General features: G+C 61.4%; 49 protein-coding genes, 2 tRNA genes, 1 other RNA gene, 1 pseudogene, 1 riboswitch and 1 other annotated feature. Of the genes and pseudogenes, 35 read left to right on the forward strand and 18 right to left on the reverse strand.

Annotated elements, in window-relative coordinates; all coding sequences use genetic code 11:
* Nucleotides 1–170: 170 nt before the first annotated feature.
* Nucleotides 171–1,031 carry a patatin family protein gene (locus tag NE547_RS12605; RefSeq protein WP_353845864.1) on the reverse strand — a complete coding sequence of 287 codons (861 nt, stop codon included), beginning with the start codon at nucleotides 1,029–1,031 and terminating at the stop codon, nucleotides 171–173.
* Nucleotides 1,032–1,212: 181 nt separating this feature from the next.
* Here NE547_RS12605 and NE547_RS12610 point away from each other — a divergent pair, with 181 nt between their 5' ends.
* Nucleotides 1,213–1,662 carry a MarR family winged helix-turn-helix transcriptional regulator gene (locus tag NE547_RS12610; protein WP_256176091.1) on the forward strand — a complete coding sequence of 150 codons (450 nt, stop codon included), beginning with the start codon at nucleotides 1,213–1,215 and terminating at the stop codon, nucleotides 1,660–1,662.
* Complete coding sequence (locus tag NE547_RS12615; RefSeq protein WP_256176092.1) at nucleotides 1,647–2,417, forward strand: sulfite exporter TauE/SafE family protein; 771 nt, start codon at nucleotides 1,647–1,649, stop codon at nucleotides 2,415–2,417. The genes NE547_RS12610 and NE547_RS12615 overlap by 16 nt, the downstream gene beginning before the upstream one ends.
* A 351-nt stretch (nucleotides 2,418–2,768) precedes the next feature.
* Here the strand turns inward: NE547_RS12615 and NE547_RS12620 are convergent, their stop codons facing one another.
* From NE547_RS12620 to NE547_RS12630, 3 genes are all read right to left on the reverse strand, one after another.
* Nucleotides 2,769–3,995, reverse strand: a complete 1,227-nt coding sequence (locus NE547_RS12620; protein WP_186907051.1) for an aspartate kinase — start codon at nucleotides 3,993–3,995, stop codon at nucleotides 2,769–2,771.
* 82 nt (nucleotides 3,996–4,077) lie between these two features.
* On the reverse strand, nucleotides 4,078–5,292 hold the full coding sequence (locus NE547_RS12625; RefSeq protein WP_256176093.1) for a homoserine dehydrogenase: 1,215 nt from the start codon (nucleotides 5,290–5,292) through the stop codon (nucleotides 4,078–4,080).
* Nucleotides 5,293–5,326: 34 nt separating this feature from the next.
* Nucleotides 5,327–5,767, reverse strand: coding sequence for an ACT domain-containing protein (locus tag NE547_RS12630; RefSeq protein WP_186907049.1), 441 nt, complete (start codon nucleotides 5,765–5,767; stop codon nucleotides 5,327–5,329).
* 182 nt (nucleotides 5,768–5,949) lie between these two features.
* On the opposite strand from NE547_RS12630, the gene ytvI reads away from it, so the two are divergent.
* Nucleotides 5,950–7,029, forward strand: a complete 1,080-nt coding sequence (ytvI, locus tag NE547_RS12635; RefSeq protein WP_256176094.1) for a sporulation integral membrane protein YtvI — start codon at nucleotides 5,950–5,952, stop codon at nucleotides 7,027–7,029.
* A gap of 112 nt (nucleotides 7,030–7,141) precedes the next feature.
* On the opposite strand, the gene NE547_RS12640 is transcribed toward ytvI, so the two are convergent.
* Nucleotides 7,142–9,820, reverse strand: coding sequence for a transglycosylase domain-containing protein (locus tag NE547_RS12640; RefSeq protein ID WP_256176095.1), 2,679 nt, complete (start codon nucleotides 9,818–9,820; stop codon nucleotides 7,142–7,144).
* A 238-nt stretch (nucleotides 9,821–10,058) separates the two neighbouring features.
* Between NE547_RS12640 and NE547_RS12645 the strand changes: the two genes are divergently transcribed.
* The 6 genes from NE547_RS12645 to NE547_RS12670 all read left to right on the forward strand — a co-directional run bounded on the left by NE547_RS12645 (nucleotide 10,059) and on the right by NE547_RS12670 (nucleotide 14,203).
* A complete protein-coding gene (locus NE547_RS12645; RefSeq protein WP_207723709.1) occupies nucleotides 10,059–10,364 on the forward strand; it encodes a DUF1292 domain-containing protein in 306 nt (101 codons plus the stop codon).
* 20 nt (nucleotides 10,365–10,384) lie between these two features.
* Nucleotides 10,385–10,587: non-coding RNA, 6S RNA (gene ssrS, locus NE547_RS12650), on the forward strand.
* 157 nt (nucleotides 10,588–10,744) lie between these two features.
* Entirely contained in the window at nucleotides 10,745–12,340 is a 1,596-nt protein-coding gene (locus NE547_RS12655) for a peptidylprolyl isomerase (RefSeq protein WP_256176096.1), read from the forward strand.
* Nucleotides 12,341–12,650: 310 nt separating this feature from the next.
* Nucleotides 12,651–13,367 carry a ThiF family adenylyltransferase gene (locus NE547_RS12660; RefSeq protein ID WP_186907045.1) on the forward strand — a complete coding sequence of 239 codons (717 nt, stop codon included), beginning with the start codon at nucleotides 12,651–12,653 and terminating at the stop codon, nucleotides 13,365–13,367.
* An 87-nt stretch (nucleotides 13,368–13,454) separates the two neighbouring features.
* Complete coding sequence (locus NE547_RS12665) at nucleotides 13,455–13,823, forward strand: sulfite exporter TauE/SafE family protein (protein WP_243204707.1); 369 nt, start codon at nucleotides 13,455–13,457, stop codon at nucleotides 13,821–13,823.
* Entirely contained in the window at nucleotides 13,823–14,203 is a 381-nt protein-coding gene (locus NE547_RS12670; RefSeq protein ID WP_256176097.1) for a sulfite exporter TauE/SafE family protein, read from the forward strand. Before NE547_RS12665 ends, NE547_RS12670 begins: the two co-directional genes overlap by 1 nt.
* Here NE547_RS12670 and NE547_RS12675 read toward each other — a convergent pair.
* Together NE547_RS12675 and ruvX are read right to left on the reverse strand one after the other, a co-directional pair.
* Nucleotides 14,166–14,477: a putative quinol monooxygenase gene (locus tag NE547_RS12675; protein WP_186907042.1), complete on the reverse strand. Its 312-nt coding sequence runs from the start codon at nucleotides 14,475–14,477 to the stop codon at nucleotides 14,166–14,168. The two genes, NE547_RS12670 and NE547_RS12675, sit on opposite strands and share 38 nt — an antisense overlap.
* A 32-nt stretch (nucleotides 14,478–14,509) precedes the next feature.
* A complete protein-coding gene (ruvX, locus tag NE547_RS12680) occupies nucleotides 14,510–14,932 on the reverse strand; it encodes a Holliday junction resolvase RuvX (RefSeq protein WP_186907041.1) in 423 nt (140 codons plus the stop codon).
* Nucleotides 14,933–15,306: 374 nt separating this feature from the next.
* On the opposite strand from ruvX, the gene rpmG reads away from it, so the two are divergent.
* From rpmG to rplA, 5 genes are all read left to right on the forward strand, one after another.
* Nucleotides 15,307–15,471: a 50S ribosomal protein L33 gene (rpmG, locus tag NE547_RS12685; RefSeq protein WP_186907040.1), complete on the forward strand. Its 165-nt coding sequence runs from the start codon at nucleotides 15,307–15,309 to the stop codon at nucleotides 15,469–15,471.
* A 41-nt stretch (nucleotides 15,472–15,512) separates the two neighbouring features.
* The gene (gene secE, locus NE547_RS12690; protein ID WP_256176098.1) at nucleotides 15,513–15,842 is read left to right on the forward strand and encodes a preprotein translocase subunit SecE; all 330 of its coding nucleotides are present in this window, start codon (nucleotides 15,513–15,515) and stop codon (nucleotides 15,840–15,842) included.
* An 8-nt stretch (nucleotides 15,843–15,850) separates the two neighbouring features.
* Complete coding sequence (nusG, locus tag NE547_RS12695; RefSeq protein ID WP_186907038.1) at nucleotides 15,851–16,375, forward strand: transcription termination/antitermination protein NusG; 525 nt, start codon at nucleotides 15,851–15,853, stop codon at nucleotides 16,373–16,375.
* Between the two features lie 92 nt (nucleotides 16,376–16,467).
* The gene (gene rplK / locus NE547_RS12700; RefSeq protein WP_186907037.1) at nucleotides 16,468–16,893 is read left to right on the forward strand and encodes a 50S ribosomal protein L11; all 426 of its coding nucleotides are present in this window, start codon (nucleotides 16,468–16,470) and stop codon (nucleotides 16,891–16,893) included.
* Between the two features lie 20 nt (nucleotides 16,894–16,913).
* Nucleotides 16,914–17,606: a 50S ribosomal protein L1 gene (rplA, locus tag NE547_RS12705; RefSeq protein WP_186907036.1), complete on the forward strand. Its 693-nt coding sequence runs from the start codon at nucleotides 16,914–16,916 to the stop codon at nucleotides 17,604–17,606.
* Nucleotides 17,607–18,269: 663 nt separating this feature from the next.
* On the opposite strand, the gene rplL is transcribed toward rplA, so the two are convergent.
* Nucleotides 18,270–18,644, reverse strand: a complete 375-nt coding sequence (rplL, locus tag NE547_RS12710; RefSeq protein WP_186907035.1) for a 50S ribosomal protein L7/L12 — start codon at nucleotides 18,642–18,644, stop codon at nucleotides 18,270–18,272.
* A gap of 50 nt (nucleotides 18,645–18,694) precedes the next feature.
* The gene (gene rplJ / locus NE547_RS12715; RefSeq protein WP_186907034.1) at nucleotides 18,695–19,231 is read right to left on the reverse strand and encodes a 50S ribosomal protein L10; all 537 of its coding nucleotides are present in this window, start codon (nucleotides 19,229–19,231) and stop codon (nucleotides 18,695–18,697) included.
* Nucleotides 19,232–19,275: 44 nt separating this feature from the next.
* Nucleotides 19,276–19,411, reverse strand: a sequence feature (ribosomal protein L10 leader region).
* A gap of 71 nt (nucleotides 19,412–19,482) precedes the next feature.
* Between rplJ and NE547_RS12720 the strand changes: the two genes are divergently transcribed.
* The 12 genes from NE547_RS12720 (at nucleotide 19,483) to NE547_RS12775 (ending at nucleotide 33,148) form a co-directional block, all read left to right on the forward strand.
* Nucleotides 19,483–19,620 (forward strand): hypothetical protein, encoded by a 138-nt coding sequence (locus tag NE547_RS12720; protein ID WP_186907033.1) that lies wholly within the window; start codon nucleotides 19,483–19,485, stop codon nucleotides 19,618–19,620.
* A 349-nt stretch (nucleotides 19,621–19,969) separates the two neighbouring features.
* On the forward strand, nucleotides 19,970–20,959 hold the full coding sequence (locus tag NE547_RS12725; RefSeq protein WP_186907032.1) for a carbohydrate kinase: 990 nt from the start codon (nucleotides 19,970–19,972) through the stop codon (nucleotides 20,957–20,959).
* Between the two features lie 49 nt (nucleotides 20,960–21,008).
* Entirely contained in the window at nucleotides 21,009–22,337 is a 1,329-nt protein-coding gene (locus NE547_RS12730) for an ABC transporter substrate-binding protein (RefSeq protein WP_256176099.1), read from the forward strand.
* 241 nt (nucleotides 22,338–22,578) lie between these two features.
* Nucleotides 22,579–23,451: an ABC transporter permease subunit gene (locus NE547_RS12735; protein WP_256176100.1), complete on the forward strand. Its 873-nt coding sequence runs from the start codon at nucleotides 22,579–22,581 to the stop codon at nucleotides 23,449–23,451.
* Between the two features lie 15 nt (nucleotides 23,452–23,466).
* Nucleotides 23,467–24,318, forward strand: a complete 852-nt coding sequence (locus NE547_RS12740) for a carbohydrate ABC transporter permease (RefSeq protein WP_243204706.1) — start codon at nucleotides 23,467–23,469, stop codon at nucleotides 24,316–24,318.
* Nucleotides 24,319–24,398: 80 nt separating this feature from the next.
* Nucleotides 24,399–26,297: an FAD-dependent oxidoreductase gene (locus NE547_RS12745; protein WP_186907028.1), complete on the forward strand. Its 1,899-nt coding sequence runs from the start codon at nucleotides 24,399–24,401 to the stop codon at nucleotides 26,295–26,297.
* 55 nt (nucleotides 26,298–26,352) lie between these two features.
* A complete protein-coding gene (locus NE547_RS12750) occupies nucleotides 26,353–27,378 on the forward strand; it encodes a zinc-binding dehydrogenase (RefSeq protein WP_186907027.1) in 1,026 nt (341 codons plus the stop codon).
* A 25-nt stretch (nucleotides 27,379–27,403) separates the two neighbouring features.
* A complete protein-coding gene (locus tag NE547_RS12755; protein WP_256176101.1) occupies nucleotides 27,404–29,251 on the forward strand; it encodes an FAD-dependent oxidoreductase in 1,848 nt (615 codons plus the stop codon).
* Nucleotides 29,252–29,260: 9 nt separating this feature from the next.
* Complete coding sequence (locus NE547_RS12760; RefSeq protein ID WP_256176102.1) at nucleotides 29,261–30,145, forward strand: sugar phosphate isomerase/epimerase; 885 nt, start codon at nucleotides 29,261–29,263, stop codon at nucleotides 30,143–30,145.
* On the forward strand, nucleotides 30,142–31,173 hold the full coding sequence (locus tag NE547_RS12765; protein ID WP_186907024.1) for a zinc-dependent alcohol dehydrogenase family protein: 1,032 nt from the start codon (nucleotides 30,142–30,144) through the stop codon (nucleotides 31,171–31,173). The genes NE547_RS12760 and NE547_RS12765 overlap by 4 nt, the downstream gene beginning before the upstream one ends.
* An 82-nt stretch (nucleotides 31,174–31,255) precedes the next feature.
* Nucleotides 31,256–31,858 carry a YesL family protein gene (locus NE547_RS12770; protein ID WP_186907023.1) on the forward strand — a complete coding sequence of 201 codons (603 nt, stop codon included), beginning with the start codon at nucleotides 31,256–31,258 and terminating at the stop codon, nucleotides 31,856–31,858.
* 78 nt (nucleotides 31,859–31,936) lie between these two features.
* On the forward strand, nucleotides 31,937–33,148 hold the full coding sequence (locus NE547_RS12775; protein ID WP_186907022.1) for an ROK family transcriptional regulator: 1,212 nt from the start codon (nucleotides 31,937–31,939) through the stop codon (nucleotides 33,146–33,148).
* Here the strand turns inward: NE547_RS12775 and NE547_RS12780 are convergent.
* The 4 genes and pseudogenes from NE547_RS12780 to NE547_RS12795 form a co-directional block, all read right to left on the reverse strand.
* The gene (locus tag NE547_RS12780; protein ID WP_256176103.1) at nucleotides 33,127–33,756 is read right to left on the reverse strand and encodes an MATE family efflux transporter; all 630 of its coding nucleotides are present in this window, start codon (nucleotides 33,754–33,756) and stop codon (nucleotides 33,127–33,129) included. The two genes, NE547_RS12775 and NE547_RS12780, sit on opposite strands and share 22 nt — an antisense overlap.
* A complete protein-coding gene (locus NE547_RS12785; protein ID WP_243204704.1) occupies nucleotides 33,669–34,172 on the reverse strand; it encodes a polysaccharide biosynthesis C-terminal domain-containing protein in 504 nt (167 codons plus the stop codon). The genes NE547_RS12780 and NE547_RS12785 overlap by 88 nt, the downstream gene beginning before the upstream one ends.
* 91 nt (nucleotides 34,173–34,263) lie before the next feature.
* Nucleotides 34,264–34,362 (reverse strand): annotated as a pseudogene (locus NE547_RS18660) (hypothetical protein); the annotation flags it as partial.
* A complete protein-coding gene (locus NE547_RS12795) occupies nucleotides 34,363–34,929 on the reverse strand; it encodes a DUF3991 domain-containing protein (protein WP_256176104.1) in 567 nt (188 codons plus the stop codon).
* A gap of 398 nt (nucleotides 34,930–35,327) precedes the next feature.
* Here NE547_RS12795 and NE547_RS12800 point away from each other — a divergent pair, with 398 nt between their 5' ends.
* Nucleotides 35,328–35,522 carry a hypothetical protein gene (locus NE547_RS12800; protein ID WP_186907021.1) on the forward strand — a complete coding sequence of 65 codons (195 nt, stop codon included), beginning with the start codon at nucleotides 35,328–35,330 and terminating at the stop codon, nucleotides 35,520–35,522.
* A 198-nt stretch (nucleotides 35,523–35,720) separates the two neighbouring features.
* On the opposite strand, the gene NE547_RS12805 is transcribed toward NE547_RS12800, so the two are convergent.
* Nucleotides 35,721–35,806 (reverse strand) — tRNA-Leu (locus NE547_RS12805).
* Between the two features lie 261 nt (nucleotides 35,807–36,067).
* Here NE547_RS12805 and NE547_RS12810 point away from each other — a divergent pair.
* From NE547_RS12810 to NE547_RS12835, 6 genes are all read left to right on the forward strand, one after another.
* Nucleotides 36,068–36,718: a MerR family transcriptional regulator gene (locus NE547_RS12810; RefSeq protein ID WP_256176105.1), complete on the forward strand. Its 651-nt coding sequence runs from the start codon at nucleotides 36,068–36,070 to the stop codon at nucleotides 36,716–36,718.
* A complete protein-coding gene (locus NE547_RS12815; protein WP_256176106.1) occupies nucleotides 36,699–37,019 on the forward strand; it encodes a YbjQ family protein in 321 nt (106 codons plus the stop codon). Before NE547_RS12810 ends, NE547_RS12815 begins: the two co-directional genes overlap by 20 nt.
* Before the next feature lie 6 nt (nucleotides 37,020–37,025).
* The gene (locus tag NE547_RS12820) at nucleotides 37,026–37,745 is read left to right on the forward strand and encodes an ABC transporter ATP-binding protein (RefSeq protein ID WP_186907018.1); all 720 of its coding nucleotides are present in this window, start codon (nucleotides 37,026–37,028) and stop codon (nucleotides 37,743–37,745) included.
* Nucleotides 37,742–39,340 (forward strand): hypothetical protein, encoded by a 1,599-nt coding sequence (locus tag NE547_RS12825; RefSeq protein WP_186907017.1) that lies wholly within the window; start codon nucleotides 37,742–37,744, stop codon nucleotides 39,338–39,340. The genes NE547_RS12820 and NE547_RS12825 overlap by 4 nt, the downstream gene beginning before the upstream one ends.
* Before the next feature lie 196 nt (nucleotides 39,341–39,536).
* Nucleotides 39,537–41,453 (forward strand): S41 family peptidase, encoded by a 1,917-nt coding sequence (locus NE547_RS12830; protein WP_256176107.1) that lies wholly within the window; start codon nucleotides 39,537–39,539, stop codon nucleotides 41,451–41,453.
* Nucleotides 41,454–41,572: 119 nt separating this feature from the next.
* Entirely contained in the window at nucleotides 41,573–43,906 is a 2,334-nt protein-coding gene (locus tag NE547_RS12835) for a carbohydrate-binding domain-containing protein (RefSeq protein ID WP_256176108.1), read from the forward strand.
* A 116-nt stretch (nucleotides 43,907–44,022) separates the two neighbouring features.
* On the opposite strand, the gene NE547_RS12840 is transcribed toward NE547_RS12835, so the two are convergent.
* The 4 genes from NE547_RS12840 to NE547_RS12855 all read right to left on the reverse strand — a co-directional run bounded on the left by NE547_RS12840 (nucleotide 44,023) and on the right by NE547_RS12855 (nucleotide 49,796).
* Nucleotides 44,023–47,028 (reverse strand): bifunctional diguanylate cyclase/phosphodiesterase, encoded by a 3,006-nt coding sequence (locus tag NE547_RS12840; RefSeq protein WP_256176109.1) that lies wholly within the window; start codon nucleotides 47,026–47,028, stop codon nucleotides 44,023–44,025.
* Between the two features lie 34 nt (nucleotides 47,029–47,062).
* Nucleotides 47,063–48,514 (reverse strand): extracellular solute-binding protein, encoded by a 1,452-nt coding sequence (locus tag NE547_RS12845; RefSeq protein WP_186907013.1) that lies wholly within the window; start codon nucleotides 48,512–48,514, stop codon nucleotides 47,063–47,065.
* Between the two features lie 298 nt (nucleotides 48,515–48,812).
* The gene (locus NE547_RS12850) at nucleotides 48,813–49,214 is read right to left on the reverse strand and encodes a PaaI family thioesterase (protein ID WP_186907012.1); all 402 of its coding nucleotides are present in this window, start codon (nucleotides 49,212–49,214) and stop codon (nucleotides 48,813–48,815) included.
* Between the two features lie 12 nt (nucleotides 49,215–49,226).
* Entirely contained in the window at nucleotides 49,227–49,796 is a 570-nt protein-coding gene (locus NE547_RS12855; protein WP_186907191.1) for a xanthine phosphoribosyltransferase, read from the reverse strand.
* A gap of 372 nt (nucleotides 49,797–50,168) precedes the next feature.
* On the opposite strand from NE547_RS12855, the gene NE547_RS12860 reads away from it, so the two are divergent.
* A tRNA-Ser gene (locus NE547_RS12860) sits at nucleotides 50,169–50,257 on the forward strand.
* Between the two features lie 289 nt (nucleotides 50,258–50,546).
* Nucleotides 50,547–50,644: riboswitch (NiCo riboswitch) on the forward strand.
* 123 nt (nucleotides 50,645–50,767) lie between these two features.
* Nucleotides 50,768–53,293, forward strand: coding sequence for a cation-translocating P-type ATPase (locus tag NE547_RS12865; RefSeq protein WP_256176110.1), 2,526 nt, complete (start codon nucleotides 50,768–50,770; stop codon nucleotides 53,291–53,293).
* Nucleotides 53,294–53,499 lie beyond the last annotated feature (206 nt).

Here is a 53,499-nt window from a genome sequence, read left to right on the forward strand (position 1 = left end):
TCGTAGTTGTGTGGTCGGCAAACCACTTTTACTTTAACAGGGAGCCTTTTTCTTTTCTACTTTTCTCCTCGCTATAAGCTACTTTTTTACCCCCGGCTTAGCCGGGGGTTGCCTGCGGTACTACCAAACCAAAGGGCGCGGGATTCTTCCCGCGCCCTTCGCCGTTCCGTTTAACCCTGCCCCCAAAAAGCGCGCACCTCGGCCAGACGCTCCCGGCCCTGGTCGCAGCCGTCCTGCCACAGCGCACGGATCTTTTCCACGTCCCGCTCGGTACGGGAAAAGCCCCGGGTGCTGTGCGGGGCAAACACCAGCGCCCGCCCCTCCCGTTCCAGCTGAAACAGCTTCTCCCGTGCCGCATTGTAGGTCTCCGCCCGACGGCGCATCGTGTCGCAAAAACGGGGGTATCTCCGATAGGTCTGCTCCAGCAGGGTCTGGAGCTTCTCAGGGGCGCGCCGGTAGTCCCGCTCCCGGGTAAGCACTACGACCACCCGGTCGCAGCCCTGGTCAAACGCACGTTCATAGGGGATGGCATCCGCCGCGCCGCCGTCCAGGCAGGGCCTGCCGCCGATCGTGTAGACCGGGAACAGAAGCGGCAGGGCGCAGGTCGCCTGCAGGACCTTATCCTCGTCGTGCCCAGGAGGCACCGGCAGATATTCCGCCCGCCCTGTATCCAGATTGGTCACCACGGCCTCCACCTGCCCGGGATAAGCGGCATAGGCATCGTAGTCAAAGGGCACCAGCTCATCCGGTATGGTCGTATAGATGAACTCCAGCCCGAAATAAGAGCGGTTACCCCGCCGCAGCAGGTTGTAAAACCCCATATAGCGCTTGTCGTTGACAAAGCGTGTGAGGATCTCCAGGTTACGCCCCCGCTGCCGGGAAACATAGCTCACGCCATAGGCGATGCCCGCGGAGACGCCGACTACGTAATCGGGCAGCGCCGTATCCAGCAGCGCGTCGCACACGCCGCAGGAAAAAATGGTACGGAAGGCGCCGCCCTCCAGCACGATTCCCGTCTTCAAGCCAATCACTTCCTCTTTTTGATTATACGTCCGGGTATCTCCATGTGTAAAGACTCTTTTGTACGGCACGGCGCAGCTGCACCCGCGCCGCAGTACCGGTTTGCCCGGCACAGGTCTTGACTTTTGGTGGAAAAGGGTTATAATAGTTCTCGTTTGAATCGTTCTTTTTTGAACTACACGGAGGTGCGCCATGTCCGACCCCTGCGACCTGCTGCAGCTGTTCCAGCTCTGCCGCCGCCGCTATGCCGCCGCCCTGCACCCGGTGGAGCGGACCTGGGGGCTGACCCGCAATGAAATCGATGTGATCCTCTTCCTCTCCAACCATCCGGGGCTGGACACCGCCCGGGACATCGTGGCGCTGCGCTCCCTGTCCAAATCCCACGTCTGCAAATCGGTGGACCGTCTGACCCGGCGGGGCTTTCTGGCCGGAGCACAGGACGCGCAGGACCGGCGTTACATCCATCTGCGCCTGCTGCCCGCCGCCGCCGGCGCAGTGCAGCAGGCCCAGCAGGCCCAGCGGAGCTTCTTTCAGGCGCTGTTCCAGACGGTAGCCCCGGAGGACCGGCAGGTCCTGAACCGGGTGATCGGGCAATTTTTTCAAAATATGAAGGAGGCCTCTGACGTATGCTCCTCAAATTGATCGTCTGTATCATCGCCGGCCTGGGGGCCGGTGTCGGAACGGGACTGGCGGGCCTGTCCGCCGCCGCGGTCATCTCCCCGATGCTCATCACCTTTCTCGGCTTTCCGGCCTACGAGGCAGTGGGTATCTCTCTGGCCTCCGATGTGCTGGCTTCAGCGGTGTCCGCCTATACGTACGGAAAACATAAGAATCTGGACATCAAAAACGGGCTGGTCATGCTGCTGGCTGTTCTGGTGTTCACGCTGGTGGGCAGCTGGGCCGCCTCCCGGATGCCCAATACCGCCATGGGCGGTTTTTCCGTGCTCATGACGCTTCTGCTGGGCATCAAATTTATCGTGCGCCCTGTCATGACCACGAAGGAGACCCAGGAGCATAAGACTCTGCGGCAGAAAGTGGTCCAATCCATCCTCTGCGGAATCCTAGTGGGCTTCATCTGCGGCTTTGTGGGCGCGGGCGGCGGCATGATGATGCTGCTGGTGCTTACCAGCGTGCAGGGGTACGAATTGAAGACCGCCGTTGGCACCAGCGTATTCATTATGACCTTTACCGCCTTCACCGGCGCGGCCTCCCACATGGCCATCGGCGGCGCGCCCGATCTGTCCGCCCTGATTCTCTGCGTCATCGCCACCCTGGCCGGAGCCCGCGGCTCCGCGCTCTTTGCCAACAAGGCCGAACCCAGGACCCTCAACCGCATTACCGGCGTGGTCCTGGCCGCCCTGGGCGCGGCCATGCTGATCGTCAAATTTCTGACCTGATAGGCGTTTGCTCCCCCAAACACAGGCAGACGCCGCATCCCATGGCGCAGGCGCGGAAAACGTCCGGCGGACCATACAGGTCCGCCGGACGTTTTTTACAGAGCGAGCAGATGACTGCGTCTCCAGTCCCGTCTGTGCCAGCGCCAGAGAAACAGCAGCGCCCGCAGGCACTCGCCGCGGGCCATGGCGATCCACAGCCCCGCCGGTCCTGGTATGGATCCGGGGTAGTCGATCCCTTCCCGGGCCAATGTTGCGCGGATATGGGGCCTGCTCCTGCATGGAAGCGGCGATAAACAGCTCACGCCGATTGAAAATGGTCCGTACCGCGCGGCCCTCCCCGCTGGAATCCATTCAGTTTCCCGTCCCGAATTCGCTGAAAAAGCGGTCGTGGATGACCTGGACCGCCCGGTCGGCATCGGCCAGATCCACCAGCACGGAGACCTTGATCTCACTGGTGGAGATCATATTGATATTGATGCCGGCGTTATACAGGGCCTCAAACATCTTGGCGGCCACGCCGGGGTTGTGGACCATGCCCGCGCCCACGATGGAGATCTTGGCGATCTGGTCGCTCACGTCGATGTGGTCGAAGCCCAGCAGCTCCACATGATCCTCCAGCAGCTTCTTGGTGCGCTCCATATCCTGCTTGCCCACGGTGAAGCTGATGTCCTTGGTATTGTGGCGGCCGATGGACTGGAGGATAATGTCCACGTTTACGTTTTCCTTGGCCAGCAGGGAGAAGATCTTAAAGGCGATACCGGGCTGGTCGGCCAGGCCCACCACGGCCAGACGGGCCACGTTTTTATCCTTTGCCACACCGCTGACGTGCATTTTTTCCATGGTTTTTGCAACCTCCTTGACTTTGGTGCCGGGCTTTCCGGAAAAGCTGGAGAGCACCTCCAGCTTGACGCCGTAGCGCTTGGCCATCTCCACGCTGCGGTTGTGGAGCACCTGGGCGCCCAGGGTGGCCAGCTCCAGCATTTCATCGTACGTGATCTCGTCCAGCTGGGCCGCGCCCTCCACGCTGCGGGGATCGGCAGTGAAGACGCCGTCCACGTCGGTGTAGATCTGGCACAGATCCGCGTGGAGCACGGCCGCCAGGGCCACCGCCGAAGTATCCGAACCGCCCCGGCCCAGGGTGGTGATATCGTCGTATTTATTGATCCCCTGGAAGCCGGTGACGATGACGATGGCCTTTTTGTCCAGCTCGGCCAACACCCGCTCGGTATCGATGCGCTTGATGCGTGCGTCGCTGTAGACGGAGTTGGTGCGGAAGCCCGCCTGCCAGCCGGTCAGGGAGACCACCGGATAACCCATCGCCTCGATCGCCATGGCGCACAGGGAGCAGGAGATCTGCTCGCCGGTGGACAGGAGCATATCCATCTCCCGCTTGGAGGCATGCGGATTGATCTGAGCCGCCTTGGCGATCAGGTCATCGGTGGTATCCCCCTGGGCGGAGAGCACCGCCAGCACGTTATGGCCCCGGCGGTAGGTCTCGGTAATGATGCGGGCCACGTTGCGGATGCGGTCGGCATCCGCGACGGAGGTGCCGCCGAATTTCTGTACAATGAGTCCCATTGGTATATGTACCCCCTATTAGGAAAATGTGATCGTCTTTACGGGGCCCGGCATACGCCGGGCCTTACGCCATCTTATGCCCTCAGTCCAGCACCCGGAACACGCAGACGCAGTCCAGGCCGCACAGGGCCTGGTCCAGCATTCCCCGGGTCAGGGCCGTTCCGGTGAGGAAGGCGCACTCCCCCTCCGGCGCGCCGGGACGGGCCAGGAAAACGGCCCCGGGGAACGCGGCGCGCACCTGGTCCGAAGCGGCGTTGGCGCGGACGTACCACACGCTCTCCACCCCGGCGGGCGGCACGGCCACCTCGGCCCCGCCCGGCCCCCAGCCCAGGTATTTCTTGGTCTTCATGTGCTTTGCCGCGTCGATCACATCGGCCACTACAGCGGACGCGGTGGGCAGCTTGCCCGCGCCCCGGCCGTAGAACATCACGTCTCCGATGGCGTTGCCCCGGACGGTGATGGCGTTGAACACGTCCTCCACTCCGGAGAGCGGGTCCTCCAGATCCACCAGATGCGGGGCCACGAAGGCGCAGACCCTGCCGTCGGGGCGGTGGATGGCGCGGCCCAGCAGCTTGATTTTTTTGCCGCAGGACTCGGCATACGCCACGTCGGCCAGCGTCACGCCGGTGATACCCTGGGTAGGCACCTGATCGGGATACACGTGGCGTCCAAAGGCCAGCGAAGCCAGGATGCAGATTTTGCGGCAGGCGTCGTGCCCTTCGATATCGGCGGTGGGATCCTGCTCGGCATAGCCGTTTTCCTGGGCCTCCTTCAGCGCCGCAGCAAAGCTCAGCCCCGCCCGGATCATGCGGGTGAGGATATAGTTGGTGGTGCCGTTGAGGATGCCGCAGATCTCGGTAATCTCATTGGCGGCCAGGCATTGATTCAGCGGGCGGATGATGGGGATGCCGCCCCCCACGCTGGCCTCAAAGAGATAGCTCACGCCGTGCTCCTCCGCCAGCTTCAGCAGGTCATGGCCGTGCTCGGCCACCAGCTCCTTGTTGGAGGTCACCACGCTTTTGCCCGCCTTCAGCGCCCGTTCGGTAAATTCTCTGGCCACCTTGGCCCCGCCGATGGTCTCCACCACGATATTGACCTCGGGGTCGTTCTCAATGATGGAAAAATCGTGGATGACCTTGTCCGCAAAGGGGCTGTCCGGAAAGTCCTTCACATCCAGGATATACTTCAGCCGGATCAGGTCCTCCACCTTGTGATCGATATGCTCCCCATTGGTAGCCAGCACCTCCGCGACGCCGGAGCCTACCACGCCGAAGCCTAAAATCGCCACATTGACCATTTCTCGTTTCCTCCCTTTCGTCTGCGGGACGTCCTTATCCCGCCAAAATCTCACACCGGAGCACACCCTCCACCTGAAGCGCCAGCTGGAGCAGTTCCTCCATGGACACCGTCAGGCCCGAGGTCTCCGCCCCGATGGTCACCGCGGCACAGCCGCTGACCGGAATGCCCTGATTGATGGTCAGAATATTCCCGCCCTGTTGGGCAAAGATATTCAGGACCGAGGAGAGCACGCCCGGTTCATCCTTCAACAGGATCTGAAACGTGACGATGCGCCCGTGGAGCATGTCGTTGAAGGGCCGCACCGTGTCCTTATACTTATAAAAAGCGCTGCGGCTGATCCCCACCCGCCGGGTGGCCAGATTCACCGTATCCACCTCACCGGTCTCCAACAGGCGCTTGGCCTCCGCTACCTTGAGAAAGACTTCCGGCAGTGCACCGGCTTCCACGATAAAATATGCGGGTGTTTTGCCCATCTTATGCACTCCTCCCTCCGTATGTCCATGCTAGAAAGTCATTTGTTTTCCATGTGAGGCCTATTGTAGCACACCCACCTGCCCGGCGCAAGCCAAAATCCGCCCTCGTTCCCCCCAATTTCGTCGATCCTGCCAAGGGAATTCCCGTCATTTTGTACATATTTTTTGGAAGGGGGGCTTTTATGCCGAAGGACAGGCACACGCGCTTCCTTCTGGGGCTGCTGTATGCCGGGCTGGGTGTGGGCGCGCTTTGGCTGTGTATGCGTTTCCTGCTGCCCTGGCTGGCGCCTTTTCTGATTGCCCTGGCATTGGCCGCCCTGCTGGAGCCCGGCGTGCGGCTGCTGTCCCAGCGGCTGCATCTGCCCCGCTGGGGCGCCTCGGCCCTGTGCGCCGGGCTGCTCTCCCTCCTGCTGCTGGCCGGGCTGGGGCTTCTGCTCTGGCGGCTTGGTTATGAGGCCGCATTGCTGCTGGGCCGTCTGCCCACGCTGCTCTCCGGTCTGCCCACCCTGACCCGCCGGCTGGAGGGATGGCTCTACCGCTTTCAGATCGCCCTTCCGGTACCGTTCCAGGAATACGCACAGCAGCTGATGGAGCGGCTTTTGGAGCAGGGCATCGCCCTGCCCAACCGTCTTTACGACACGCTGTCCGGAGCGGTGAGCAGCGCGCTGGCCGCCCTGCCTGCAGCCGGGCTCTTCCTGTTCACCACGCTGCTTGCCACCTATTTCATCAGCGCAGGGCGGCCGGAGCTGTGCGCCGCCCTGAAGCGCTCGATCCCGGAACGCTGGCGGGAGCCGGCCGCCCGGGGCGCCACCAGCCTGAAACAGGCCCTGGGCGGCTGGCTGAAGGCGCAGGGCCTGCTCATGCTGATCACCTTCGGGGAGCTGGCGCTGGGCCTGCTGCTGCTGCGGGTGGATCTTGCCCTGGTGCTCTCGGCTCTCATTGCCCTGGTGGACGCGCTGCCCGTATTGGGCACCGGGACGGTCCTGGTTCCATGGGCCCTGGTCTCCCTGCTGGGCGGGAACTGGAAGCTGGCGCTGGGACTTGCGGTGCTCTACGGGGTGATCTGGCTGGTACGCAGCCTCCTGGAACCCCGGCTGATCGGCTCCCGGGTCGGCCTGCCGCCCCTGGCCGCCCTGCTGAGTCTGTACGTCGGCTTTCAGGCGTTCGGCGTGGCCGGAATGATCCTGGCGCCCCTGCTGGCTGTGTTGGTACGGCAGCTGTGGAGCGCGCTGCGCCCGCACGCCGCGAGGCCCCCGGCGTAGGGCGCCGGGGCCTCGCCTTGTCCGCCTTTCAGCAATGCCCGCAGCCTGTTCGGCCGCCGCAGCAAAGCGGAGCCCCCGGCGTTCTGCGCCGGGGGCTCCGCTTTGCTGCGTTTTAGTGCGCCCCGTCCGCGGGGACGTAAGGCTCGTCCGGGGGCGGCGTCTCCGGCTCCGACGGTCCCAGCGGATAGTCGGGCTGCTGCGGGGGCTCCGATGGCTCCGGTGACTCCGTTGCCGGGGGCGCAGTGGGAATGGTGGGATAGGTGCTCGGGTTGGCCGGATCAAAGCCCGGCCACTGTTCCTGGGTCGGCCAGGTGGAAGGATCGGTCACATCGAAGAGATACGGATCATACTCCTCCGGCGGCGCCTCGATGGCCGACGTATGCACATCACAGGTCCCCTGGGCCTCCAGATAGCCCAACAGATACTGCCCATCGGCGGCCGCCTTGCCGCCCATGTTCTCCCGTACATAGTCGAGCACGCTCACGGTTTTCACCGAGGCCTGCTGATCCAGCCCCCCGCTGCCTTCCCGGGGGCAGAATTCGCCCGCCAGATGGTACAGTCCTGCGATCGGGCTGCCGCTGTCGTCCAGAATAGGACTGTCGGTGCAGACCTCCACATCGGCATGAAGGCTGCAGTCCTCCAGCGGCGCATCGCTGCGCAGGATAGTCGCCGTGGCCACCCGGCTGCCCCGTACATCGTGGGTGCAGGCCTCGGTGGCCCGCATGCCGCTGTCCAGACAGTACTGCACGGTGATCAGGTCGTCGGGCTTGCTGCCCAGTTCCCGGTTCTCCAGGCCCGCGTGGACCTGGCTCATGACCTTCTGCCACAGGACCGCCGCCGGGTTGCTGCCGCCCGCCCGGATGCGCTCGGGCAGTTCATACCCCACCCAGACGGCGGCGGTATAATAGGGGGTGTAGCCCACAAACCAGCGGTCGTTATTACTGGTGGTGGAACCGGTCTTGCCCGCCACGGTCATGCCGGAGATCTTGGCCTGGGTGCCGGTGCCGCTCTGGACCACCTGTTTGAGCAGATTGTTGATATACCAGACGGTAGAGGTCTTGAGCACCGGCGTGTCCTCCCGCTGGCTGTTGTCCAGCAGGATATTGCCCGCATCGTCCGTCACCCGCAGGTAGGTGCGGGGCCGGACATATAGCCCGCCCCGCTGGAAGACCGAGTACGCCCCGGCCATCTCGATGACCTTCACGCCGTCGGTCAGGCCGCCCAGGCCCAGCTGGGACAGACCCAGATCGCTGACCGTCTTTCCGTTCACCTCGCGGCCCTGCTCCAGGGTGGTGATGCCGAAGCGCTGTGTCATATACTGGTAGGACTCAGCGGGCGTGACTTCCTGGAGCACGCGCACGGCCACCGGGTTGGAGGAGTCCTCCACCGCCTCGGTCACCGTCATCCTGCCCCGGTAGCTCAGATAGGAATTGGCCGGCCACGCGGTCCCGCCGAGCATCTGCACAGGATAGTCGTCAAAGGTGGAGATCGGGGAGATCAGCCCCATCTCCAGGGCGGGAGCGTAGACCGACAGAGGCTTGATGGAAGAGCCGGGCTGCCGGGTGGAACGGCTTGCAAAGTTCCATACCCGGTTGCTCTCCTTCTCCCCCATGGCGCCCGCCAGGCCCACCACGTTTCCGTCGGAATCAATGATGACGATGGCAGACTGGATCTGCTGTCCGGAATCGGAGGTGAGCACCAGGTTCTCCCGGTTGGTGTAGACCTCCTCCACGACAGCCTGGATGTCCGGGTCCGCGCAGGCGTAGATCTTCAGTCCGCCCGAGGTGACCATATTGGAGGCCAGGGTATCGGAATAGCCGTACTTGGCCGACAGGTCCTGGATCACATCGGTGATCACCTGCTCGTCGTACCAGTTGTAGATCACCGCGGGCTTCTCCTCGTCCACGCCCAGGGTAAAGTTCAGCTCCTCGGCCACGGCCGAGCGATACTCCTCCTCGGAGATCATGCCCAGATCCCACATTTTCCAGAGCACCAGTTCCTGCCGCTCCTTGTTGAAGTCCCGGGCGGTCTTTACCGCACCGGTGTCCGGGTCGGTAACACGGAGGTTGGAATTGGGGCCGTATTTGGAGGGGTTGTTGGTGATGCTGATGAGACTGGCGCATTCCGCCAGAGAGAGCTCGTCCAGTTCCTTGCCGAAGTAGTTCTGGGCGGCGGTAGCCACGCCGTAGCAGTTGTCGCCCAGATAGATATAGTTCAGGTACCACTCCATAATCTGTTCCTTGGAGTAGGTCTTGTCAAACTCCAGCGCCCGGAAGATCTCCAAGATCTTCCGCTTGACCGTCACATCGTCATACTGGGTAAAATTTTTGATGAGCTGCTGGGTAATGGTGGAGCCGCCCTGGATATCCTTGCCGGTAAACATCAGCAGCACGCCGTTGATGGTGCGCTTCCAGTCCACGCCGGGGTGGGTCCAGAACCGCTCGTCCTCAATGGCCACAGTGGCGTTGACCAGATTCTGCGGGATCGCTTCGAACTCCACCAGTTCCCGGTTCTCCGTTCCGTGGAGAGAGAGATGCTCCACATACTCCCCGGCGGAGTCCTTGTAATAAATGGTACTGGTCAGGTTCATGTCGAAATTGCCGTCCAGATGGGCGTTTGGAATGATGTAGGTCTGCACGTAGACCACGGCGAAGCAGGCCATGATGGCGCAGGTGATGACGCCGATGAGCACGAGGGTACCCAGCACCTTGCCCACCACGGCGGCGGCGGCAAATCCCGCGCTTCGCTGCCGCCGGTGTTTGCCGTGCTCCGGGTGATTGGTCGTTGCCAAAAAAAACACCTCCGAATTCTGGTGGAAAACAGCTTCCAAGACGAGTGCCGAAAACAGCATCTAAAATAACAGCTTATATTATAACATGAACTTCCAACTTGTCCACCCTAATATTTTACATTTTCTGGTCTTTGCCCCTTTCGTAAAAATTTGGCACGTCCTGCCCTTGCATTTTGCCGCCTGTGCGGTTACAATATGGATGAGAAAAACAGTCATTCAAGAAAGCGTGGTATGCGGAATGAGCGAGGGATTCGGACCGGATTTCATTACCATTACGGATGAGGACGGCAATGAATTTGAGCTGGAGCACCTGGACACAATAGAATATAACGGTCAGACCTACATGGCCTTTTTCCCTGCCGTGGAGGACGAAGGCGGCGAGGCTGTGGAGGATGTGGACCTGGACGAGGAATACGGTCTCATCATCCTGAAGGTGGTGGACGTGGACGGCGAGGAACAGCTCTCCACCCTGGACAGCGAGGAAGAGTTGGAGCTGGTCTATCAGCAGTTTATGGATGTTTTGTTTGACGAAGAGGGCGAATGATCGTTCCCCTTCCGCCGAGGTTTTTCCTGCTCGGTGCGTGACGGGCCCTATTTAAACCCACATCTCTGAAACGGGACGCCCCCTCACAGTGCGGACCGCAGGCCTCCCGGCCCCCTTCGCGGGGCGGCCGGAAGTTGGAAGCGACGAAACACCGTGGAGGCGACCCACCTGCCGATTTCGTGCAGGTTTTAAATCGGGCTCGCACGGCCAGAGCGGGATCACCCCACGAAACATTGTTTCGTGGGGCTTTCTTTTTTCCCGGGGCTTTTGTTTGAACAAACTGTAAAACATCGTTTGGGGCTTGAAAGCCGGGCCAATTTCCTGTATAATGTCAAAATGCTATCGTGTAAGCAACATTTACGAGAGGACTGAAGCTACAAATGAGCGCATCCAGAGAAAAGAAACAGCGCCAAAACGACCCCAATCAGGGTCTGTCGCAAAAGCAGCGGAAGGAGCTTGAGGAACAGAAAGCCGCCAAGCACAAGGCCATACTATATACGGTCATCGGGATCGTGGTCGCTGCTCTTGTGGTCGTGCTGCTGGTGTGGCACTCCGGCTTCTTCCAGAGCCGTACGACCGCCGTCAGCGTAGGCGGCCGGGATTACAGTCCCGCCGACGTGGAATACTATTACCGCAGTCTGGTGCAGTACGAGTACTACCAGACCTACGCCTTTGACCCCCAGAGCGATCTGCGCACGCAGTACGTGGACGCCAACCAGACCCAGAGCTATCATGACAAGTTCCTTCAGACCACTCTGGAGACGCTGACCGAGGTGGCCGCCGTGGAAAATGCCGCCGAGGCCGAGGGCTTTACCCTCACCCAGGAGGAACTGGATCATGTGGCCGCCTCCGTGAACACCATGAAGGAAAACGCCTCCTCCAACGGTTACACCTATGCCACCTATCTGAAGGCGGTCTTCGGGCCCTATATGACCCCCAGCCGCTATGAAACCTGCATGAAGCGCGCGGCCCTGGTCAACAGCTACACCACCAAGATCTCCGACTCCTTCGCCGTCTCCGACGAGGAGATCCAGACCTACTATGAAGCGCACGCCGCCGAGCTGGACAGCTACGACTATCGCTACCTCTTTATCAGCGGCACCGCTCCCAGCGGCACTGATTCCGAGGGCAATACCGTGGAGGCTACGGAGGAAGAAAAGGCCGCCGCTCTGGCCGCCGCCAAGGTCAAAGCGGACGAGCTGGTCTCCAAGGTCTCCGCGGCCGACGACCGCAGCGCCGCCTTTGCCGAACTGGCCCCCGATTATGTGGCCGAGAGCAGCCGCGCGTCCTATGAGAGCGACCCCGACTACTCCCTGCGCACCGGCACCTCCGGCTCCAGCCTGTCCTCCTATTCCACTTACGGCAGCTGGCTGACCGACGCGGACCGCAAGGCCGGCGACGTGGAGGTCATCGAAGGCAGCGGCGGCTATTATGTGGTGCTCTTCCTGGACCGCTATCTGGACGAGACCCCCACCGCCGACATCCGCCATATCCTCATCAAAGCCGAGCTGACCCAGGAGGATGACGCCGCCACCAGCGATGTGGACGAGTCCGCCGTGCCCACGCAGGAGGCCCTGGACGCCGCCAAGGCCGAGGCCGAGGACCTGCTGGCCCAGTGGGAGAGCGGAGAGCGGACCGCCGAATCGTTCGGCGCCCTGGCCGAAGCGCACTCCGACGATACCGGCTCCAATACCAGCGGCGGCCTGTATGAAGCGGTCTACGACGGCCAGATGTTTGCCGGCTTCAACGACTGGATCTTCAACGATGAACACACCCAGGGCGATACCGGCCTGATTGAAAATACCCAGAGCGGCCAGCAGGGCTGGCATGTGATCTACTTCCAGTCCTGGAACGACCCCAAGTGGACGATCAGCGTGCGCAACACCCTGCTCAACGATCAGCTGACCGCCTGGGTCAACGGTCTGACCGAGGGGCTGGAGGTCGTCGAAGGCAGCGGCCTCTCCTACGTGGGCTGATCCGGTAATCCGGCTCGGCCGTCTGGCGGCATCCCAGCTCCGCACCGGGTTGCCGTTGCCCGCTTTGCTGTTTTCCGGACGCCGCGCTCCCCGCGCGGGGAGGCGGCGGGACAAAAGGCAACTCCGTCCGTTCCGGCGGTATGCACGTCGGAACGGACCCTTCCCATGACGGCCGGGGCGGCGATTGCACAAGCAATCGGGCCCCGGCCGTCATGCAGATGATGGGGAAGCAGGCGCCCTGCCTGTTTCGATCCGCCGGCCGGATGGGGCCGCTCCCCCTTCGGCCGGCACAGTATGGGAGGCCTTTGCGATGGACGAACGATTTTTACGCACGGAAATGCTCCTGGGCCGGGAAGGCATGGCGCGGCTGAACGCCGCCCACGTGGCCGTATTCGGCCTGGGCGGCGTGGGCAGCTGGTGCGCCGAGGCCCTGGCCCGCTCCGGCGTGGGCGCGCTCACCCTCATCGACCATGACGAGGTGGGCCTTACCAACCTGAACCGGCAGGCGGAAGCCACGGTCTCCACCCTGGGCCGGCCCAAGGCCCAGGCCATGGCGGAACGTGCGGCGGACATCAACCCGGAATGCCGCCTCACCGTTCTGGCCGAAAAATACGAGCCGGAGACCCGGGAGCGGTTTTTCGGGACGCGGTACGACTATGTGGTGGACTGCATCGACCTGGTTTCCTGCAAGCTGGACCTGATCGAGACCGCCCTGAGCCGCGGCCTTCCCATCCTCTCTTCCCTGGGCACCGGCAATAAGCTGGACCCCTCGCAGTTCCGCATTGGGGACCTGGCCCAGACCGAGGGCTGTCCCCTGGCCCGGGTGGTGCGCAAGGAGCTGCGTAAGCGGGGCATCCTCCACCACCGGGTCCTATGGTCGCCGGAGGCGCCAAAGGCCGCCGAACAGCGGGAAGCTCCCCCGCCCGGCCGCCGCAGTGTTCCCGGCAGCGTGGCCTGGGTTCCCCCGGTCGCCGGCCTTATGCTGGCGGGCGACGTGGTCATGGCTCTGACCGGTCTGCAGCCGTAAGCGCCGGCGGGCGCATCGTCCGCCTCCCTGCTTTCGCGCATAAAAGATCCCTCCATTGGCAAACTAACGCCAATGGAGGGATGCTTTTTGGAAAAACAGACTTCGTCCCGGCTGCGCAGCGCGGCAGCCGGAGGCGCCGCCGGCCTTGCCAACGGCTTTTTCGGCGGCGGCGGGGGCATGATCCTGGTGCCCCTGCTCACCCGCTGGTGCGGATTGGACCAGCGCCGGGCCTTCGCCACGTCCATCGCCATCATCCTGCCCCTGTGCGCACTCTCCTCGGCGATCTACTTCCTCCGGGGCGGGCTGGATCTGACGGCCGCCCTTCCCTATCTGGCCGGCGGGCTGGCAGGAGGCTTTCTCGGCGGGCGGGTGTTCAAGCGTCTGAATATGACTTGGCTGCGGCGGGCCTTCGCCCTGCTCATCCTCTACGGCGGCGTCAAGGCCCTCTTGTTCTGATGGGCTGGCTCGTTCCGCTCATCGCCGGGGCGGCCACCGGCGTACTCTCCGGCTTCGGTATCGGCGGCGGCACGCTGCTGCTGATCTATATGACCGCCTTCGCCGGCATCCCCCAGACCCTGGCCCAGGGGATCAATCTGCTCTACTTTCTCCCCACCGCGGCCACGGCCCTGCCCGCCCACATCAAAAATGGATATATCGACCGGGGCACCCTGCTCCCGGCCATTCTGACCGGACTGGCCGGGACCGCGCTGGCCGCCTGGGCCGCTACCGCCCTGGATGTGGAACTGCTCCACCGATGCTTCGGCGGCTTTCTCATCGTCATCGGCCTGCGGGAGCTGTTCAGCAAACCGGCGCAGGGGGATCAAACCGCTGGATGACGCACTCCGCCACATAAATGCGCTTGAGCTCCTGCAGCTGCGCCATGTGCTTCGTCCCTCTGTGGCGCTCCACCGCCGCCTGATCCGCCCAGTGCTCCAGCAGGAAGAGACGGTCCGGATCATCCAGCGCCGCAAAATACTCATATCGGAGGCACCCCGCCTCCGCCCGGGTCTCGCTTAAGATCCCGTGCCGCGTTACTTCTTCCACAAACCGCTCCCGCATGCCGGGCTTCGCCTGATAGATCACGTTCACCACAATCGCATTTACCGCCATTTTGACCGTTCTCCTTTTCCTCTGTGCCGTAATCAGGGCTTCTGCGTTCTCTTGTAGGTCAGATAGCCCTCCAGGATCAACGTAGCCGCCACTGCGTCCACCGTCTTTTTGTGCTCTTTCATCCGCTTGCCGGAGGCATGGAGGATGTTGTGGGCCTCCACCGTGGTCCGGCGCTCGTCCCAGAGCACCGGCCTGCGGCCCACCGCCTCTTCCACCCGGTCCGCAAACGCACGATAGCGCTCTGCCCGGGGCCCCTCGGTGCCGTCCATGTTTCGTGGAAAGCCCATCACCAGCTCCTCCACGCCGTGTTCCGCCGCGATCCGCGCCAGCTCTTCCGCCACAAACTCCGGTTTGCGGCTGCGGATCACGGCAGTATGTCCGGCCAGAAGGCCGGTTGGATCCGAAATGGCCACGCCCGTTCGGGCGTCGCCGTAATCAATGGCCATAATGCGCAACGATATCCTCTCCTCTGCTCTCACAGTGAAACGCTCCCGCGAAGCGGCCGCACGGCGGCGGCTTCGTACGCTACGCATTATACAGGGAAACCATGTAAAAAACAAGGAAAAAGCCTTGACTTGCCGGAACAGCTATGATAAACTACTTTCACCTATGAAAAAGGGCTCTTTTTTTGTGCGCATTTTTACGGTGTGATGGCGCATGAACCCCTTTCCCTTCCAACGGAGGACATAGGGAGGCAAGCTTGCCGGATCCGCACCGTAACGTAGATCGGGGCGCGCAAAGCGCGCCCGTGCGTTGCTGGATTCGGCCCACAGGCCGCGTCCGGCATTTTTTATGTCCGCGGCCAACAAATGAAGGAGGTGCCGAACACATGGCAAAGGTTGGTTCCCGGGTGAAGATCACCCTGCGCTGCGCCGAGTGCAAGCAGAGAAACTACGTCACCAACAAGAACAAGAAGAATACTCCCGACCGTCTGGAGCTGAACAAGTACTGCCCCTTCTGCAGGAAGCACACGGTTCACAACGAGACCAAGTAATGAGTGCTGAAACGGCTCAGAAGAAAGAAGGGTTAAACGGAATGTCTGAAAACGAGAAGCTCGAGCAGGCCTCTGTCGAGGAAGAAGGAACGGCCGCCCCCGAAAAGCCCGCCAAGGCGGACAAAAAGAAGGACGCTAAGCCCGACAAGAAAAAGGACGCCAAGCCCGGCATCTTCGCCCGCATCGGCAAGTGGTTCAAGGAAATGAGGAGCGAGCTGAAGAAGGTCGTCTGGCCCACCGGCAAACAGACCCTCAACAACACCGTCATCGTCATCGTCTGCTGCATTATCGTGGGCATTTGCATCTGGCTGTTCGACTGGCTGGCCAGCTCCGTGATCAGCGCCCTGCTGGCCCTGTTCGGCAAGGGTTAGGGTGCGAAATGGCTGACAACGCGAAATGGTATGTGGCCCATACCTATTCCGGCTATGAGAACACTGTGGCCGCCAGCATCGAGAAAGCCGTGGAAAACCGCGGCATGCACGAGCTGATCCACGAGGTCAACATACCCATGGAGACTGTCACCGAGATCACTGACAACGGCCCCAAGACCGTGGAACGCAAGGTATTTCCCGGCTACGTGCTGGTTAAGATGGTCATGACGGACGAGACCTGGCACCTGGTGCGCAACGTCCGCGGCGTCACCGGCTTCGTAGGCTCGGGCAACAAGGCGATTCCCCTCACGGACGAGGAGATCGCCGCCCTGGGCGTGGAGAAACGCGAGATCGTCGTGGGCTATCAGGTGGGTGACAGCGTGAAGATCACCGACGGCGCTCTGGAATCCTTTCTGGGCACCGTGGAGGAGATCGACCTGGACCGCAGCAAGGTCCGCGTCGTAGTCTCCATGTTTGGCCGCGAGACCCCGGTCGAGCTGGAGCTCGACCAGGTGGAGCCGGTCAACCGCTAAGGGCCGCCTGGCGGCCTTATCCCCCGCACGTGGGAGGGACCCGGAACGGGTTCCGCTTCCAACCACATTTTTCGTAGGAGGTGCTGTTTCAAATGGCACAGAAAGTTACTGGTTACGTCAAACTGCAGATTCCGGCCGGCAAGGCGACTCCCGCTCCCCCCGTGGGTCCCGCCCTCGGCCAGCACGGCATCAATATCGCCGCTTTTACCAAGGAATTCAACGAGCGCACCAAGAACGACGTGGGCCTGATCATCCCCGTGGTCATCACCGTCTACGCCGACCGCTCCTTCACCTTCATCACCAAGACGCCTCCCGCCGCCGTCCTCATTAAGAAGGCGTGCAGCATCGAGTCCGGCTCCGGCGTCCCCAACAAGACCAAGGTGGCCACCATCAGCAAAGAGGACGTGCGCAAGATCGCCGAGACCAAGATGCCCGACCTGAACGCGGCCAGCATCGAGGCGGCCATGAGCATGATCGCCGGCACCGCCCGCTCCATGGGCGTTGTGGTCGGCGAGTAAGGCGAAGGAGGGTAAGTGTAATGTTTAGAGGCAAGAAATATCAGGAGAGCGCCAAGCTCATCGACAAGGCCGCCCTGTACGATACCGCTGAGGCCATGGAGCTGGTGGTCAAGACCGCTCCCGCCAAGTTTGACGAGACCGTAGAACTGCACGTGAAGCTGGGCGTGGACTCCCGCCATGCCGACCAGCAGGTCCGCGGCGCCATCGTCCTCCCCCACGGCACCGGCAAGACCCAGCGCGTGCTGGTCTTCGCCAAGGGCGACAAGGCCGAAGCCGCCAAGGCAGCCGGCGCCGACTTCGTGGGCGAGATGGACATGGTGGAGAAGATCCAGAAGGAAAACTGGTTTGACTACGACGTGGTCGTGGCTTCCCCCGACATGATGGGCGTCGTGGGCCGCCTGGGTAAGATCCTGGGCCCCAAGGGCCTGATGCCCTCCCCCAAGGCGGGCACGGTCACGCCCGACGTGGCCAAGGCCGTCACCGAAATCAAAGCCGGTAAAGTGGAGTACCGTCTGGACAAGACCAACATCATCCACTGCCCCATCGGCAAGGTCTCCTTCGGCGCGGAGAAGCTCACGGAGAACTTCAACGCTCTTATCGGCGCCATCGTCAAGGCCAAGCCCTCCGCGGCAAAGGGACAGTACATCCGCTCCTGCGTATGTGCTTCCACCATGGGCCCCGGCGTGAAGATCAACTCCGCCAAGCTGATGTAATTACGGGGCGCTCGGGCGTGTGGAGCCGTGCGGATGGACCGGTGTAAGGACGCGTATCGCACATCCGCCGGAGCGTGACGAACTCTTCCCGATTAGGTTGTGTTTCCCTGTGGTAAAAAATGCCGTGCCGCCCAGAAGCGGCACGGCATTTTTGATCCCCCCTGCCGCCGCATGGTCGCTGCGTCTTTGCCGTCCTATGGGCGGTCTACGCCTTGCGAGTGGACCTCTGTCCCACTTCGCGGCGTTCCCCCGCAGCTGTGTATGATAGAGACTCCCATGCGCGCCGCTGCGTCCGGTCTCGGGAATCAAGGATATACTCCGGGAGCTTGAGCCGCGCCTCGCGGATACGCTCGCCGCAATCCTTATCTTTCGCACATTTTTCTTGACTTCAGCATCGATTTTGACCGTCCCTTCCAAAGCAAAAGGACATCCGAACGGATGTCCTTTTGCTTTGGGCTCCGAGCGTGTCAGCCGTGCCACTCTTTGGCGATAGTCATGCGAAGCCGGAGCCGAGACTGTCGGCGCAAAGGGGATGGGCTGCGCGTTCAGATTGAATGAGCACTCAACCAAAAGCCCGGAGCAGCTTAAGCTGCTCCGGGCTTTTGTGGAACAAAGTGAGAGGAAATGGTCTCCTGCTCGACCACAAGCTGCGGTAGGGAAAGCTTACTTCAGCTCTACCTTAGCGCCGACTTCCTCGAGCTTCTTCTTCAGTTCCTCGGCCTCGTCCTTGGAGACACCTTCCTTGATGGCCTTGGGGGCAGCCTCGACCGCGGCCTTGGCCTCAGCCAGGCCCAAGCCGGTGATCTCGCGGACAGCCTTGATGACCTTGATCTTCTCAGCGCCGATTTCGGCCAGCACGACGTCGAACTCGGTCTTCTCCTCGGCGGCGGGAGCGGCAGCGCCGCCGGCAGCGGGAGCGGCCATAGCGGCGGCGGAAACGCCGAACTCATCCTCCAGGGCGTGAACGAGCTCGGAAAGCTCCAGAACGGTCAGGCCCTTAACCTCTTCGATGAGGGCAGTAATCTTCTCAGAAGCCATGATATGTTACCTCCTAATAAATGTTGTGTTTTGAGAAAATGGGGTGGGACTTACTCGGCGGCGGCGGGGGCCTCGGCCTCTACCGTACCGCCCTTCTGCTCGCAGATCGCCTTCAGGACGATCGCCAGACTGGTGATGGGGGCCAGCATGGTGCCCAGGACCTGAGCCTGCAGGGCCTCCTTGGAGGGCAGCTCGGCCAGGGCCCGGATCTCGTCCATGGAGAGCACCTTGCCGTCCATGAAGCCGGCCTTGATGGTAAACTTGGCGCCGTTGAACTGCTTGGCGAACTTGTTGATCACGCGCATGGGGGCGATGGGATCGCCGTGGGACAGGGCCATGGAAGTGGTGCCGTTGAGAACGGGATCCATCTCCTCCATACCCACGTTGTTGATGGCGAAGCGCACCAGGGTGTTTTTCACCACGGCGTAGTCCAGCTCATTCTTGCGGCACTCGGCGCGCAGAGCGGTATCCTGGGCCACGGTGATGCCCTTGTAGTCCACCAATACGCCGCTGGAAGCGCTCTTGAGCTTCTCGGTCAGCTCAGCCACGATGGCCTGCTTCTCACTGAGAACCTTTGCGTTAGGCATTTGGAATTCACCTCCGTTGGATTTGAGTTCAACTTTCCCGATGCAGACGCAACAAAAAAGCTGCTTTCGCATTCAAAGCAGCGAAAACAGCACAAAAAAATCTCGTTCGTTGTGGCTGCATTCTCGGCAGGAGTTACGGCTTACGCCCCCTGCTGTCTTTGAACACGACTGATAGTATATCATCCCAAACGGGACATGTCAAGCGTGATTTACCAAAAAAACAAGGGTACCTTGTAAGAGTACAATACATATTGGACTCTTACAAGAAGATCATCCGCATCATGCCGAACACGCCCTGCACCGTGGGCGAGGGGATGATCCTCCTGTGCCGCAGCGTCTGCTTCGACGCGGTCGAGGCAGCATACCAGAAGGCGAAGCAGCTCGGCTGAGCTTTTCTGGCAAACTGAGGCCTCCGGCTAAGTGAGGCTGTAAGATCAAGGCAGACGCATGGAAACCCACCATGTGCCTGCCTTTTCTTTGTACCAAAAAATGACGGGGGTGTTGATTCCATCCAATAGCGCAGCGCTCCCGCTTTTCGGTTTTGTTCCCGCCTACGCAGACACGGCAGAATGCACAATTCAGGTCAAGTCCACTTGTACGATTCACACAGAAAGTTATTTTTGTGGATTTTCAACACAAAACCTGATTGACACTTCCGGCTTGCTATGCTACTATGTCAATGACTTAATTTATTTAATTAATAAATTGAGATAAGAAGAAGTAACGGAGTATACGCTTATGTATGATATTTGTGCGCTGGGTGAAGTCCTGATCGATGCGATTGCGAGTGCGGATACGTGCATACAGATTACTGGCAACGCGGGCGGCGCCCCGGCGAATGTGCTGACCTGCGGCACGCGGATGGGTCTGAAAACGGCCTTCCTCGCCAAGGCCGGCGGCGATTTCATCGGGAACTGGCTCAAGGGCGTTCTGGATGAGGTCGGCATCGACACGGCGGGCATGATTCTGGATCCGTCGAAAAACACCACGATCGCCATGGTCTCGCTGGACGAAGCCGGCAACCGCAGCTTTTCCTTCTATCGGATCGGCTGCGCCGATGTGAGCCTGACAAAGGAAGAGCTTCGGCTGGACCTGATCGAGCAGTCCCGCATCTTCCATTTCGGATCCGTTTCCATGACGGAAGAACCGGCCCGCTCGGCGACGCTCGCCGCGGCCCGCTATGCCAGGGAAAAGGGCCTACTCGTTTCCTACGATCCCAATCTGCGCCGGAATCTCTGGTGCGACGAGCAGACCGCGGCAAAGTACATCAAAGAGGGCCTTACGCTCTGCGACGTGGCAAAGCTGTCGGATGAAGAGTGCCGTTTCCTCTACGGCGACCAAGACATCCCGTCGCAGGGCCGTCAGATGCTGCGTGACTATCCGAGCCTGCGGCTTTTGTTCGTGACCTGCGGCGGCGCGGGCAGCTACGTTTTCTGCGGCGATCAGATGCAGTATGCGCCCGGCTATTCAGTCAAGGTCGCCGACACGACCGGCGCCGGGGACACCTTCATGGGCGCCGTGCTCTATCAGCTTCTGCAGCACGGCGGCGCAGACTGGTCCTCCGCGGAGCTGCAGTCGCTCCTTCGCTTCGGCAACGCCGCCAGCGCGCTCTCCGTGCAGCGCTTCGGCGCCATTCCCGCCATCCCCGGCAAGGCCGACGTGGAAGCGTTTCTGGCGGAACACCCCGCTCCCGAAGGCTCGGGCCAGACGCTTCATACCCCGGCATAAAAAGAAGTTTGATACCGAAAAAGGTATTAAATAGAAATGGAGGATTGTTATGAAAAAGGTAATCGCAACGCTCCTGGCCGTACTGATGATTGGCTCTCTTGTCGCCTGCAGCGGCACCCCGTCAACCAACGAGACCCCCGCTCCGGCCAATGAAACCAAAGACGTCGCCGTTTCCGCTGACACCAACGGCGAAGACGTCACCATCCGGATGTGGACCTTCCTGGACCCCACCAACACCAGCAATGGCCGTTCCATCGCTCTGCAGAAAATGATCGACCGCTTTGAGTCGGAGAATCCCGGCGTGAAGATCGTTGTCGAGCCGCAGCAGTGGGACACCATGACCGGTAAGTTCATGGCAGCCGCCACCACCGGCGAAGCTCCCGACATCATGTGGTGCGCCCGCGACGAGCTGTTTGGCGTTCTGAACGCCGGCCTGCTGGAGCCGCTGGAGAACCTGTTCATGGGCAGCTGGACCCAGGATCAGATCGACGACGTCGATGACGGCTTCTTCCGCTTCGGCGAGCGCGACGGCAAGCACTACACACTCTGCCTCAACAAGAACTGCACCGGCTTCTTCTACCGCGAAGACCTTCTGGAGGCCGCGGGCCTGGAAGTCCCCACCACCTTCGATGAGCTCTACAACGCCGCCCAGGTGCTGACGAGGGAGATCGACGGCCAGCAGGTCTACGGTCTCGGCATGAGCTTCTCCACCGAAAGCAACGACGCCCAGGCGATCGTCAACTGGCTGCTCCAGGAGCAGGGTACCCTCTTCAACGAGGACGGCACTGCCAAGTGGGCTAACGAGAGCGGTGTTGCCGCTCTGGAATGGATCAAGAAGTGCATCGACACCGGCGTCACCCCGGCTGACTCCGTCAACAAGACCATCGAGGACATCTACACTGAGTTTGCCTCCGGCAAATACGCCATGACCATCGCCTCTGCGGTCCGTCTCGGCACGTCCCGCACCAACGCCTCCTTCGACGGCTCCACCATCCAGTTCGCGCCCCTGCCCGGCGGCACGATCATCGACGGCTGGTTCGCCGGCGTCTACAGCGGCTCCAAGAACAAGGAGCTCGCCGGCAAATTCCTTGAGCTCATGTACGACAACGAATCCGACCTGCTGTGGATCAACGACGGTGCGCAGGCTCCGAACCGCAAGTCCACGGTGGAGCAGATCACCATCGATGACAGCAACAAGTACCTCAACAGCATGCTTGAGGCCTTCTCGGACGGCTGGCTGCCCTCCAACACCCAGGCGTTCGTCGGCTGGAAGCTCGACCTCAACCGCCCGGTCCAGGCCATCCTGACCGGTGAGACCGACTACATGAAGGCGCTCAGCGATGCAGAGACGATCTTCAACACCAACAACAACCGTTAAACATCCCCGCTGTTTTCTCCCTGCGGGAGCCCCTGACGCTGATCAGGGGCTCCCGGACAGGGTGTCCCAATGGAAGGAAATGCGTTTTTGTGAAAAAAACGCATTTCCTTCCATTGGAACCGGCAAAACGGCCCGTGCACGGCCGCCGGCGGAGACTTTTCCGCCCTGCTGCGCAGTCTGCGCCAAAAATGATCTATCAACATTTTCCCTGAAAGGGGCAACCATGTGGAGGGCAAAACTTGTGAAACGGAAAGAAAAACGCACACAGCTCAGATCCATGGGATATGTGGCACCGGCCATGCTCGTGCTCATCTTCCTGCTGGTCATCCCTCTCTTTTATACGCTCTATTGCAGCCTTTATAATCTGGACTATCTGGTAAAGGGCGACTTTGTCGGCCTCGGCAACTATCTGCGGCTTCTGAAAGACGTCCGCATCAGCAAGTCCCTCCTGTTCACGTTTGAGATCACCATCATCTCCACACTCCTGTCGGTCGGCATCGGCCTGCTCCTGGCGCTCTGGGTGGACCGGGAACACGGCCTGTTCGCCTACCTCATCGAGATGTTCGGCCTGATTCCCTGGGTCATCTCCATGATGGTCGCGGCCCTCCTGTGGCGCTGGCTCTTCAACGGCGACCTGGGCCTGTTCAATATGATCCTCAAGGCACTCGGCTACAACCCCATCTACGTGGTGGAAAACAAGAACTCGGCGATCATCGCCCTGATCTTCGTGCTGACGTGGCGTCTGGTCGGCTACGCCATGATCATGATCCTGGCCGGCCTCAAGAGCCTGGACCCGGTCCTGCTCGAGGCGGCAAAGGTGGACGGCGCCACGCCCTGGCAGCTGCTCTGGCACATCAAGCTGCCGCTCATCAAGACGCAACTCCTGCTGTCGATCATCGTCCTGACCGTTTCCAACTTCACCAACAACACCGTGCCGAAGGTCCTGACCAGCGGCGGGCCGAACGACGCCACCAACGTCATCACGCTCTTCCAGTACAATCTCGGCTTCCGCTATTATCAGTTCGGCACCTCTGCGGCGCTTTCCATTCTCATCATGCTGATCACCTCGCTGATCATCGTGCTGTATATCAAAGTGAGCAATTACAAAATCTGAGTCGGAAGGGAGCGTATGAAAGCCATGAATAAAACCGCGAAAAAGGCGGCCAGAAAAACATGCAGCGCGCTGATGCTGGTGGTCCTCGCCTTTCTGACGACCCTTCCGATCTTCTGGTGCATCATCACCTCTCTGAAAACGCCGCAGGACATCTCGGCCTATCCGCCGAAGGTCTTCAACTTCACCGTCACCTGGAACAACTATAAGCAGGTCTTTGCCCAGAGCTTCCTGCAGACCGCCTGGAACAGCGTCGTCTATTCTCTTCTGACCATCCTGGCCTGCCTGGTCCTCGGGTACCTTGCCGCCTACGGCTTCGAGCGCCGCCGCTTCCCGCTGAAAAAGCTGCTCTTTTACATCGTGGTCATCGGCATTCCGCTCTCCACGGGCAGCTCCGTCCTGCTGATTCCGAACTACCTCATGATGATGAAGCTCCATCTGACGAACCACTGGTATACGCTTCCGCTGCTCTACACGGCCTATAACCTGCCGCTCGTCATCTGGATGCTCATCTCCGGTGTACGCGGCCTGCCCCGGGAGATCGAGGAAGCGGCCCGCATCGACGGCTGCAGCCAGGCCTACATCATCACCCGCATCATCCCGCCGGTCATCCGTCCGTCCTTTGCGGCGGCGGCCCTGTTTGCCTTCATCGGCGCCTGGAACGAATTCATCACCGCCACGGTCATGGTCAACGGCTATGCGCTGAAAAACATCCAGATGGCCATTTACGACTATATCGGCTTCTTCGGCCAGGAGTGGGGCCCCCTCTGCGGCGCAGCAACACTTGCGATCATCCCGATTCTCCTGGTGTTCACGTTCCTCGGCAAGCAGCTGGTCAGCGGTCTGACTGCAGGCGCGGTCAAGGGCTGATACCGGACCTTTGCAATCAGCGGCTGAGCTCCAGTCGCTTTTTGCCCATCTGCTCATCTTTTTTCGATGTGAGGTGCACAATGAAAGAATACGTTCACGAAATTCCGGATCACACGCAGCAAGCTCCCCAAAAACGGCATTTTGATGTCGTCGTGGTCGGCGGCGGCATGAGCGGCCTCTGCGCGGCCATGGCTTCCGCGCGGCAGGGTGCAAAGACCGCCCTTGTACAGGACCGCAGCGTTTTCGGCGGCAACGCCAGCTCCGAGATGCGGATGCACATCTCCGGCGCGTCCTGCCACTGGGGCAAGAGAGACGCGGCAGAGACCGGCATCCTGATGGAGCTTCAGCTGGAGAACAAATACCTCAACGACAGCTACAACTATTCCATCTGGGACGGCGTTCTGTGGAACGCCGCGCAGGAAACGAAGAACCTGACGCTCTGCATGAACACCACCATGTCCGCTGTACACTCCGACGGAAAGCACATCTCCTCCATCGACTGTTATCAGATGACGACGGAGCTCTGGATGGAGCTGACGGCCGACGTCTTTGTGGATGCGACCGGCAACGGCACGCTCGGCTATATGGCCGGTGCCGAATACAAGATCGGCCGGGAGGGCAGGGACGAATACCGGGAAGAAGACGCCCCCGACGTGCCGGACGGCAAAACCATGGGCAACACGATCTATTTCGTGGCGGAGGACCGCGGCCATCCGGTGAAATTTGTGAAGCCCTCCTGGGCCTATACCTTTGACGAATCCGACTTCAAGCACCGGTACCACGGCGACATCGTGGTCTACCACAGCGCCGACGACGTCGTGGTGCTGAAACCGGGCGAGGATTATGAAAGCCACTCCGACGAGCTGGTGGAAAAATACGACGTCAAGAGTGGCTATTGGTGGATCGAGCTGGGCGGCGACTGGGACGACATCATCAGGCAGTCCGAGGACATCCGCTGGGAGCTTTACCGCACGGTCTACGGCGTGTGGGACCACATCAAAAACGGCGGCGACCACGGCGCGGAGAATTATGAGCTCGTCTGGGTCGGCAATCTGGGCGGCATGCGCGAGAGCCGCCGCCTGATGGGCGACTACGTCCTGAAGGAGCAGGACATCCTCGCCAACCGGATCTTTGAAGATGCCGTGGCCTACGGCGGCTGGCCCATGGACGAGCATACCGCCGCGGGCTTCGGGGCCAAGGGCCAGATCCCGTCCGTGGTCCGCTCCTTCAAGGGCCTCTATTCCATCCCCTATGGCTGCTACTGCTCCAGGACCATCGACAACCTGATGATGGCCGGGCGCGACATTTCCGCCTCCAAGCTCGCCATGGGCTCCACCCGCGTGATGGGCACCTGTGCTGTCGGCGGCGAGGCCGTCGGTGTGGCCGCGGCGAACGCCTCCCGGAAAAAGCTGACGCCCGCGCAGTACGGCAAACAGTATATGCACGAGCTCCAGCAAAAGCTCCTGGCCTGCGACCTGTACGTCATGGGGCAGAAAAACGAGGATCCGAACGACCTGGCGCTCCGCGCCTCTGTTTCCGCCAGCAGCGAACAGCCCGGCTTCGCCGCAAAAAATATCATCTCCGGCGTCACACGCCGGGAGGGCGGGCAGAGCAATCTCTGGCGCTCCGGCGCCCTGCGCGAAAGCGGCGAAACGCTCACGCTGACCCTTGCGGAGCCGGCGCCTGTCCATGAAGTCCGGCTGGTTTTCGACCCGGACCTCAGCGAGGAACGCTGCATCTCCGTTTCCAAGGCCTTCCTCCAGAAAGAGCCGACGGGCGTCGCCCGGACGCTGGTGAAGGACTACCGCGTGGAGCTTCTCCGCGCAGGCGCGGTCGTTGCCGCCCAAACGGCCACGGACAACCACCAGCGGCGGAACACCGCCGCCTTCAGTGGCGAGCTCTGCGACAGTGTGCGCGTACACGTTCTCGCCACCAATGGCTGCGAAGATGCCCGGATCTATGAGGTCCGGATCTATTGATTCATTTACCGGTGAATTGTTTTCACGCAAAACGCGCAAAAGGAGATTTGAAACTATGCTGCAAGAAGTGATGACTGCCCCCGGCGTGATCGAATTTCAGGATGTCGCCATCCCGGAGATCAAAGAAGACCAGGTCCTTGTGAAAATGATGCGTCTCGGCATCTGCGGCTCGGACATCCACGTCTATCACGGCAAACACCCCTACACCAAATATCCCGTGACCCAGGGCCATGAGGTCTCCGGTCAGATCGTCAAAGTCGGCAGCGCCGTGACCAGCCTCTCGGCGGGACAGAAGGTCGTGCTGGAGCCGCAGGTCACCTGCGGAAAATGCTATCCCTGCACACACGGCAAATACAACCTCTGCAACGAGCTCAAGGTTATGGGCTTCCAGACCACCGGTGCCGCCAGCGAGTATTTTGCCGTCGACGCCTCCAAGGTGGACGTCATTCCGGATTCCATGTCCTATGACGAGGCAGCGCTCATCGAGCCGCTGTCCGTCACGGTCCATGCCGCGAAGCGGTTCGAGGGCCTTGTCGGCGGAAACGTCGCCATCATCGGCTGCGGCCCCATCGGCCTCCTGCTTGCGCAGTCCTGCAAGGCGCTGGGCGCGGCCAAGGTGCTTATCACCGACGTCTCCGACTACCGGCTGGAGCTTGCCCGGTCCCTCGGCGCAGATTATGCGATCAACACCGCCAGGGTCAGCTATGCCGATGCAATCGAGCAGGTATTCGGCCCCGATAAGGCCGACGTCATCTACGAGTGCGCCGGAAACAACGCCACGATGGATATGGCCATCCAAAACAGCCGCAAGGGCGCAAAGATCATCCTCGTGGCCGTCTTTGCCGACTGGGCCAAGGTGGACCTCGCCCGCCTCAACGATTCCGAGCTCACGCTCGACACCGCGATGATGTACCGCCACGAGGATTACGTGGACGCGCTGCGCATCGTGGCCGAGGGCAAGGTGCAGCTCAAGCCGCTCATCACCCGGCACTTTGCCTTCAAAGACTTCCTCGCCGCCTACCGGTACATCGACGCCAACCGCGAGCACACCATGAAGGTGGTCGTGGATATTCAGGACTGAAAAGCCTGGGAAAGGTCAAAAAGCTATGGCTATCCATGAAAAAACAGCGTCCTTCGACGTCGTTGTCATCGGCGGCGGCTTTTCCGGCGTCTGCGCCGCGATTGCCGCAGCGCGCGAGGGCGTAAAGGTCGCGATCATTCAAAACCGTTCCGTTTTCGGCGGCACCGGCAGCTCTGAAACGCGCATGCACATCGTCGGCGCCAACTGCCACTCCTCCAAGCCCAACCTGCGCGAAACCGGCATCATCGAGGAGATTCTCCTGGAAAACAAGCGCCGCAATCCCTACGCCGACTTCCCCATCTTTGACATGATCATCTGGGAGAAGGTCAAGATGGAGGAAAACATCACGGCCTTCCTCAACACCAACATTGAGGACATCGTCACGGAGGACGGCCGCATCCGCGCCGTCATCGGCCATCAGAACACCACCGAGACCCGCTGGACCGTCTGCGGAACCATCTTTGTCGACGCAACCGGCCACGGCACGGTCGGCGTGCTGGCCGGGGCGGAGAGCCGTGTCGGCTCTGAATCCAAATACGAATTCAACGAGCCCACGGCCCCCGAGCAGGCCAACAGCAACAAAATGGGCAACACCATCATGTTCGCCGCGACGGACCGCGGCGAACCGGTGACGTTTATCAAGCCGGTCTGGGCCAACACCTATACGGAAGAGGACCTAAAATACCGTCCCCACGTGGATCATGTCTGCGCCCAGGCGGACGGCGGCGGCCTTGTGACCGTTGACGCCGGCAAAAATCAGCTCCCCGAGTTCTCCAATGTCGACGCCGGCTATTGGTGGATCGAACTCGGCGGCGACTGCGACGACATCATCCAGGAGAGCGAGCAGATCCGCGACGACCTCCTGAAGGTGCTCTACGGCGTCTGGGACCACATCAAGAACCAGGCGGACCACGGCGCACAGAACCTCGATCTCGAGTGGGTCAGCATGGTGCCCGGCTACCGGGAGAGCCGCCGCCTCATCGGCGACTATATCCTCAACGAAAACGACGTCCGCGCCAACCGCGTCTTTGACGACGCCGTCGCCTACGGCGGCTGGCCGATGGATGTCCATGTGCCGGGCGGCGCAAAGGAACTGGCCAGTGTCGGCTCCCGCGTCTATAATTTCGAAGGGCACTATTCCATCCCCTATCGCTGCTACTACAGCCGCAATGTCAAAAATCTGATGCTGGCGGGCCGGGACATCAGCACCTCCAAAATGGCGTTCTCCTCCTGCCGCGTCATGGGCACCTGCGCCGTCGGCGGCCAGGCCTCCGGCACCGCCGCCGCGCTGGCGGTCCGCCATGGCTGCGATCCGCGCGAGATCGGCGAAAAGCACATCCGCGAGCTGCAGCAGCTCCTTCTGAAAAATGACTGCTACATACCCGGCCACCGCAACACCGACGAGTCCGATCTGGCGCGCAGCGCCTCGGTCTCTGCCACCAGTGAGACAGCCGGCGGCGAAGCCGTCCACGTCATCAACGGCTATTCCCGCGCCGTCGGCAAGGCTTCCAACTGCTGGATCTCCGCGCCGCTGACGCAGCCGCAGAGCCTCACGCTCACGCTCTCCGGGGCGGCCCCGGTGCAGGAGGTGCGCCTCACCTTTGACACCGATCTCAGCCATGAAATTCAGCCCTCGCTGATCAAAAATGTAAAAAAGCGCCAGGTCAAGGGCCTCCCGCACGAGCTCGTGCGGGACTACGACGTCGAGCTCCTGCTGGGCGGCGCCGTCGTGGCCGGCCGTGAGATGCGGGACAATGGACAGCGTCTGAACCGCCTCGCCTTTGACGGCACTGTCTGCGATGCCGTCCGCGTCACGGTCCGTGCGACGCACGGCTGCCCCGAGGCCCGTATCTTTGAGATTCGCGTCTACTGAGGAACTGCCATGAAATACGGAATTTATTACGCCTATTGGGAAAAGGAATGGGGCGGGAACTTCGTCCCCTACACCGAAAAATGCGCCCGTCTGGGCTTTGACATCTTGGAAGTCGCCTGCGGCGCCTTCGACCGGGAGGACGACCGCTTCTTCCGGGAGCTGGCTGCGGCTGCAAAGGCCAACGGCCTCCGCCTGACCGGCGGCTACGGCCCCCGCAAAGAGCATAACCTCGCCGGCACCGACCCCGCCCAGGTGGAGGCCGCTTTCCGCTTCTACGCCGACATGTTCCGGAAAATGGAGCTGGCCGGGATCGACCGCCTCGGCGGTGCGCTCTATTCCTACTGGCCGGCGCAGTGTACGCCGGAGACCGACAAGGCCGCCGATACGGATCGGAGCGTCGCGCGGATGCAGCGCCTTGCGGATCTTGCCGCCGATCACGGCATCACGCTCTGCATGGAAGCGCTCAACCGCTTTGAAGGCTACATGATCAACACCGCGGACGAGTGCCTCGCCTATGTCCGGGCGGTGAACCGTCCCAACGTCAAGGTCATGCTGGACACCTTCCACATGAACATTGAAGAGGATTCCCTGACGGACGCCATCCGCAAGAGCGGCCCGCTGCTGGGCCATTTCCACGTCGGCGAGGCAAACCGCCGCTGCCCGGGCCCGAACGGCCGCTTCGACTGGGCCGCCATCGGCCGGGCGCTGCGCAGCATCGGCTACGCGGGCGGTGTCGTCATGGAACCGTTCGTGCGCATGGGCGGCCAGGTCGGCCGGGACGTTTCCCTCTGGCGGGACCTCTCCGGCGGCGCAAGCAATGAACAATTGGATCAGGACGCCGCGACTTCTCTCACCTGGCTGCGCAGCGTCATGGAGGGAAAGGACACACCATGAAAGGAACCTATTTTCTGGGAAACGGCGAATTTGAAACGCGGGACATGCCGGAGCATCCCCTTGCCCCGCACGAGGTGCTCATCCGGGTAGCCGCCTGCGGCGTCTGCGGCACGGACGTCCATATCTACCACGGCGACAAGGGCTCCGCCGCGGTGACGCCGCCGGTCGTGCTGGGCCACGAGCTCTCCGGCACGGTCGCCGCCGTCGGCGCGCAGGTCACAGGGCTGCGCGTGGGCGACCATGTCACCGTTGATCCCAACTGCTACTGCGGTGCGTGCCACTACTGCCGCATCGGCAAAAAACAGCTCTGCACCAGCCTTTATGCCATCGGCGTGAACCGTGACGGCGGCTTTGCCGAATACTGCTACGCACCGGAGGCGCAGTGTTTCCTGCTCGCGCCCGATGTGCCGCTGGAGTTCGGCGCCCTGGGCGAGCCGCTGGCCTGCTGCATCCACGGCATCGACCGGGCCCAAATCCGCGTGGGCGACACGGTCCTCGTCATCGGCGGCGGTGCCATCGGCCTTCTGATGGTCCAGCTCGCAAAGCTGTCCGGCGCCTCCCAGATCCTGCTGAGCGAGCCGGTGGCCATGCGCCGCGACATCGGCCTGCAGCTCGGCGCAGACGCCGCGATCGATCCCATCCGTGAAGATCTGAGTGCGCGTATTCGGGACTGCACCGGCGTGGACGGCGTCGATGTCGTCATCGAGTGCGTCGGCAACACCGCTGCCACGGCGCAGGCCTTCGCCTCCGCCAAGCGCGGCGCCACCCTGCTGCTCTTCAGCGTCCCCAAGGCCGGCGCGACCCATCCGCTCACCCTTGAAGACGTCTATCAGAAGGAACTGAAGATCGTCGGCTCCATGATCAACCCCGACACGCACCAGCGTGCCGTCGACATGATCAACCAGGGCCGTATCCAGCTGGCCCCCATCATCACGCACCGCTTCCCGGTGGAGCAGCTCAAGGATGCCATTCTGATGCAGATGTCCAGCGAATCGCTCAAAGTCCTGGTCGGGAGCAGCTTCGGCTGATCAAAATTTCGGAAGGGCGGGGATGCCAATTCCCGCCCTTTTATGCTATACTGAAGAAAAACGACACGACGGAGAACACAACATGAAAACCTTCTCTCAGGTCGTCCGGAATTACTGGGTCGATCTCATCCTGCTGAATCTCGCCTTCCTTCTCGGCTGCATCCCGGTCGTGACCATCCCGGCCTCGCTGGCGGCGCTTTGCAGCGCGGTGCTCCGCATGCAGCGCGCACAGGACGTCCACATCTTCCGGGACTTTTTCCGTGACGTCAGAACCCGGTTCCTCCGCTCCATGCTGCCGGGCTGCATCGCGCCTGTCGGCCTTGCGCTCTTCTTCCTGGGCTGGAACGCCTGCATGGCCGCCGCTTCCGGCCGGGGCCGGCTCCCGCTGCTCGCCGCCCTGCTTTTGTGGCTCTACGTCGTTTTTGCCTTCAGCATGTACGCCGTTCCCCTTGCCGCACAGCTGGAGCTTCCGCTGCGCGCGGTATTCCGCAACGCGCTCATTCTTCTCCTGGCCCGCACCTGGCAGAATATCGCGGCGCTGCTGCTGGTGGGCGCATGCACCCTGCTGCTCCTGCTCACAAGTCCGTTTCTGCTGCCGCTGGTCCTGTTCACGCATTTTTCGCTCTGCGCGCTGATCTGCATGAGCTTTGCCGAGGGCGGCATCCGGCAATGCATTGCCGGATGAGCGTTTCCCGCCGCCGGATGTTGCAGATCCGGCGATCCTGTGTTACAATGGTCGCAAACAGGGAAGTGAGTGTGTGCCGTGGGAAAAATCGGAAAAAACAGCTTTGATATTCAGGAGAGCAACCGCGTCTCCGTCCTCCGCATTCTGTCCAAGGAGGACGTCCTGACGCGGGCGGACCTTTCCCGCATGACGGGCCTGAAGCAGGCTACGATCACCAATATCATCAACGATCTGCTTTCCTCCGGCGTCGTTTCCGAGACCGGCACACTGAAGGGCAATCTGGGCCGCCGTTCCATCGGCATCCGGCTCAACGCGGAGAACTTCAACGTGGTCGGCATCAAGATCGCCCGCCGCTCTTACAGCGTGGGCATCTTCAACATCAAAAACCAGCTTCTGGACAAGACCTATCAGAAGCTGGAACCGTCCACAGGCGCCTCCGCCGTGCTGCAGAGCCTTGTCGCCGACGCCAGGCGCCTGATCGACAAATACGGCAGCTGCTGCGCGATCGGCGTGGCCGTCCCCGGTCCCTACCTGCGCCGCGAGGGACGCATCGCCGTGATGACGGAGTTCGTCGGCTGGGAAAAGATCGACATCTACAAAAAGCTGAGCGACGCCTTCGAGCAGCCGGTCTTCGTGGAGCATGACGCCAACGCCGGAGCGCTCGGCGAATGGAACTGCAGCGCCAATATCGGAAGCGACGACGTTCTGGTCCATCTGCTGGCCAGTGAAGGCATCGGTTCCGGCGTCGTGATCGACGGGAAGATCATCAGCGGCTACCGCGGGATCTTCGGCGAGGTCGGCCACATGTCCATCAACGTCATGGGCGCGCGCTGCGTATGCGGAAACTGCGGCTGCCTTGAGATGTACTGCTCGGCGCTGGCCTTCGTCAAGGACGTGCTGGCGGAGCTGCCCAAGCATCCGGAGAGCACGCTGAATTCCGAAAAAAAGGTCACTGCGGATACCGTCTTCCACCATATGCGCCAGGGAGATTCCTTCGCGCTGTCCGCCGTGAAGCGGGTCGGCCGTTACCTAGGCTACGGCATCGCGAACATCGTGAACATCTACGATCCCAAAGAGATCGTCATCTCCGACATCATGTCCGGCGGCGGTGAAGTGATGATGTATGCCATCAAGGAGGCCGCCAAAGAACGGCTTCTGCCTGAAGTCTACAAAGACCTCATCATCCGCTATTCCAGTGTGGAGGACCTCATCCTCTACGGCGCCGCCACTGTGGCGATCGATAAGATTCTGGAAAAGATCGACGTTTTCTACCTGCAGAAGGAGGAATGACGCCGAAGCGCTCTGTAAAAAGGGGCGCAGCCCTTTGGGACAAGCTGAACTCCCGCTGTCCGGTCCGGACCGGCGGGAGTTCTCTTTTCGGGTATTCCTCCGATCTGGTGTTCCATGCTTCTCAGGGATTTGCGGAATTGATAGCGGAACAGCGTCACCGTGAAGATCACCGCAAGTCCGTCAGCAACCAGCTCGGCCAGATAGACGGCAGTGGTCTGATCGCCCATCAGGTGCGGCATCAGATCGATCAGCGGGATCAGCAGGAGAAACTTGCGCAGCACGGCCACAATGATGGAACTGAGCGCGTTCCCCGTGGAGATGAACGGCATCTGACAGGCCGTCTGCGCGCCAAAAATGAACCGTGCGCCGCAGCAGAGCCTCAGGTCATGGGCGGTAAAGTCGATCCGGGTGCTGTCGCTGGAGAAGATCTGGGCAAACAGTCGCGGGAACGCGATTACACCGGCCCAGAGCACAACCGAATCGATCATACTCGCCGTGAGCAGGAGCCGAAAACTCTTTTTTACGCGCCCGGCGTTCCCCGCGCCGAAGTTGTAGCTGGCGATAGGCTGTGCGCCCCCCAAGTCCGTGCGCAGCAGGGCAAACTGCATGACGCTCGGCAGAATCGTCCCCCGCCATAGCGCAGCAGCGAGGAGCTGAAGCACACCGTGATAATGCTCTCGCTCGACTGCATAACAAAGGAGGACATACCCAGTGCAATGCATGGCGGCAGCAGACTCAGTCCCTTCAGGAGATTGCTTCCGCTCAGACGCAGGACTGTTTTTCTTCCGCAGAGGAAGGCAATCACCCACGCACAGGAAAGGCCTTGGGAGAGCACCGTCGCAAGCACCGCGCCCTGCACGCCCAGTTTCAAGGCAAAGAGAAAGATCGGGTCGAGGACGATGTTGGCCACCGCCCCGATCAGGACGGTCGTCATGCCCATTTTGGCAAAACCCCGCCCTGTGATGAAGGCATTCGGGCCGAGGATGAGCTGCACGAAGACCGTCCCGATCGCACAAAGGCGCATGTCTTCCCCTTTCAGGTGATTTTCTTTTTTGCAGGTACTCGTTCCAATCCTTGCCGCTGCGGGGTTCCTCCACCGTCACGGCATGGCCCATTGCTGTGTAGGTTTCCTTGAGACGGCAGGCAACCTCCCGCCCCGGTGCATCTGTATCCAGACACCGGACAATGTTTTGGATCTGCAGATGATCTCGCAGCTAGACTCCCAGCGCACCATCGTAACGGCTGCAAAGTGCCACCGCGTCGGCCGTGTCCCGATGAAGCGTAAGATAACTCACACGGCCGATAGGGGCCTCGAACACGAACACCCGATCCGGCCTGGGATCGTGCGAAATGGAGAACCCGGTGTTCATATCGCTACCGGTCACATCTCCGCGAAAGCCTTTTCCATCCTGGTCATAGGCCCCACGCAGACCGGCGTATTTTACCTGTCCTGCGCTGCCTTTACCTACGAACACGCAGTTATGGTGAACGGCGTCCTCATACAGAAGGCCAGCGTTCCAAAACTGGCGGATCACCTGCGGGGCGATACCACGCTTGCGCAGGTAGGCAAACACCCTGCGGTCATCCTCGTTCCGGGGCGGTAGGCCAAAGGGCTTGGAGGACTCGTCCCGCTTGATGGGTGATATGGCATTGGTGGAGGAATCTCTTGCTCTGCCATGGAAGGCCAACAGGTACTCCACGGCTTCTGGAAAGGATTTGCCGTAAAACTGCTGCAGGAAGGTGATGGCGTCTCCGCCGATATTCCAGGAGTACCGGCCCATGTGCGCCGGTCCTTGATTCGCAGGCTATCCATCTCGGCTATGGTGTGGTATCTGCCGATCCGCAGTACCTGATAGCCCAGATGACTCAACAGCTCCGACAGATCTGTTCCTCTGGCAATTTGCATTTCAGCGTCTGTAAAGCGATTTCTGATTTTGCTTGACATGATGTCTACCTCCTTTCTCATGAAACGCAAAAAGCCGCCCAGGGGCATCCGAGGTGTTCGGATGCCCTGGGCGGCTTTTTCCCAGCCAGTATTTTCTTATGTGGCGCTTGCGGGGCTTACACGGCCTCGTCCATCTGGGTGGCGCGTCCGTGTCTGTTATGCCCTCAGAATGCGCCACACGGGCCGCGACAGGGGCCGTGTGGGGATCTCTGCTCTGCTGCTGGTGATCATAAAATGAAACCGGCACTCTATGCCTTGGCGGGAAAAGTCTATATCGGGATAGAAATTCTCCTTGCGGTGACAGATGTTAGGTTGCGGATGTCTATCCAAATTATGCGTCAGTCACCGAACGGAAAAAGAAAACCGCCGTTTCTCCGCTCTGTAAGAGAAGAGAGAAGCACGGCTGCAGATTTTTCTTCTTTTTTTTGAGGCCGGTGTGTCCGAATCACACCAGACCGTGAAAACGGCTGGGTGCATCTCAAAAATGACGCCTCTCGCGGGACAAAACCAGGGTTTTGAAAAACTCGTTTTTTTGCAACTTTTCAAGTGAAAAAGCAACGGAAAATATATAAAAACGTCGCACTTTCGTGCGACGTTTTCGGTGTTGCATCTTTCATCAACACATTTTGGTGCGGATGACGGGACTCGAACCCGTACGTCCATGGGACACTAGCACCTCAAGCTAGCCAGTCTACCAGTTCCAGCACATCCGCATACATCAGAAGAAAGCCTTGCCGGAAAAGCTACTTGACTATTATAGCGGTACCGCACTGGTTTGTCAACCGTATTTTTCCCGCAGCGGGCTCCCCTGTTCAAGCATCCGCGGCTTCCTGCGCGCTTTATCCGGCGCCTTCCGCGCGCAGAATATGAGGTGGAACTCCGGTCCCTCCGGGTGTATACTACGAATGCCGAAAAGTTTTGCTTGACCTTCCATCCGGTGGAGGGTATATCTTAGACCAGTGGGAGGTGAAACGATGAAAATCAACGAGGTGGAACAACTGGTCGGAGTGACCAAACGCAACATCCGCTTCTATGAAAAAGAGGGGCTTCTCTCCCCCGGCCGCAATAAGGAAAACGGCTATCGGGATTACGGGGAGGCCGACGTGACCGTGCTGCGTCAGATCAAGCTGCTGCGCAAGCTGGACGTGCCCTTGGAGGAGATCCGCCGGATGCAGCAGGGCGCTCTCACGCTGACCGACGGCCTGCGGCGGCATATGATCCAGCTGGAACGCCAGCAGCAAAACCTGGCCACGATGCAGCGCCTGTGTCAGGAGCTTGCGGATGCGGGCGCGCAGCTGCCCGGTCTGGAGGCAGACGACTGGCTGGGGCGCATGGAACGTATGGAACAGGAGGGAACCAGATTTGTGAATATCCGAAAAAAAGATACCATGGCCCGCTACCTGGGCCCAGTGATCGCGGCACTGGTCTTCGTGGGCCTGATGGGGCTGACCATCGCCTTTCTCGTATGGGCCTGCACCGTGGACCCTGTAGACCGGCCGCCCCTGGGCCTGCTGATCTTTCTGATTGCCGCGCCGATGGTGGTCATTGTCGGCGTGGTGCTGGCCCTGATCCAGCGCATCAAACAAATACAAGGAGGAGAAGAGGATGCTGCTTCTCAATATTGATTCCATCCCCGGGAAAAAAATCGAGGCCCTGACCATCGTCAAGGGCAGTGTGGTCCAGTCCAAGAACTTCGGCAAGGATTTTATGGCCGGCATGAAGACCCTGGTAGGCGGCGAGATCGAGAGTTACACCCAGATGCTGGTGGAGGCCCGGCAGATCGCCACCAAGCGCATGGTGGATGAGGCCCAGGCGCTGGGTGCAGACGCCGTCATCAACGTGCGCTACGCCTCCGCCTCGGTGATGCAGGGGGCGGCGGAGGTGACCGCCTACGGTACCGCAGTGAAGATCGTGGGCGAGGCATAGATCCATATGCTGAAGATCGAACATTTTTCCAAGACCTATCCCGGCGGAAAGCGGGCGGTGGATGACCTGAGCCTGAACGTTGCACCCGGTGAAATCTTTGGCTTTATCGGCCACAACGGAGCGGGCAAGACCACCACTCTGCGTGCGGTCGCCGGGGTGATGGACTTTACCGAGGGGACCATCGTCATCGACGGCCACGATATCCGCCGCCAGAGCATCGCCGCCAAGGCGGTGACCGCTTTCCTGCCGGACAATCCGGACCTGTACGACTTTCTCACCGGGATCCAATACCTGAACTTTATCGCCGACCTGTATGAGCTCCCCGGCGGAGTGCGTCAGGAGCGCATCGCCAAGTACGCCGACGCCTTCCAGCTCACCGGCAGCCTGGGCAGCGCGGTGGGCGGGTATTCCCACGGCATGAAGCAGAAGCTCGCTCTCATCTCCGCCCTGATGCGGAAGCCCCGTCTGCTGATCCTGGACGAACCCTTCGTGGGCCTGGACCCCGCCGCCTCCCACCTGCTCAAGGGCTATCTGGCGGAGCTGTGCGCGGCAGGCGGCGCCGTGTTCTTTTCCACCCACGTGCTGGAGGTGGCTGAAAAGCTCTGCCACCGGATCGCCATCATCAAGGACGGCCGCCTGGTGCGCCAGGGGGCCACTGCGGAGTTGGTGGGCGACTCCACACTGGAGGAGGTCTTTTTGGAACTGGAGGGAGCGAGCCAGCCATGAGGAAATTCCGCTCGCTTCTCTCCCTCAACTTTCGGGCCATGCTCACCACCTTCCGGTTCGGCGGGCGAAAATCCGGCCGTCATGCGACGGGCGCCGGCGCCCTGCTTCTGCTGGCCGGCCTGTCCCTCTATCTCTCCGGCGTATACAGCTTTCTCTTTGCCGCTCAGCTGGCCCAGGTGGGGCAGCTCTCGCTGCTGCTGCCCATCATGTCCCTGCTGGCGGTGGTCATGGGGGTGCTCTTCTCCCTCTTCGCCGCACAAGGCGTGGTCTTCGGGACCCGGGACAACGACTTGATGCTGGCTCTGCCCGTATCCGCCTTTACGCTGATGCTCTCCCGTACGCTGGCGCTCTATCTGGAGAATCTGGTCTCGGTATTTTTTATGCTGCTGCCCGCCGGGGCGGCCTATCTGTGGCACGGAGGCGGGGGCGGCGTGGTCTTCTTCCTGCTGCTGATCCTCTCGGCCCTGTTTCTGGCCTTGCTGCCTACCCTCATTTCCCTGACGGCCGGATACGTGCTGGCCGTGCTCTCCGGTAAAACGGCCCGGCGGGCGCTCTGGTCCAATCTGTTTTATCTGCTCTTTTTCCTCCTGCTCTTCTGGGGACTGTTCCGCTTCAACCGCATCCTGACCCAGATGGGGCAGGCGGCCGGGAGCATCCGCACCGCCCTGTCGGGCTGGGCGCTGCCCCTGCTGCTGATGGAGCGGGGCCTCTGCAGCGGGGACGCGTTGGCTTTGCTGGGCTTCTTTGCCCTGTGCCTGCTTCCCTTTCTGCTGGTGGTACGTCTGTTTGCCATGCGGTACAAGCAGATCGTCACCCGGCTCTCGGCCCGCTCGGTACGCTCGGACTACCGGCTGGAGCGTCTGTCCTCCGCCGGACCGCGGCGCGCCTTGCTGAAGCGGGAGGCGCTGCGCTTTTTCGGCACCCCCGTCTACCTGTTCAACGCCGGCTTCGGCCTGCTCCTGCTGCCGGTGGCAGGCGTGGCGGCGCTGTTCCAGCGCGCCCGGCTGGATGCGCTGCTGGCGCAGGTGGAGGCCGGGGGTCTGACGCTCCCCCTGACCGGCCTGCTGGCGGCGGGGATATGGTTCGTGCTCTCCACTGCGGCGGTGACCGCCTCCTCCATCAGCCTGGAGGGAAACCGGCTGTGGATCCTGAAAGAGGCTCCTGTGGGCACCGCCACGCTGTTTCGGATTAAGGCCGGTTTCCAGCTGCTGCTCACCCTCCCCTGCCTGCTGACGGGTACCGCGCTGCTCTCCCTGGCGCTGGGCCTGTCCTGGCTGGACGGACTGCTGGTGGCGCTCTCCGGGATCGCCTTCGCGCTCTTTACCGCCCCATTCGGACTTTATGTCAACCTCTGCTTCCCCAAGCTGGATGCACTCAGCGACGCGGCGGTGGTCAAGCAGTCCGCCGCCTCGCTCATCGGCGTTCTGGTCCCCATGGCCGTCTCTCTGGCGGGGCTTTTGCTGCAGATCGCTCTGGGCGGCCTGGTGGGCGAGTCCCTGCTCCTGCTGGTATGCACCGCTGCGCTGCTGGTGTGCGCCGCTCTGATGGAGCGTCATCTGCTCCGAGCGGGGGCCGCGCGCTTTCAGGCGCTGTGATCGTCGAAACAGCGGCAAAGCCGCTTTTCCGAGAGGGCTGACGCGGGCTTTGGGGGCCAGCGGACGCCCGGCCTTGCCCCTGCTCCGGCATCCAAAAATGACAAATGGAAACAAATCGGGAACGGGCCTTGCGTCCGCTCCCGATTTGTCGTACAATCAGGTGACATAATATTTTGTCCTTTGAGGAGGCCCCTCTATGAACCGAACACACCGCGCCAGCCTGCTGGCCGTTCCGCTGGCCCTGTCTCTGCTCCTCCCTCCCGCCGCCCAGGCCCTGGACCTGGACCAGGCCCGGATGCTGTTGGGCACCTATTACATCGACCCCATTCCGGAAGAAATTTTATATCTGCCCACACTGGAGGAGATCCTGGGCGCGCTGGGCGACCCCTATACCTACTACTTCACGCCGGAGGAATACCGGCAGTTTACCGGCTCCATGAGCGATCAAGCCCTTGTGGGCATCGGCGTGGCCTACCGTCTCACTGCGGAGGGCCTTTCCCTCCAGCGGGTATATGCGGATACCCCGGCGGAGGAGGCCGGACTGATGGCCGGGGATGTGATCGTAGCCGTGGAAGGCCGGCGCCCCGGCGCGGGAGAGAGCCCCGAACTGCTCTCCTCCTGGCTGCAGGGGGAGACGGGCACCCAGGTCGCTCTGACCTACCTCCGCGGCGGAACGGAGTATACGCTCACCGTACAGCGGCGGGCCATCGTACTGCCCGCCACCGTCAGCGAGCTTTGGGACGGCCACATCGGCTACATCGACTGCGATACCTTCGGAGGCGAAACGCTGGCGCACTTTACCCAGGCCATCGACGCCTATGGAGCGCAGGCCGACGTGTGGGTGGTGGACCTGCGCGGCAACGGCGGCGGCGAAGTCAACGCCGCCATCCAGTCCACCGCCTGCTTTACCGGCGCGGGTGTGCTGGCCTGGCTGCGGGACAGCGGCGGCCGTTACCAGGGCTACGGTGCGGAGGAGGCGGCCCGCACCGATTCCCCCGTCATCCTTCTGACCGACAGCGAGACTGCCAGCGCCTCCGAGCTGTTCGCCGCGGGGGTGCGGGATACCGGGGCGGGCCTGATCATCGGGGAACGCACCTTCGGCAAGGGCGTGGGGCAGAACGTATTCGACCAAACCTCCTATCCCCTGCTCTTTGCCGAGGGGGACGCCATCAAGATCACCGCTTTCCGCTTCTTCTCCCCCGGCGGCAGCACTACCGACATGATCGGGGTGATCCCGCATCTGCTGGTCGCGCCGGGCCATGCCGCCGCAGTTGCCCGGCTCCTGTCCTCCCCCGCGCCGGAGGGGGACAACCGCGGTATGCTGCGCATCGACTTCGGCCGCAGCTGGTATGTGGACCTGGAGCAGGCCCTCTCTGAGGACTACCGCGCCGCCTTTCGCGCTCTGCTGGAGGCCCTGCCCTCCGCCGTGCGGGTCTTTCAGGGCAGCGGAGCCGATTGGAACACCATCTCTCCCGCGGACCTGGCCGCCCGGTGCGGCCTGGAGGCGTATCAGCGCCGCGGCTTTTCGGATACGGCCCAATCCCGCTTTGCCGCCCAGATCGACGCCTTGGCTGCCTACGGCGTGGTGCAGGGCTCCGGCGACGGGTTCTTCCGCCCCTTCGACACCCTGACCCGGGCCCAGCTCTGTGCCCTGCTGGCTCAGGCGCTCCACTGCGACGTGCCTTCCGGCGAAAGCCACTTCTCCGACGTAGCGATGGACGCGTGGTATGGCCCTGCCGTCAACGCCCTGGCGGAAATGAGCCTGGTCAACGGTGTGGGCGGCGGCTTGTTCCGCCCCGACGACCTTGTGACCCACGAACAGTTCATCGCCATCATGGGCCGCCTGGGCCGGCGGCTGAACATGTATCTGGACAGCTCCGCCCGTCAGGTCCCGGACACCCTGGCGCTCTATGAAGCCCTGGCCCCTTACGCCGACTGGTCCCGGGAGGGCGCGTGGCTGCTGGCCATGAGTCAGACCGATGCGAGCGGCAAAACGGGCACCCTGCTGTGGGACAGCCTCTATGCCATCGCCCCCGGCGAGGCTACTACCCGGGATGAGGCCGCCTACCTCACCTGTTCCCTGCTCTCCTACATCGGCGTTCTCCCGGTCTAGGCCTCCTGCCTTTTTCCGCAGCCCGGCGATTTTTCGCCGGGCTGCGGCTCGTCTTCAGACTGATTTCAGGTTTCCGTGCTATACTTCGCTTACTACAAAAGGTTGGGATGTGATTTTTTATGGGTAAAAAGCTGTTTTCGCTTCTTTTGACCGCAGCCCTGCTGCTCAGTTCCGGCGTGACCGCCTGCGCGGCCTCCGCCAGCAGCGGCGAGGTGCTCATCACGCTCTCCGACAGCGGCGTCAAGGTGGATGGAACGCCTGCCTCCGCCGATCCCGCCGACGCAGTCTATACCGGGGCGGATATCATCTATTATGCGGACGGCACCGACAGTACCTACGGCGAGGGCTCCGCAGAGGAGATGCACTCCGCTGAGGAGGCCGGCGCCCACACCCGGGTCACCATCACCCGGCCGGGCACCTACCGCATCACCGGAACGCTGTCCAGGGGACAGATCTTCGTGGACCTGGGCGACGGGGCCAAAACCGATCCCGGCGCGGTGGTCACCCTGATTTTGGACAACGTCGATCTCACCTGCACCGTGGCTCCGGCCGTTTTCTTCTACCAGGTCTATGAGTGCGATACGGACTGGGTGGCCTACGATGCGGGCGGCGCAGAGGATTACGCCGCCTCCGGCGTGGCGGACACCTCCGCGGCCGGTGCCAACGTGATCCTCGCTGCGGGCAGCGAGAACAACATCACCGGCTCTCACGTGGCCCGTATCTACAAGGAGGGCACGACCAAGAAGCTGCACAAGTACGACGGGGCCTTTTATTCCCGCATGAGCATGAACCTCAGCGGCGACAACGGCGACGATACCGGCGTGCTCAACATCGTGGCCGACAACGAGGGTCTGGACTCCGAACTGCACCTGACCATCAACGGCGGCACCATCTGCATCGAAAGTCAGGACGACGGCATCAACACCAACGAGGACGGCGTATCCGTGACCACCATCAACGGCGGCAGCCTGACCGTCAACGCCGGGCTGGGGTCTGAAGGCGACGGCATTGACTCCAACGGATATCTCACCATCAACGGCGGCGCCATCTGGACCATGGCCAACGAGACCTCTCCGGACGGCGGCATCGACGCCGATGGCGCCATTACCATCAACGGCGGCACGCTGTACGCGTTCGGCACCCGCAACGACGCGGCGGACAGCGACTCGGCGCAGCCCTATCTGGAGCTCTCCTTTGCCTCCACGCTCCCGGCGGGCAGCCAGGTCACGCTCACCGACGCCGAGGGCAGCACGCTCTGGAGCGCCGTCACCCGGAAAACGTGCCAGTCCATTACCCTGACTGCGCCCACGCTGGCGCTGAATACCGTCTATTCCGTCTCTGTGGACGGCGTGCTCCAATGCTACAGCGGCAACCAATCGGGCATGATGGGCGGCTTCGGGGCAGGCCAGCGGCCCGGAGCGGGGCCCCTTCCCGACGGCTTTGAACCACCGGAGAACTTCCAGCCCGGCGCGGAGGGCCAGCCCCCCGCGCTGCCCGAGGACTTCGACCCGTCTCAGATGGGGCAGCGCCCGGAAAACGGCGGGGCCGGGACCCCGCCTGAGGGCGGCCAGGACATGGAGCGCCCTCAGGGCCAGGGCTTTGGCGGCGGTATGGGCGCACAGCAGGGCCAGGCCGGCGGCTCCGGCTCCACCGAGTTTATTCTGACCGAGGCCGTCAAGAGTTTCTCCGGGGTCTGTGATTCCGACGCCTCCGGCAAGACCCGGGTCAGCTTCACCGTCAACGGCGGCGCGGGCATGTCCAGCATCGCCTCCGGCCAGAGCGTGGCCCTCGCCGACATCCAGGCCAGTGTGGAAGATCTGGACGACAGCCAGATCCAGCTCACCATCACCGACGTTCCCAGCGAAAATTACGCGGAATCCTGCCTGCTCTCCGACGGTGCGCAGGCCATTGCCGCTATCCTGCCCACCGAGGACGGCGTCTATCAGCTCACCGTGGCCGTACGCAGCGGCACGCAGCAGTATGTGGGCGCCAGTCAGTGGCAGTTCACTGTGGGCGCGCCGCCCTTCCGGGATGTGCCGCAGAGCAGCGATGCGTATGAGGCGGTCAAATTCGTCTATGACAGCGGCCTGATGGAGGGCACCGGCGGGAACCGCTTCTCCCCCGACGCCGCCGTGACCCGCGCCCAGGCCATTACGGTGCTGGCACGCATGGCCGGCGCCGTGCAGGCGGAGAGCGACGCCTGTTCCGACGTCTCCTCCGGCTCCTGGTACAGCGGTTATGTGGGCTGGGCCGTCACGAACGGCATCGTGGAAGGGGATGGCCAGGGCCGCTTCCTCCCGGACGAAGCCGTTACCGGGACTCAGATGGAGCAGATGCTCACCCGCTGCGCCGCTTTGGCCAATCTCTCCTATGACGCCTCCAACGCTTCTGCCCAGCCCCTCACCCGGGCCCAGCTGGCCCAGATGCTGCTGGCCTTCTCCCAAGCCGAATGACAGAACTGCAGCAAACCGGCCGCGGATCATAAAGATCCGCGGCCGGTTCTCTCTGTTCCGGTCCCGCCTTCCTGATGCCGGGACGGCGCATCCCTCTTCGGGCGTGCCGGCCCGCGTCAGCCAAAGGTATATTTGCGGTAGAGCGTTAAGATCTCCTGCTGTACTCTGGCCGGGATCGGCCGGACTTCGAAGTCCGGCCGGGCAATGTAATAGCCCTGGATGTAATCCACACCGCAGGCAATGACCGTCTCCAGCTCCGCCGCGGTCTCCACGCCCTCCGCCAGCACCTGGATATTCCGCGTGCCGGCATAGCCGATCAGGCTGTTGAGCAGATCCCGCCGGTCCGGGTCTGCGTCGATGCCCCGAATAATGGACACGTCTACCTTGACCAGGTCGGGGGCATACTCCATCAGCACCGCCTCGCTGTTGAAGCCGGTACCGTAGTCGTCCAGCGCCAGCTGGGCGTTCCACAGCTGCGCCCGGTGCTTTTTCCGGCTGGTGATGTTCCCCACGGACGCCTCCCCCTCCGTGATCTCGATGACCACCCGGGAGAGCAGGCGGCCGTAGCGCTGCTCCAGGGCCGCCAGATCCTCGTCGGTAAGGCATTGGCTGGCCACGGAGTTGATGAATACTCTTTGCCCGGGCGCGATCATCCCGGTCCGATCCAGCCGGTCGAAAGCGGCCAGCGTCTCAGCCCAGGTCAACTCCTCGATCTGCAGCAGCTTGGACTCCGCCTTCGCCAGCAAAAACAGGGAACGAAGGTCCTTCAGCTGCTCCAGCTGGGGGCGCATAAGCATCTCATAGCCATACACACCCCCGTCCGCTACGGAAACGATGGGCTGCAGAGCATAGCGCACCAGTCTGCCGTCGATCATGCGGTTCAGCGCGTCCTGGCCCTGGATCAGGATGGAATTGCGCTCGTAATCCTCCCGGTCAAATTCCTGAATCCGGCCTTTGACCGTGTGCTTGATGGAGTACATGGCAAAATCCGCCATACGCAGCAGTTCCTCATAATTCCCGGCGTCCCGCGGGTACCAGGCAAGCCCGCCGGACGCCCGTACCCGCATCCGATCCCCCGTGGACAACACCAGGCTGGCCTCGCCCACCTCGTCCCAGAATCGTTTCAGGCAGGCACGAACCGCCTCCTGATTCTCGTAGCCGTACAGGAACACGTTGAACTCGTCTCCCGAACGGCGGCCCACCACGCTGCGGCAGCAATAGAAGGACTCCAGACACTTGGCGAATGCCTGGATGTAGCGATCCCCATAGTCGTGTCCATAGGTATCATTGACGTATTTCAGATTATCCAGATCCAGCATCAGCAGCGCGGCCACCTGCAGCCGGCCCCGCCGCGCAGGAGAAAAAAGCTTGCGCAGCTGCTGGTCGAACGCCCGGCGGTTATAGAGGTCGGTCAGGATGTCGAAATCCCGCTCGTACTCGATCCTCCGCTTCTCCTCCACGTCCCGGGTCACATCCTCAAAGGCGCCAAGGATCGTGTCTCCCTCCTCCCGCCAGGTCAGCTGCACCCAGCGGTTCCCGCTGCCTTCGCCGGGCAGGCGGTAGATGGCCGGCTCCCCGCTGTATTGATAGGCCCGCAGGTGCTCCATCCGGCCCCGAAATTCCGCCGAGGTCAGATAGGTGTCCTCCTCCGGCACCGGCCAGCCCATCAGCTCGCACAGGCTGCGGCTGCAGAAAACGCTCTGGCCGTCCTTCTGATACTTGAAAACGCCGATGGGGATGTGGATCATGGCAAGGATCTTGGAGGTGCGGGAGGCCGACTCTGTGGCCGAATTGGACAGGTTTTCGATTGCGCCGGTAAGGGCGTCGATTTCCGACATTCCCAGCCGCGGCAGCCGGATGGGCTTATCCGGGTCGCTCTTCTCCAGCGCCGAGACCAGGTTGGTCAGCGGCTTGGTCAGATAGCGGGCCGCCAGCAGCATCAGGCATACCCCCAGGGCCAGGCACACCAGGGCGCTGACCAGGATCAACCGCTGGATGCGCTGCGTGCTGGCCAGCAAATGCGCTCCGTTCTGCAGGCCGACCAGCGCCCACTGTTCCTTTTCGAAGGGCGTATTGACGTTGTAAAGCTTCAGCGGCTGGACCACGCCGTACAGGGTGCGCGTCCCCTGCCGAAAGCACACCACCCCCTCCTGGTCGGTCTGCTGCGGGGCGATGGACGGCGCCTGACCGAACCATGCGATGAAATTGGCGCCGCTGGTGCATACCGTGGTATAGGTCGTTCCGCCATCCCGGCTGATCCCCAGGAAGTACGCCCCCGCCGTGCCGTCTCCCAGCTCCTGATACCGCAGCTGTCCGGCCACGTAGTCGCAGCTCACGTCGACGCCCAGCACGCCCAGAAGGGTCCCGTCTTCCCAGATCAGCGGGACGGAATAAGCGATCACGTCCCGGTCCAGTTCGCTCAGCCGGAACCGGCCGCTCCAGTGGTAAAAGTATTCCCTGCTGCGGTTCTCCGGCTCCACTGCGGCAGCCGCCTGCAGCGGTGCAAAAAAATATTGGTTTTCCGGCGCAGGCGCATCATCCAGGTCAAAAAAAGCGCTCCAATAGCTGTCCAGCGCCACGCCGTTCTCCCGTGCCACCGAAGGCAGTCCCCGTTCCAGAAGCAGATCCGCGTTGCCCGCGGCATAGCTGGCCGGGTCGTAATCCCGCACATAAAACCCGGGGCGTCCGCCCTCCTCCTCCGTGTTGTCCAATACCAGGAAAGCCCCCGTGACGCCGTTGCGGCGGAGCATAGCGATGACATGCTCCGCCGTATCGGCTACCAGCTGCCGGCAAAGGACGCTGTCCTTCAGCAGCGCTTCCGCCGTCAATCCATACTCGTCCAGAAGTTCCCCCACGGCGGCATAGACGTCGTTCTCCCCCTCCCGGGTGTTGGACCAGCGCTCCACCATATCGTTGCCCAGATCCAGGGCGCGGTTGGCGGTCTGCTCCCGAAAGATGGAAAAGGCGTTTTTTCTCGCCTCTCCCTGCACCCCGCCTTTGAAAAACACCAGCAGGTAGACTGCCGTCTGCAGCAGGAGCAGCACCATCAGCATCAGCAGCAGCCGTCTTCGGATGGAGCCGCTGCGGACGGCCGCCCGCCCCTGCCTTTTTCTTTTCCGCAAACGGCTCCACCTCCTTGTTCCTCTCCGCCGCTGCTCAGGAAAGCGCCGCCTGAGCCAGCGCCCGGTTGAATTCCGCCAGCCAGCCTTCAAAGCAGGCGTCCTCCAGGAACGGAGCCAGCGCCGTGTCCCGGTCCACGCCCTGTGCCATGGCCTCTTCCACGGCCGCCCGATCCGTCTTTGCCCGGCCGGACATGGAATTTTCCACCACCTGACGGGCCTCGTATCCCTGCGCGAAGGCCCGGCTGGTATAGAATTCGTAGTTTTCGGACATCTCTACGCCGATCTCCAGCGTACCCCGGAGCACAGGCGTCATCTCCACTTCCGCATCCTGTGCCGCCTGGAGCAGCGTTTCCACATCGTTGGCCGCGCGGGTCACCGGCAGATAGCCGGAGGCAAGCGCGAATGCGATGTTCTGCTCCGGCGCAGTCAGCCACTTGAGAAAGGTCACGGCCGCCCGCTCCCGCTCCTCGGTCGACTTGACCACCACCATGCCCGCGCCCTGCTGCACGGCCATGGGCTGGGTCCCCGCAAAATTGGGCAGAGGGTATACCGCCCCCTCAATGGCGTAGGTGCTTCCGTCGGCCCGAGTGACTTCGCCGGGGAAATAGGTCGCTCCGCTGGTAGAGCCCACATAAGCGGCAATATCCCCGGTACGCAAATCATCGCTGCGGAACTTGCCATAGGAGGCGTAGTAGCCTTTTACATAGGGAACATAGTAATTGTCCCACAGACGGCGCATCACGTCGTGATCCACCTGAAGGGTGATCCGGCCATCCTCCACGGAGAACAGCTCCACTCCCAGCTGCATACTGCCGATCAAGATGTAGTTGGCAAAGGCGTCCCGGCCGAAAAAGGCCTTCCCGTCGCCGGACAGATCCGGGGTCCGGGCATCCGTCCAATCATAATAACGTTCCGCCAGCGAGGCAATGCCCTCCCAGGTGGCCAGGTCGGCTTCCGAAGCGCCGGTGGCCGCTGAAAAAGCGTCCCACTCCGTCTTGTTCACGCTGAGCAGCTCGGTGGACTTGGCCACCGGGAAAATTTTAAAGCCGCCCGTGTCAAAACGTCCCTCATCCAGATAGGCGGCGATGTAGGCCTGCTGCTCCTCCGTGGTAAGATATTCCCCCAAATCGGCCAGCATGCCCAACCGGTCGATCTCATAGGCGGTGTCGGCATAGGCGGCAAAAAGGTCGGGCAGCGGCTCCGCCCCCACCTTGTCATAAATGGCGTCCTTCACCTGTTGGGTCAAATCACCGATGGTACCATAGCTGTGCGGTTCCACTACGATCCCCTGCTGCGCGCCCACCGTCTCGTTGAATTCGTTCACCAGGCGGCTGAAGACCACCTGCTGCGCGCCGTTATAATAATGCCACACGGTGATGGCTACCGGATCTGCGGCGCCCGTCTGCCGGGCACAGCCGCCCAGCAGTACCGCGCTGCCCAGCACTGCCGCCAGAATCAGGGCTCTTGCCTTTGCCTTACGCTTCATGTCACGTTTCCCTCTTTTCGGGCGATTGGCGATTCGTTTCAGTCTATCATTCTTTTCTCGCTTTTGCAAGCCTGACGTCCCCCTGTGCGCCGACAAAAGCGGGAGCGGGCGGAGCGCGCCGCGGCCAGCGCCGGAACCGCTCGATTTGTTTCGCTCCAACACGCTCTTTCCCCCGCGCTGCGCTCCCCGCGCCGAAGCGGAGCAGCCGGCCGCATATGGCGGCCGTCCCCTGGCCATGCACCTGCGCGTCTGTCCCTGAATGGACAGACGCCCCGGCCGCAGCCAGGGCGTCTGTGTCCTATGTCTCCAGTGTTCCAACGCAGAAAAACGTGAAGTTTCCGGTCGCCAGAAGCCGTTCCGTCTCATCTTTAATGTCGATCTCCACCAGACAGGTGGTGCCGCCGCGGTACCGGACCCGGGCCTGGGCCGTGACGGTACCCTCGTTTGCCGCACGGATAAAGTGGATGGAGCCCTCCAGGGTCACATACCGCCGCCCGTCGCTTCTGGCCGCCGCACCGCCGGCGCAGTCCGCCATCGTAAAATAGGCGCCCCCATGGAGCATCCCAAAGGGATTCAGGCTGTCAGGACACAATTCCAATGAGACAGCGGCCTGATCCCGCTCCTGACGCACAACCCGGATATGGTTATGGTGCATAAAAGCATTGGCCTGGTTGATCTTGTCCAGCATCTCCTGCGTCATAGCGTTTGCCCCTTATGCCAAAATAATGTTTCCGCCCTCGATTCGGAGAACCGTAGCCAGCGCTTCCACTCTCAGTCCCATGCGGCGCAGCACCTTTCCTCCTTCGCGCATGGACTTCTCGATGGCCACGCCCACTCCCGCCGCCTCGCCCCCGGCTTTCGCTACCAGCTCCAGCAGGCTTAGAATGGCTTGGCCGTTAGACAGGATATCGTCTACCAGCAGCACCACATCATCTTTATCCAAATATTTTTTTGATACCCGCAAGGTGTAAGACTTCTCCAGTGAAAACGAATGCGTCTCCGCGGAATAGACCTCCGGGTCGATATAGCCGGTCTGAAATTTTTTAGCATAGACCGCCGGTACATCCAGCGCCCGCGCCACAAAACAGGCCAAAGCGATTCCGGAACTCTCCGCCGTGAGGACCTTAGTGATTCGCTCCCCCTTAAAGCGGTGCGCCAGTTCGTTCCCCATCTTCTCCATTAATTCCATGTCCATGCAGTGATTCAGGAACATGTCCACATGAATAATGTCACTTTCGCCCACCACCGCGTCACTGAGAATGCGCCGTTTTAATTCTTCCATTGCCATTCCTTTCTGTTCCAGCCAAATCGCTGCGCCGTTCCTGCGGATGTAGTTGCTTTCCCGGTCGATTTAAGATTATATCTTATTTTACCCCGCCTTGCAATATTGACAAGCCCCCAAAAATACGGTATTCTATTCAAAGCCCGAAGCGGCCCCAAAGCCTTCGTCCAAACGCCCTCCCGCCGCCGCGCATTTCTTCTGCAGCTTTTATCGGGTGCCGGGACCGGCTTGCAGACTATGCGGGATCGCCTCTGACTTGGACCGGCAAGCCTTGCTGCACGAGGGCTTCGGGCGTTATAACGAGCAAAGCTCCGGTAAAGCGCCAACCATCCCGCTCACGGTTTCTTCCATGGCATGTTCATAATTTGATATGGAGCGGTATCGAAGTGGTCATAACGGGACTGACTCGAAATCAGTTGACGGGCAACCGTCCGTGGGTTCGAATCCCACCCGCTCCGCCACAAGCCCCTGAAAACACTACGTTTTCGGGGGCTTTCTCTATCTTGACGCGGCGCCCTGCTCTGGGGCGTCGGGCCTTCTCGTTCAGAAAAGCCGTTATTCGCTATATGTGAGAAAAGTGTGTGCCGCCGCGCCCGGCGCCTGCTGGTACAATCGGCAGGGGGGAAGCGTTACTTTTCTCCCTGCGAACGCCCCGATATCTTTCGTTGACAATCCGTAATCTCTCTCATATAATAGATAGTAATCTCTTTGCACTGCATTACATTCCGGCTCTGCCAGAATGCGAGATCACCAGTACAAACTGAGCAGGCGATGCCCGTAAGGGCGTGGGGCCGGGCCGCTTTGCCGGCGGCAGCAGATTGCAGCTTATGCACATCTGTGGGACAGTTGTATGTTCCATGGGTGTGCTGTTTTTATACCCATCTATGGAACAGCCGACCTCAAATGGAGTGCCATAGGAGAAATCATGACACCGTAATGCCAGACGGCAACGGGAAACGGAGGATTCTTTTATGACAGCCACCCAACCGAATCAGGCAGGGCTAACCTCTGCCGAAGCAAAGCGATTGCAGGACAAATACGGCAAAAACGAACTGTCGCCGCAGAAGAAGGAACGCTTTCTCAAAAAAGTATTCCACATTATCTGTGAGCCTATGTTTTTGCTGCTCATTGCCGCTGCAATTATTTATTTCATTCTCGGAGAGCCGAGAGACGGTGCGATTATGCTTATTTTTGTGGCAGGCATCATCAGCATTGATGTGATTCAGGAGTGGAAAACCGACAAGACACTCCATGCGCTGAAGGATTTGTCCGCACCGCACATCACCGTCATGCGGGACGGCAAAGAACAGCAGATCGCAAGTGCCGATCTGGTGCCGGGCGATCTGATGATGATCTGCGAGGGCGTCAAGATTCCGGCGGACGGCGTAGTGCTGCGCTGTGCCGATCTGTGTGTGGATGAATCCTCCCTTACCGGCGAAGCAGAGGGGGTCTGGAAAATCCCTACGGAAAGCACCGAAGCCGCAAAGGATTACTGGCGCCGTGATTGCTGCTATGCCGGCACCCTCGTCACACAGGGCACCGCCACGGTTCAGGTGGATCAAATCGGTGCGCAGACCGAATACGGAAAAATCGGGCTTGGCGTCGCCGCCGCGCCGCAGGAGGATACGCCGCTGCAAAAACAAACCGGCAAGCTGGTGAAAACCTGCGCCATCATAGCAGGTGCGCTGTTTGCCCTGGTGGCCGTATTCACATGGTTCAATATTCCCGACCATCCGTTTGCCGATCGTCTGATTGAAAGCATTCTTTCCGGTGTGACGCTTGCCATGGCCATGATTCCGGAAGAGTTTCCGGTCATTCTTACGGTATTTCTCTCCATGGGGGCGTGGCGGCTGGCCAAGAAAAACTCGCTGGTGCGCAAGCTGCCCAGCGTGGAGACGCTGGGTGCTGTTTCTGTGCTCTGCGTAGATAAGACCGGTACCATCACCATGAACCAAATGACCGTACAGGAAACTTGGGTGGCAACTGGTACCGAGCAGGCGCTTATCGAGACGATGGGGCTCGGCTGCGAAACCGACGCTTACGACCCCATGGAAAAGGCCATGCTCCGCTGTTGTCAAGCGCATGGCATTTCCAAGGAGCGCTTGTTTGCCAATGCGCTTGTACGGGAATACGCCTTTACCAATGAACTGAAAATGATGGGACACGTCTGGCGCAGGGACGGCGAGCTGGTCATTGCCGCCAAGGGCAGTCCGGAGCGTATCCTGATGATCTGCGAACTGACGGACGCGCAACGGAATGCCGCGGAAGCAGAGATCAGAACGCTTTCCGCGCAGGGACTGCGGGTCATCGCCATTGCGAGCGCCCATCCGGAAAACGAATCCGCCATCCCCGCTTCCATCACCGACTGCCGCTTGACGCTGCTGGGGCTGGTGGGGCTTGCCGATCCTCCCCGCGCAAGCGTCAAGGCCGATATTGCCGTCTGCAGCCGCGCGGGCATCCGCGTGGTTATGATCACCGGGGATAATGGGATGACCGCTTCCGCCATTGCCAAAAAAATTGGAATTCCCGGCAGCGAGAATATCATTACCGGCGAGGCGCTGGAGCGCATGTCTGATGCGGAACTGCGGGAAGCGGTCAAGACCGTCTCCATCTTCTCCCGGGTCATTCCCGAACACAAGATGCGCATCGTCAAGGCCTTTCAGGAAAACGGCGCGATCGTGGCCATGACCGGCGACGGTGTGAATGACGCGCCGGCACTGAAATACGCCGACATCGGTATTGCCATGGGCAAGCGCGGCAGCGAGGTTTCCCGCGAGGCCGCCGACCTGATTCTGATGGACGACAACTTCACCACCATTGTGGAGACAGTCCGTGACGGGCGGCGCATCTACGACAACATCCGCAAGGCGGTGGGCTATGTATTCACCATCCATATCCCCATTGCATTTGCATCCTTGCTGGCGCCGTTTCTGGGTATTGCGCCCGCCGCGCTGCTGCTTCTGCCGCTGCATGTGGTGCTGCTGGAGGTGCTTATCGACCCGACCTGCTCCATTGTACTGGAGCGCCAGCCCGCGGAAGAGGATATTATGGATCGTGCGCCCCGTGACCCGAAGGAACAGCTGCTGACCGGCAGACTGCTGGGCAAGAGCGTGCTGCAAGGTATTTTTGTGTTTGCCGCATCCTTTGGCGCTTACTTTTTGACGCTCTCCGGCGATCCCGTCAACGCGCCGGCGGCCCGCGCCATGGGTCTTTCCATCATCATGCTGGCAAACCTGTTTTTGGTGCAGGTCAACAGCTCCAACCACGACTTTGCGTACCGCTCTGCCCAGCGGCTCATCAAAGACCGCGTGATGTGGGCGGTCAACCTGGGCACAATTGCGCTGCTGGCCGTGATTTTGTACACGCCGGTCTCAGCCTATCTGAAGTTTGCCCCCCTCACCGTCACACAGCTGTTCACAGCGGTTGGCCTTGCCGCCGCGTCGGTGCTGTGGTATGAGCTTGTGAAGCTTGCAAAAAAACGAAAACTCAAAAGTTGATGGGACGAACAGGTCGGGACCACCCGTTTTACGGGTGGTCCCGCAGGCTGTTGAAAAACCCTCCTGGAGAAGAGCCTCGCAGAGTTGAGTCGTCCGCAGACGACGGAAGGAAAGGAAACTCCGTCATTTCCGGCGACATGCGCGTCGGAAATGACACCTCTCATGACGGACAGGGCGACTTTTCTGCAAGAATCGAGCCCTGTCCG

It is taken from the genome of Flavonifractor sp. DFI.6.63, assembly GCF_024462255.1.
Classification (GTDB): Bacteria; Bacillota; Clostridia; order Oscillospirales; family Oscillospiraceae; genus Lawsonibacter_A; species Lawsonibacter_A hominis.

Bases quoted from the DNA above. Each gene is read 5' to 3' on its own strand.
- NE547_RS12730 (WP_256176099.1), top strand. From the start codon at position 21,009: ATGAAAAAGGTAATCGCAACGCTCCTGGCCGTACTGATGATTGGCTCT.
- NE547_RS12745 (WP_186907028.1), top strand. From the start codon at position 24,399: ATGAAAGAATACGTTCACGAAATTCCGGATCACACGCAGCAAGCTCCC.
- NE547_RS12645 (WP_207723709.1), top strand. From the start codon at position 10,059: ATGAGCGAGGGATTCGGACCGGATTTCATTACCATTACGGATGAGGAC.
- NE547_RS12795 (WP_256176104.1), bottom strand. From the start codon at position 34,929: ATGGGCCGGTACTCCTGGAATATCGGCGGAGACGCCATCACCTTCCTG.
- NE547_RS12620 (WP_186907051.1), bottom strand. From the start codon at position 3,995: ATGGGACTCATTGTACAGAAATTCGGCGGCACCTCCGTCGCGGATGCC.
- NE547_RS12760 (WP_256176102.1), top strand. From the start codon at position 29,261: ATGAAATACGGAATTTATTACGCCTATTGGGAAAAGGAATGGGGCGGG.
- NE547_RS12610 (WP_256176091.1), top strand. From the start codon at position 1,213: ATGTCCGACCCCTGCGACCTGCTGCAGCTGTTCCAGCTCTGCCGCCGC.
- NE547_RS12785 (WP_243204704.1), bottom strand. From the start codon at position 34,172: ATGCGCCTTTGTGCGATCGGGACGGTCTTCGTGCAGCTCATCCTCGGC.
- NE547_RS12750 (WP_186907027.1), top strand. From the start codon at position 26,353: ATGCTGCAAGAAGTGATGACTGCCCCCGGCGTGATCGAATTTCAGGAT.
- rplA (WP_186907036.1), top strand. From the start codon at position 16,914: ATGTTTAGAGGCAAGAAATATCAGGAGAGCGCCAAGCTCATCGACAAG.
- NE547_RS12815 (WP_256176106.1), top strand. From the start codon at position 36,699: ATGCTGCTTCTCAATATTGATTCCATCCCCGGGAAAAAAATCGAGGCC.
- NE547_RS12820 (WP_186907018.1), top strand. From the start codon at position 37,026: ATGCTGAAGATCGAACATTTTTCCAAGACCTATCCCGGCGGAAAGCGG.
- NE547_RS12615 (WP_256176092.1), top strand. From the start codon at position 1,647: ATGCTCCTCAAATTGATCGTCTGTATCATCGCCGGCCTGGGGGCCGGT.
- NE547_RS12725 (WP_186907032.1), top strand. From the start codon at position 19,970: ATGTATGATATTTGTGCGCTGGGTGAAGTCCTGATCGATGCGATTGCG.
- NE547_RS12835 (WP_256176108.1), top strand. From the start codon at position 41,573: ATGGGTAAAAAGCTGTTTTCGCTTCTTTTGACCGCAGCCCTGCTGCTC.
- nusG (WP_186907038.1), top strand. From the start codon at position 15,851: ATGGCTGACAACGCGAAATGGTATGTGGCCCATACCTATTCCGGCTAT.
- rplJ (WP_186907034.1), bottom strand. From the start codon at position 19,231: ATGCCTAACGCAAAGGTTCTCAGTGAGAAGCAGGCCATCGTGGCTGAG.
- NE547_RS12675 (WP_186907042.1), bottom strand. From the start codon at position 14,477: ATGGCGGTAAATGCGATTGTGGTGAACGTGATCTATCAGGCGAAGCCC.
- NE547_RS12740 (WP_243204706.1), top strand. From the start codon at position 23,467: ATGAAAGCCATGAATAAAACCGCGAAAAAGGCGGCCAGAAAAACATGC.
- NE547_RS12800 (WP_186907021.1), top strand. From the start codon at position 35,328: ATGAAACCGGCACTCTATGCCTTGGCGGGAAAAGTCTATATCGGGATA.
- NE547_RS12780 (WP_256176103.1), bottom strand. From the start codon at position 33,756: ATGCAGTTTGCCCTGCTGCGCACGGACTTGGGGGGCGCACAGCCTATC.
- NE547_RS12810 (WP_256176105.1), top strand. From the start codon at position 36,068: ATGAAAATCAACGAGGTGGAACAACTGGTCGGAGTGACCAAACGCAAC.
- secE (WP_256176098.1), top strand. From the start codon at position 15,513: ATGTCTGAAAACGAGAAGCTCGAGCAGGCCTCTGTCGAGGAAGAAGGA.
- NE547_RS12630 (WP_186907049.1), bottom strand. From the start codon at position 5,767: ATGGGCAAAACACCCGCATATTTTATCGTGGAAGCCGGTGCACTGCCG.
- rplK (WP_186907037.1), top strand. From the start codon at position 16,468: ATGGCACAGAAAGTTACTGGTTACGTCAAACTGCAGATTCCGGCCGGC.
- NE547_RS12765 (WP_186907024.1), top strand. From the start codon at position 30,142: ATGAAAGGAACCTATTTTCTGGGAAACGGCGAATTTGAAACGCGGGAC.
- ytvI (WP_256176094.1), top strand. From the start codon at position 5,950: ATGCCGAAGGACAGGCACACGCGCTTCCTTCTGGGGCTGCTGTATGCC.
- NE547_RS12755 (WP_256176101.1), top strand. From the start codon at position 27,404: ATGGCTATCCATGAAAAAACAGCGTCCTTCGACGTCGTTGTCATCGGC.
- NE547_RS12825 (WP_186907017.1), top strand. From the start codon at position 37,742: ATGAGGAAATTCCGCTCGCTTCTCTCCCTCAACTTTCGGGCCATGCTC.
- NE547_RS12830 (WP_256176107.1), top strand. From the start codon at position 39,537: ATGAACCGAACACACCGCGCCAGCCTGCTGGCCGTTCCGCTGGCCCTG.
- NE547_RS12855 (WP_186907191.1), bottom strand. From the start codon at position 49,796: ATGGAAGAATTAAAACGGCGCATTCTCAGTGACGCGGTGGTGGGCGAA.
- rpmG (WP_186907040.1), top strand. From the start codon at position 15,307: ATGGCAAAGGTTGGTTCCCGGGTGAAGATCACCCTGCGCTGCGCCGAG.
- NE547_RS12655 (WP_256176096.1), top strand. From the start codon at position 10,745: ATGAGCGCATCCAGAGAAAAGAAACAGCGCCAAAACGACCCCAATCAG.
- NE547_RS12850 (WP_186907012.1), bottom strand. From the start codon at position 49,214: ATGACGCAGGAGATGCTGGACAAGATCAACCAGGCCAATGCTTTTATG.
- NE547_RS12845 (WP_186907013.1), bottom strand. From the start codon at position 48,514: ATGAAGCGTAAGGCAAAGGCAAGAGCCCTGATTCTGGCGGCAGTGCTG.
- rplL (WP_186907035.1), bottom strand. From the start codon at position 18,644: ATGGCTTCTGAGAAGATTACTGCCCTCATCGAAGAGGTTAAGGGCCTG.
- NE547_RS12865 (WP_256176110.1), top strand. From the start codon at position 50,768: ATGACAGCCACCCAACCGAATCAGGCAGGGCTAACCTCTGCCGAAGCA.
- NE547_RS12625 (WP_256176093.1), bottom strand. From the start codon at position 5,292: ATGGTCAATGTGGCGATTTTAGGCTTCGGCGTGGTAGGCTCCGGCGTC.
- NE547_RS12670 (WP_256176097.1), top strand. From the start codon at position 13,823: ATGGGCTGGCTCGTTCCGCTCATCGCCGGGGCGGCCACCGGCGTACTC.
- NE547_RS12660 (WP_186907045.1), top strand. From the start codon at position 12,651: ATGGACGAACGATTTTTACGCACGGAAATGCTCCTGGGCCGGGAAGGC.
- NE547_RS12770 (WP_186907023.1), top strand. From the start codon at position 31,256: ATGAAAACCTTCTCTCAGGTCGTCCGGAATTACTGGGTCGATCTCATC.